This is a genomic window from Amycolatopsis sp. NPDC039088, from assembly GCF_055598845.1.
The window spans coordinates 345533-403077 of record NZ_JBVKAE010000001.1 but is presented as its reverse complement, the minus strand read 5'-3'; the positions used below and the strand labels follow the sequence as shown (position 1 = coordinate 403077).

At 68.0% G+C, this 57545-nt stretch carries 49 protein-coding genes (2 of these 49 running past the window's edge); 29 read left to right on the top strand and 20 right to left on the bottom strand.

From position 1 onward, the window contains the following. The 3 genes in view from ACZ7KI_RS01635 to ACZ7KI_RS01625 are tightly spaced (at most 48 nt apart) and all read right to left on the bottom strand, a layout consistent with a single transcriptional unit that may run on beyond the window. On the bottom strand, positions 1 to 628 hold the 5' portion of the coding sequence (locus ACZ7KI_RS01635) for a metal ABC transporter substrate-binding protein (RefSeq protein ID WP_470271318.1). Its footprint begins 287 nt before the window's first position; 628 of the gene's 915 nt are visible here — the first part of the coding sequence; the start codon lies at positions 626 to 628; the stop codon falls past the left edge of the window. Between the two features lie 48 nt (positions 629 to 676). Then, positions 677 to 2776, bottom strand: a complete 2100-nt coding sequence (locus ACZ7KI_RS01630; RefSeq protein WP_470271317.1) for a (Fe-S)-binding protein — start codon at positions 2774 to 2776, stop codon at positions 677 to 679. 23 nt (positions 2777 to 2799) lie between these two features. After that, positions 2800 to 3252: a hypothetical protein gene (locus ACZ7KI_RS01625; RefSeq protein ID WP_470271316.1), complete on the bottom strand. Its 453-nt coding sequence runs from the start codon at positions 3250 to 3252 to the stop codon at positions 2800 to 2802. A 244-nt stretch (positions 3253 to 3496) separates the two neighbouring features. Here ACZ7KI_RS01625 and ACZ7KI_RS01620 point away from each other — a divergent pair, with 244 nt between their 5' ends. From ACZ7KI_RS01620 to ACZ7KI_RS01605, 4 genes are all read left to right on the top strand, one after another. Next, positions 3497 to 4081, top strand: coding sequence for a hypothetical protein (locus tag ACZ7KI_RS01620; RefSeq protein ID WP_470271315.1), 585 nt, complete (start codon positions 3497 to 3499; stop codon positions 4079 to 4081). Between the two features lie 80 nt (positions 4082 to 4161). After that, positions 4162 to 6108 carry a flotillin family protein gene (locus tag ACZ7KI_RS01615; protein WP_470271314.1) on the top strand — a complete coding sequence of 649 codons (1947 nt, stop codon included), beginning with the start codon at positions 4162 to 4164 and terminating at the stop codon, positions 6106 to 6108. Continuing rightward, positions 6105 to 10988 carry a DNA repair ATPase gene (locus ACZ7KI_RS01610; RefSeq protein ID WP_470271313.1) on the top strand — a complete coding sequence of 1628 codons (4884 nt, stop codon included), beginning with the start codon at positions 6105 to 6107 and terminating at the stop codon, positions 10986 to 10988. Before ACZ7KI_RS01615 ends, ACZ7KI_RS01610 begins: the two co-directional genes overlap by 4 nt. A 113-nt stretch (positions 10989 to 11101) precedes the next feature. Then, complete coding sequence (locus tag ACZ7KI_RS01605) at positions 11102 to 12358, top strand: HNH endonuclease signature motif containing protein (protein WP_470271312.1); 1257 nt, start codon at positions 11102 to 11104, stop codon at positions 12356 to 12358. A 160-nt stretch (positions 12359 to 12518) separates the two neighbouring features. On the opposite strand, the gene ACZ7KI_RS01600 is transcribed toward ACZ7KI_RS01605, so the two are convergent. After that, positions 12519 to 13439 carry a GbsR/MarR family transcriptional regulator gene (locus ACZ7KI_RS01600; protein WP_470271442.1) on the bottom strand — a complete coding sequence of 307 codons (921 nt, stop codon included), beginning with the start codon at positions 13437 to 13439 and terminating at the stop codon, positions 12519 to 12521. Positions 13440 to 13623: 184 nt separating this feature from the next. Here ACZ7KI_RS01600 and ACZ7KI_RS01595 point away from each other — a divergent pair, with 184 nt between their 5' ends. Then, the gene (locus ACZ7KI_RS01595; protein ID WP_470271311.1) at positions 13624 to 14823 is read left to right on the top strand and encodes a cytochrome P450; all 1200 of its coding nucleotides are present in this window, start codon (positions 13624 to 13626) and stop codon (positions 14821 to 14823) included. A gap of 69 nt (positions 14824 to 14892) precedes the next feature. Here the strand turns inward: ACZ7KI_RS01595 and ACZ7KI_RS01590 are convergent, their stop codons facing one another. Further along, complete coding sequence (locus tag ACZ7KI_RS01590) at positions 14893 to 15444, bottom strand: snapalysin family zinc-dependent metalloprotease (RefSeq protein WP_470271310.1); 552 nt, start codon at positions 15442 to 15444, stop codon at positions 14893 to 14895. Between the two features lie 192 nt (positions 15445 to 15636). Between ACZ7KI_RS01590 and ACZ7KI_RS01585 the strand changes: the two genes are divergently transcribed. From ACZ7KI_RS01585 to ACZ7KI_RS01560, 6 genes are all read left to right on the top strand, one after another. Continuing rightward, positions 15637 to 18267 carry a P-loop NTPase fold protein gene (locus ACZ7KI_RS01585; RefSeq protein WP_470271309.1) on the top strand — a complete coding sequence of 877 codons (2631 nt, stop codon included), beginning with the start codon at positions 15637 to 15639 and terminating at the stop codon, positions 18265 to 18267. A 35-nt stretch (positions 18268 to 18302) separates the two neighbouring features. After that, complete coding sequence (locus ACZ7KI_RS01580; protein ID WP_470271308.1) at positions 18303 to 20063, top strand: substrate-binding and vWA domain-containing protein; 1761 nt, start codon at positions 18303 to 18305, stop codon at positions 20061 to 20063. Between the two features lies 1 nt (position 20064). Beyond that, a complete protein-coding gene (locus tag ACZ7KI_RS01575) occupies positions 20065 to 20577 on the top strand; it encodes a hypothetical protein (protein WP_470271307.1) in 513 nt (170 codons plus the stop codon). Between the two features lie 60 nt (positions 20578 to 20637). Continuing rightward, positions 20638 to 21003 carry a hypothetical protein gene (locus ACZ7KI_RS01570; RefSeq protein WP_470271306.1) on the top strand — a complete coding sequence of 122 codons (366 nt, stop codon included), beginning with the start codon at positions 20638 to 20640 and terminating at the stop codon, positions 21001 to 21003. A gap of 29 nt (positions 21004 to 21032) precedes the next feature. After that, complete coding sequence (locus ACZ7KI_RS01565; RefSeq protein ID WP_465502966.1) at positions 21033 to 21734, top strand: Crp/Fnr family transcriptional regulator; 702 nt, start codon at positions 21033 to 21035, stop codon at positions 21732 to 21734. 121 nt (positions 21735 to 21855) lie between these two features. Continuing rightward, the gene (locus ACZ7KI_RS01560) at positions 21856 to 22545 is read left to right on the top strand and encodes a hypothetical protein (protein ID WP_470271305.1); all 690 of its coding nucleotides are present in this window, start codon (positions 21856 to 21858) and stop codon (positions 22543 to 22545) included. A 153-nt stretch (positions 22546 to 22698) separates the two neighbouring features. Here the strand turns inward: ACZ7KI_RS01560 and ACZ7KI_RS01555 are convergent, their stop codons facing one another. The 4 genes from ACZ7KI_RS01555 to ACZ7KI_RS01540 all read right to left on the bottom strand — a co-directional run bounded on the left by ACZ7KI_RS01555 (position 22699) and on the right by ACZ7KI_RS01540 (position 27410). After that, positions 22699 to 24135, bottom strand: a complete 1437-nt coding sequence (locus ACZ7KI_RS01555; protein WP_470271441.1) for a DUF1996 domain-containing protein — start codon at positions 24133 to 24135, stop codon at positions 22699 to 22701. Between the two features lie 298 nt (positions 24136 to 24433). Further along, positions 24434 to 25951, bottom strand: coding sequence for a tripartite tricarboxylate transporter permease (locus ACZ7KI_RS01550; RefSeq protein WP_470271304.1), 1518 nt, complete (start codon positions 25949 to 25951; stop codon positions 24434 to 24436). After that, positions 25951 to 26445 (bottom strand): tripartite tricarboxylate transporter TctB family protein, encoded by a 495-nt coding sequence (locus ACZ7KI_RS01545; protein WP_465460697.1) that lies wholly within the window; start codon positions 26443 to 26445, stop codon positions 25951 to 25953. Before ACZ7KI_RS01545 ends, ACZ7KI_RS01550 begins: the two co-directional genes overlap by 1 nt. Beyond that, the gene (locus ACZ7KI_RS01540; protein ID WP_470271440.1) at positions 26442 to 27410 is read right to left on the bottom strand and encodes a Bug family tripartite tricarboxylate transporter substrate binding protein; all 969 of its coding nucleotides are present in this window, start codon (positions 27408 to 27410) and stop codon (positions 26442 to 26444) included. The genes ACZ7KI_RS01545 and ACZ7KI_RS01540 overlap by 4 nt, the downstream gene beginning before the upstream one ends. 132 nt (positions 27411 to 27542) lie before the next feature. On the opposite strand from ACZ7KI_RS01540, the gene ACZ7KI_RS01535 reads away from it, so the two are divergent. Beyond that, positions 27543 to 29090 (top strand): sensor histidine kinase, encoded by a 1548-nt coding sequence (locus tag ACZ7KI_RS01535; protein ID WP_470271303.1) that lies wholly within the window; start codon positions 27543 to 27545, stop codon positions 29088 to 29090. Beyond that, complete coding sequence (locus ACZ7KI_RS01530) at positions 29087 to 29749, top strand: response regulator (protein WP_470271302.1); 663 nt, start codon at positions 29087 to 29089, stop codon at positions 29747 to 29749. The genes ACZ7KI_RS01535 and ACZ7KI_RS01530 overlap by 4 nt, the downstream gene beginning before the upstream one ends. A 9-nt stretch (positions 29750 to 29758) precedes the next feature. On the opposite strand, the gene ACZ7KI_RS01525 is transcribed toward ACZ7KI_RS01530, so the two are convergent. Then, a complete protein-coding gene (locus ACZ7KI_RS01525; protein ID WP_470271301.1) occupies positions 29759 to 31078 on the bottom strand; it encodes an aminotransferase-like domain-containing protein in 1320 nt (439 codons plus the stop codon). A 344-nt stretch (positions 31079 to 31422) separates the two neighbouring features. Here ACZ7KI_RS01525 and ACZ7KI_RS01520 point away from each other — a divergent pair, with 344 nt between their 5' ends. Beyond that, complete coding sequence (locus ACZ7KI_RS01520; RefSeq protein ID WP_470271439.1) at positions 31423 to 32235, top strand: AfsR/SARP family transcriptional regulator; 813 nt, start codon at positions 31423 to 31425, stop codon at positions 32233 to 32235. A gap of 101 nt (positions 32236 to 32336) precedes the next feature. On the opposite strand, the gene ACZ7KI_RS01515 is transcribed toward ACZ7KI_RS01520, so the two are convergent. From ACZ7KI_RS01515 to ACZ7KI_RS01485, 7 genes are read right to left on the bottom strand one after another with little or no spacing between them, the layout of a single operon-like run. Continuing rightward, positions 32337 to 32591 carry an acyl carrier protein gene (locus tag ACZ7KI_RS01515; protein ID WP_470271300.1) on the bottom strand — a complete coding sequence of 85 codons (255 nt, stop codon included), beginning with the start codon at positions 32589 to 32591 and terminating at the stop codon, positions 32337 to 32339. A gap of 27 nt (positions 32592 to 32618) precedes the next feature. Continuing rightward, entirely contained in the window at positions 32619 to 33881 is a 1263-nt protein-coding gene (locus ACZ7KI_RS01510) for a ketosynthase chain-length factor (protein ID WP_470271299.1), read from the bottom strand. Next, positions 33878 to 35152 (bottom strand): beta-ketoacyl-[acyl-carrier-protein] synthase family protein, encoded by a 1275-nt coding sequence (locus ACZ7KI_RS01505; RefSeq protein WP_470271298.1) that lies wholly within the window; start codon positions 35150 to 35152, stop codon positions 33878 to 33880. The genes ACZ7KI_RS01510 and ACZ7KI_RS01505 overlap by 4 nt, the downstream gene beginning before the upstream one ends. Before the next feature lie 17 nt (positions 35153 to 35169). Then, a complete protein-coding gene (locus tag ACZ7KI_RS01500; RefSeq protein ID WP_470271297.1) occupies positions 35170 to 36180 on the bottom strand; it encodes a class I SAM-dependent methyltransferase in 1011 nt (336 codons plus the stop codon). Positions 36181 to 36208: 28 nt separating this feature from the next. Then, positions 36209 to 36982 (bottom strand): cyclase family protein, encoded by a 774-nt coding sequence (locus ACZ7KI_RS01495; RefSeq protein WP_470271296.1) that lies wholly within the window; start codon positions 36980 to 36982, stop codon positions 36209 to 36211. Positions 36983 to 37023: 41 nt separating this feature from the next. Continuing rightward, a complete protein-coding gene (locus tag ACZ7KI_RS01490; RefSeq protein ID WP_470271295.1) occupies positions 37024 to 37767 on the bottom strand; it encodes an SDR family oxidoreductase in 744 nt (247 codons plus the stop codon). After that, positions 37764 to 39365 carry an FAD-dependent oxidoreductase gene (locus tag ACZ7KI_RS01485; protein ID WP_470271294.1) on the bottom strand — a complete coding sequence of 534 codons (1602 nt, stop codon included), beginning with the start codon at positions 39363 to 39365 and terminating at the stop codon, positions 37764 to 37766. Before ACZ7KI_RS01485 ends, ACZ7KI_RS01490 begins: the two co-directional genes overlap by 4 nt. Positions 39366 to 39518: 153 nt before the next feature. On the opposite strand from ACZ7KI_RS01485, the gene ACZ7KI_RS01480 reads away from it, so the two are divergent. From ACZ7KI_RS01480 to ACZ7KI_RS01465, 4 genes are read left to right on the top strand one after another with little or no spacing between them, the layout of a single operon-like run. Then, a complete protein-coding gene (locus ACZ7KI_RS01480; RefSeq protein ID WP_470271293.1) occupies positions 39519 to 41093 on the top strand; it encodes a class I adenylate-forming enzyme family protein in 1575 nt (524 codons plus the stop codon). Between the two features lie 33 nt (positions 41094 to 41126). After that, positions 41127 to 41429, top strand: coding sequence for an antibiotic biosynthesis monooxygenase family protein (locus ACZ7KI_RS01475; protein ID WP_470271292.1), 303 nt, complete (start codon positions 41127 to 41129; stop codon positions 41427 to 41429). Positions 41430 to 41466: 37 nt separating this feature from the next. After that, positions 41467 to 42489, top strand: coding sequence for a methyltransferase (locus ACZ7KI_RS01470; RefSeq protein ID WP_470271291.1), 1023 nt, complete (start codon positions 41467 to 41469; stop codon positions 42487 to 42489). Beyond that, complete coding sequence (locus tag ACZ7KI_RS01465; protein ID WP_470271290.1) at positions 42486 to 43376, top strand: aromatase/cyclase; 891 nt, start codon at positions 42486 to 42488, stop codon at positions 43374 to 43376. Before ACZ7KI_RS01470 ends, ACZ7KI_RS01465 begins: the two co-directional genes overlap by 4 nt. Before the next feature lie 13 nt (positions 43377 to 43389). Here ACZ7KI_RS01465 and ACZ7KI_RS01460 read toward each other — a convergent pair whose 3' ends face one another. Then, entirely contained in the window at positions 43390 to 43938 is a 549-nt protein-coding gene (locus ACZ7KI_RS01460; RefSeq protein ID WP_470271289.1) for a TetR/AcrR family transcriptional regulator C-terminal domain-containing protein, read from the bottom strand. Between the two features lie 101 nt (positions 43939 to 44039). On the opposite strand from ACZ7KI_RS01460, the gene ACZ7KI_RS01455 reads away from it, so the two are divergent. Beyond that, positions 44040 to 45482 carry a DHA2 family efflux MFS transporter permease subunit gene (locus tag ACZ7KI_RS01455; RefSeq protein WP_470271288.1) on the top strand — a complete coding sequence of 481 codons (1443 nt, stop codon included), beginning with the start codon at positions 44040 to 44042 and terminating at the stop codon, positions 45480 to 45482. Positions 45483 to 45594: 112 nt separating this feature from the next. On the opposite strand, the gene ACZ7KI_RS01450 is transcribed toward ACZ7KI_RS01455, so the two are convergent. Both ACZ7KI_RS01450 and ACZ7KI_RS01445 read right to left on the bottom strand, forming a co-directional pair. Beyond that, positions 45595 to 47208, bottom strand: a complete 1614-nt coding sequence (locus ACZ7KI_RS01450) for an FAD-dependent monooxygenase (protein ID WP_470271287.1) — start codon at positions 47206 to 47208, stop codon at positions 45595 to 45597. Positions 47209 to 47218: 10 nt separating this feature from the next. Next, entirely contained in the window at positions 47219 to 47662 is a 444-nt protein-coding gene (locus ACZ7KI_RS01445; protein ID WP_470271286.1) for a nuclear transport factor 2 family protein, read from the bottom strand. Between the two features lie 198 nt (positions 47663 to 47860). Between ACZ7KI_RS01445 and ACZ7KI_RS01440 the strand changes: the two genes are divergently transcribed. The 10 genes from ACZ7KI_RS01440 to ACZ7KI_RS01395 form a co-directional block, all read left to right on the top strand. Beyond that, positions 47861 to 48784: an SRPBCC family protein gene (locus tag ACZ7KI_RS01440; RefSeq protein WP_470271285.1), complete on the top strand. Its 924-nt coding sequence runs from the start codon at positions 47861 to 47863 to the stop codon at positions 48782 to 48784. Next, positions 48781 to 49443 (top strand): class I SAM-dependent methyltransferase, encoded by a 663-nt coding sequence (locus ACZ7KI_RS01435; RefSeq protein ID WP_470271284.1) that lies wholly within the window; start codon positions 48781 to 48783, stop codon positions 49441 to 49443. Before ACZ7KI_RS01440 ends, ACZ7KI_RS01435 begins: the two co-directional genes overlap by 4 nt. 124 nt (positions 49444 to 49567) lie before the next feature. After that, positions 49568 to 50770, top strand: coding sequence for an ROK family transcriptional regulator (locus ACZ7KI_RS01430; RefSeq protein ID WP_470271283.1), 1203 nt, complete (start codon positions 49568 to 49570; stop codon positions 50768 to 50770). Between the two features lie 46 nt (positions 50771 to 50816). Then, the gene (locus ACZ7KI_RS01425) at positions 50817 to 51692 is read left to right on the top strand and encodes a hypothetical protein (RefSeq protein ID WP_470271281.1); all 876 of its coding nucleotides are present in this window, start codon (positions 50817 to 50819) and stop codon (positions 51690 to 51692) included. A gap of 14 nt (positions 51693 to 51706) precedes the next feature. Then, positions 51707 to 52189: a hypothetical protein gene (locus ACZ7KI_RS01420; protein WP_470271280.1), complete on the top strand. Its 483-nt coding sequence runs from the start codon at positions 51707 to 51709 to the stop codon at positions 52187 to 52189. Positions 52190 to 52423: 234 nt separating this feature from the next. After that, a complete protein-coding gene (locus tag ACZ7KI_RS01415) occupies positions 52424 to 53686 on the top strand; it encodes an ROK family transcriptional regulator (protein WP_470271279.1) in 1263 nt (420 codons plus the stop codon). Continuing rightward, positions 53683 to 55185 carry a sugar ABC transporter ATP-binding protein gene (locus ACZ7KI_RS01410; RefSeq protein WP_470271278.1) on the top strand — a complete coding sequence of 501 codons (1503 nt, stop codon included), beginning with the start codon at positions 53683 to 53685 and terminating at the stop codon, positions 55183 to 55185. Before ACZ7KI_RS01415 ends, ACZ7KI_RS01410 begins: the two co-directional genes overlap by 4 nt. 35 nt (positions 55186 to 55220) lie before the next feature. After that, positions 55221 to 56195: an ABC transporter permease gene (locus ACZ7KI_RS01405; RefSeq protein ID WP_470271438.1), complete on the top strand. Its 975-nt coding sequence runs from the start codon at positions 55221 to 55223 to the stop codon at positions 56193 to 56195. Positions 56196 to 56217: 22 nt separating this feature from the next. Continuing rightward, positions 56218 to 57270 (top strand): substrate-binding domain-containing protein, encoded by a 1053-nt coding sequence (locus tag ACZ7KI_RS01400; protein WP_470271276.1) that lies wholly within the window; start codon positions 56218 to 56220, stop codon positions 57268 to 57270. 40 nt (positions 57271 to 57310) lie between these two features. Then, positions 57311 to 57545, top strand: partial view of a Gfo/Idh/MocA family protein gene (locus ACZ7KI_RS01395; RefSeq protein ID WP_470271275.1) — the 5' end (the start) only. The gene runs 935 nt beyond the window's last position; 235 of the gene's 1170 nt are visible here — the first part of the coding sequence; the start codon lies at positions 57311 to 57313; its stop codon lies beyond the right edge, outside the window.

The following is a 57545-nucleotide window of genomic DNA, read 5'->3' as shown; positions in this document are numbered from 1 at the left end:
TGAGCCCGGCGTCGCGCGCCAGGTAGGAGAAGGCGCCTTCGCAGCTGACAAGCGCGCGTTCGTTCTGCGGCAGGCCGCTCAGCGCACCCGTCATCTCGTCGCGCACCCCCTTCAGTTTCGCCTTGTAGGCGTCGCCGTTGGCCTTGAACACGGCGGCGTCACCGGAGGAGAGCTCGCTGAACGCCTTCACCATGTTGTCCACGTAGATACCCACATTCGTCGGGGACATCCACGCGTGCGGGTTCGGCTTTCCCTGATAGGCGTCTTCGCCGATGGCGATGGGCTGGACACCTTCGCTGACCACCTTGTGCGGCGCGTCGCTCTCCTTGACGAAACGGGCGAACCAGGCCTCCAGGTTCAGTCCGTTGTCGAGGATCAGGTCGGCCTTCGCGGCCTTCTTGATGTCGTCCGGGGTGGGCTCGTAGCCGTGGATCTCCGCGCCGGGCTTGGTGATCGACTCGACCCGGAGCTTGTCGCCCGCGACGTTCGACGCGATGTCGGCGAGGACCGTGAACGTGGTCAGCACTACCGGCCGGTGGTCGCTTTCGCCCGCGCTGGGACCGCCGCACGCGGTGAGGACGAGCGTGGACGCCGCCAGCGCGCACACGGCCTTGCGCAGATTCGCCATGCCGTGAGTCTAGAGTTCGGTGCGCCGAACTTCCAACTCACGTGTGCCTCAAATCTCCGTCGTGGTCCTATCCCGCTCCTTCACGGTTTCCAGCAGCAGCTGGGAGACGTCGCGCACGGTGACGTTCTCGCCACGCTGCTCGCTCTGCCGCTGGACGAGACCGTCGTTCAGCATCACGCGGCAGAACGGGCAGCCGGTGACGATGGTCTCGGCGTCCGTGCCGAGCGCCTCGTCGACGCGTTCGAGATTGATGCGTTTGCCGATCTGCTCCTCCATCCACATCCGCGCGCCGCCGGCACCGCAGCACAGCGAGCGGTCGCCGTGGCGGGGCATCTCGCTCAGCGTGGCGCCGGTCGCGCCGACGAGTTCGCGCGGCGGTTCGTAGACCTTGTTGTGGCGGCCGAGGTAGCAGGGGTCGTGATAGGTCACCGGTCCGGCGTCGACCGGTTTGACCGGGGTCAGCTTGCCCGCGCGCACGAGCCGGTTCAGCAGCTGCGTGTGGTGCAGGACCTCGTAGTGCCCGTCCAGTTGCGGGTACTCGCGGCCGAGCGTGTTCAGGCAGTGCGGGCAGGTGGTGACGATCTTGCGCGTGCCCGGCTCGCGGCCTTCGAACACCGCGTTCAGGGTCTCGACGGTCTGCTGCGCGAGCATCTGGAAGAGGAACTCGTTGCCGGAACGTCGTGCCGGGTCGCCGGTGCAGGATTCGTCGGTGCCGAGGATCGTGTACTTGACCCCGGCCAGATGCAGCAGCTCCGCGGTGGCGCGGACGGTCTTGCGCGCGTTGTCGTCAAAAGCGCCCGCGCAGCCCACCCAATAGACGTACTCGACGTCCTCGGCGAGTTCGCCGTCGAAGATGGGTACCTCGAAATCGAGGCCCTTCGTCCACGCGAGGCGGTCGGAATTGTTCTGGCCCCAAGGGTTTCCCTTGGTCTCCAGGTTCTTGAACAGCACGCCGAGCTCGCTGGGGAACGCGGACTCGATCATCACCTGGTACCGGCGCATGTCGACGATGTGGTCGACGTGCTCGATGTCGACCGGGCACTGCTCGACGCAAGCGCCGCAAGTCGTGCAGGACCAGAGGACCTCCGGGTCGATGACCCCGAAGTCCTCCTTGGTGCCGACGAGCGGGCGCTCCTCGGGAGGTTCCTTGCCGTCGAGAATGTAGGGCGCCTTCTCGAAGAGGTGGTCCCGCAGATCCATGATCACCAGCTTGGGGGACAACGGTTTCCCGGTGTTCCACGCCGGGCACTGCGACTGGCAGCGGCCGCATTCGGTGCAGGTGGCGAAGTCGAGCATGCCCTTCCAGGTGAAGTCCTCGATCTTGCCGCGGCCGAAGGTGTCGTCCTCGCCCGGATCCTCGAAGTCGATCGGCTTACCCGCCGATTCCATCGGCAGCAGCGGGCCGAGTGCGTCCGGAAGCCGTTTGGCGGTGACGTTGACCGGCGCCAGGAAGATGTGCAGGTGCTTGGAGTAGAGCACGATCGACAGGAACGCCAGCATCACGCCGATGTGCAGCAGCAGCCCGACGGTCTCCAGTGGTTCGGTGACCGCGGGGCCGAGGGGCTCCAGGAGTTCGCCCACGCCAAGGGAAACCCACGCGCCCGACTCGTACGGGAAGACGCCGACCGCCGCCGACGCGCCGCGGAAGAGGAACATCGTCCAGATCACGTTGAAGATCATGAACAGGATCAGCCAGGCGCCGCCGGTGTGCGAGCCGAAGAAGCGTGACGCGCGATCTTTCCTTTCGGGTGCCTGGCGGATCCGGATGACCGCGAACACCCCGAGCGAGACGAGCACCGCGACCGCGATGAAATCCTGGAGGAACCCCAGCGCCGCCCAGTGCCCGATGAGCGGGATATGGAAGTCGTGGTCGAACAAGGCGCCGTACGCCTCGACGTAGACCGAGCCGAGGATCACGAAACCCCAGAACGTGAAGAGATGCGCGAGCCCGGGAACGGACCACTTCAGCAGTTTGCGCTGACCGAAGACCTCGGCCAGATGCGTTTTCGCGCGGACGGCCATGACGTCCGAGCGCTTCTCGTCCGGCTGACCGGACCGGATCAGTTTCGCGAGCCAGGCGGCGCGGCGGGCGGCGAAAGCGAGGCCGACGACCGTGATGAGCAGACCGAGGATGAGACGAACGAGCACGAGTCCTCCGGGGGAGAATCGGCTCAGTGAGAGCCGGTGTAGTACCGGCACGCCTTGCAGGCGTACCGCATTTTGGCCACTCGCCACCGTTTTCGGTAGACCTCGAGACGTCCCGGCCGTGGCGGGCGCACGCCGAGTCTTTGGTGACTTCTCCTTTGGTGGCAGCGGATCCGCCGCCCCGTTTCGAAGAGTTCGGTCGCCAGCCCGAGATAGGCGCGCCGGAGCGCGATACCGGTCTCCGGTGAGGGATTGTCCCGGCAGAACCGGTGCAGGAGGGCGAGGTCCGGCAGGCCGGGGGTGGCCGCGCCGGGGAGATGCTCGACGACGCCGAGGCCTGGATGTCCTGGGGGAAGGGAGAAACCGGCGGGGAGTCCACAGTGGACGCAGGTGAGCGTGCAGCTCAGACATCGGGTGACGTGGCGGATCCGCCGTTCGCGCTGATCCCCGTCGATCACCTCGCGAACGTGCCACCCCATGGAGCCTCCCAAGACCGTGGTGTGTCCTGTGTCACTCTCAATACTGGAGAGTAGGGGGCGCCCCCGGTGGCGCGACAGGTCCAACCGGATGGCGTCGGAGCGGCCGGTCGGCGTAACGCTCCGCGTCAGGATGACCGCCGCACGGTTGCGCACACCGTGACCCACTCGTAGCCGAAAACCCTCCTCCCGGCGTCACGCCCTGGTTATAGTCCTGACTCGGGGTAATGGGGGAGGAACGACGGCGATGGGCGGGTTCGTCACCGCGGCTCTGGGGTTCCCGGCCGTGCTTTTCAGCTTCCTGCTGATCGTGGTGATCGGCTATTGGCTGCTGGCACTGCTCGGCGCTGTCGACACCGATGATTTCGACGGCGGCGACGGGCTCCTGGCGGGCTTCGGCGGGGTCCCGCTGTCCGTTTCGCTCTCTTTGCTGATCGCGTTCACCTGGTTCGTCAGTCTGGCAGGGACGGTTCTTCTCGATGACTTGGAGCTTTCGACACCCGCGAGGATCGGCCTCGGCGCCGGCGTGCTCGTCGTCGCGCTCGTCCTCGGCGCACTCGGGACGAGGGTGATCGTGGTGCCCTTGCGCCGGGTATTCGGTCCCGCGAAGGAACCGAGCAGGATGGATTTCGTCGGTCGCGCCGCGGTCATCCGCACTTCGTCGGTGACCCACGACTTCGGGCAGGCCGAAGTCGCCGCCGCCGACGGGTCGACGGCCATTGTGGACGTTCGTCAGGCAGGCGAAGGCAACCTGACGGCGGGCAGCCGCGTAGTTCTCTATGACTACGACTCCGAAGGCGAGTTCTTCTGGGTCGAGTCCTTGGACATCTGAAGCAGAAAAGGAACAGTATGGGTGCCATCAGCGTGGGGGCCGGCGTTCTGATCGCCGTGATAGTTGTCATCCTCCTGGTTTTGCTCTTCACGATCACCAGGTTGTTCAAAAAGGTGCCACAGGGGAAGGCGCTGATCATTTCGAAGGTCCGCCGGGTCGACGTGACGTTCACCGGCGCGATCGTCCTTCCGGTGCTGCACAAGGCCGAGATCATGGACACCTCGGTCAAGGCGATGGAGATCACCCGCACCGGCCGGGAAGGCCTGATCTGCCGGGACAACATCCGCGCCGACATCCGGATCTCGTTCTTCGTGCGGGTCAACAAGACCACCGAGGACGTCATCAAGGTCGCGCAGGCGATCGGCACCGAACGGGCGAGCCACGAGGCGACCCTGCAGGAACTGTTCAACGCGAAGTTCTCGGAAGCGTTGAAGACCGTCGGCAAGCAGCTCGACTTCGTGGATCTCTACACGAAGCGGCACGAGTTCCGGGACCAGATCATCCGCGTCATCGGCACCGACCTCAACGGGTACAGCCTCGAAGACGCGGCCATCGACTACCTCGAGCAGACGCCGATGGCGCAGCTCGATTCCGCGAACATCCTCGACGCGCAGGGTATCCGCAAGATCACCGAGCTGACCGCGATCGAGCACGTGCGCACCAACGAGTTCCGCCGCGGCGAGGAAAAAGAGATCACCCGCCAGGACGTGGACGCCCGGGAGGCGATCCTCGAACTGGAGCGGCGCCAGGCCGACGCGGAGATCAAGCAGCGGCGCGAGATCGAGACCATGCGGGCTCGTGAAGAGGCCGAGATCGCCAAGGTCCAGGCGGAGGAGCGGCTCAAGTCGCAGGCCGCGGGGCTGCGCACGGACGAGCAACTCGGGATCCAGCACCAGAACCAGCAGCGTGAGATCGAGGTCGCCGGCAAGAACCGCGAGCGCGTCATCGCCATCGAGAGCGAGCGCATCGAGAAGGACCGCCTGCTGGAGGTCATCGGCCGCGAACGCGAGACCGAGCTGTCCCGGATCGCCAAGGACAAGGAGGTCGAGACCGAGAAGCGCTCGATCGCCGAGGTGATCCGCGAGCGGATCGCGGTCGAGAAGACGGTGGCGGAGCAGGAAGAGATCATCAAGAAGCTCCGCGTCGTCGAAGAGGCGGAGCGCCAGCGCGAGGCCATCATCATCCGGGCCGAAGCGGAAGCGCAGGAAAGCCTGGTCAAGGACATCAAGGCCGCGGAAGCCGCCGAGGCCGCCTCGAAGCACAAGGCCCGCGAGGAACTGACGCTGGCCGAGGCACGCCAGCAGACCGCCGAACTGGAGACCCGCGCGAAGATCCGCTTGGCGGAAGGGATCCAGGCCGAAGAGGCCGCCAGTGGGCTGGCCGCCGCGCAGGTCAAGGAACGCGACGCCGACGCGCTGGAGAAGGTGGGCCGGGCCGAGGCGATCGTCGCCCGCGAGAAGGCGATCGTGCTCGCCGACGGGATGCGCGACAAGCTCAAGGGCGAGGCCGAAGGTCTCACCGAGAAGGCCGCCGCGATGGCCGCGCTCGACAGCGCCAGCCGCCAGCACGAGGAGTACCGCCTGCGCCTGGAGGCGGAGAAGGAGATCCGGCTCGCCGCGCTCAACGTGCAGCGCGAGGTCGCCGAGGCGCAGGCCACGGTGCTCGGCATCGGACTGGAGAAGGCCGACATCGACATCGTCGGCGGCGAGACGATGTTCTTCGAGAAGATCATCGGCTCGATCGGCCTCGGCAAGAGCGTGGACGGGTTCGTCGAACACTCGGACGTCGTCCAGACGCTCGGGAAGTCGTGGCTCGACGGTTCGGGCAGCTTCACCGACGACCTGACGAAACTGGTCGGTTCGGTGAGCACGGAGGACGTGAAGAACCTGACGCTGTCGGCCTTCCTGGCCAAGCAGTTGCAGGCGGGCGGCCCGGACAGCGACAAGCTGCGTGAGCTGCTGTCGATGGCGCAGCGGCTCGGCCTCGCCGAGACGTCCGTGGCCGCCCTCGCCCCCGCGAAGCAGTGACGACGACCGAACCGGCGGCAGGAACGGAGCAGCTGGACGCGGGCACCTACGAGGTGCTCCGCGCCCGGCTCGCCGCACAGGCCGCCGAACTGGCGAAACGCGCGGACGAACTCAACACCACGCGGCTCGGGGTCTTCGGCAGCGCGCAACTCGCGCTGATCGGCACCGAACGGATCCGCACCGCGAACAACTGCGTGCCGCGCGACGTCGTGTCGGTCGGCGGACGGATGTTGTTCGGCTACAACGTCTTCATCGGGCTCAAGCCCGAGACGACGGTCGACGACGTCTTCTCGCTGCACGGCTTCAGCCATGACGAAGAAGCCTTCCGCTTCGACGACGTGCCCGCCGAAGAGCTGCCGGAGCTGTTGCGCGACGAGCAGTTCGTCCGCGACTTCGCCGAGCTGTACCGGTATTACCGGCAGGCGAAACTGCTGCAGCTGCGGCGGGTCGAGGGCAAGCTGCTCGCGATCTTCCAGATCGGGCCGCGTACCGAGGACATCCGGGTGCTGCGCTGGGGGATCACCGCCGACGGCAAGGTGTCCTATGTGGACAGCCGGGGCGAGCGCGATCACGTCTTCCCGCCGTCACACGACTTCGAATGGATCGAGACCACCCGCGAGCAGCATGTTCTCGGACGGCATCCGCATATCTCGATCGAGGACGAGGTGTTCGTCGAGACCGTCGGCGGCAACCTGACGATCAAGGTCGAGAACAACACCGAGACCGGCGAGGGGATCTACTCCGAACCGGTCGACGAGCCGCTGCAGAGCCTCGCCGACGCAGAGGTCTCCTACGCCAGGATCGGTCCGCTGATCCTGGTGCGGATGCTGCCGTACAAGGAGACCGAGTACCGCTACCTGGTGTTCAACACCCGCACGCGGGACGTGGTCCGCCTCGACGGCATCGGGCAGGCCTGCCAGCGGCTGCCGGAGGACCACGGGATCATCTTCCCCGGCGGCTACTACCTCGACACGGGTGTCAGCAAGACGTTCGACACCACTGTGGACGGTCTCGAATTCGAGCGGGTGATCCGTTCGCCCAACGGCGAGGACGTGCTCTACGTCTTCCACGCGCGGGCCGAGGGACGCACGCTCCTCCTGCCGTACAACGTGATCCGCAAAGAGGTCTCGAACCCGATCCCGTGCCACGGGTACTCGCTGTTCGACGACGGCACGATGGTGCTGTTCCGGGCGTTGTCCGACGAGCCGAGCCGCGTGCATCCGATGCAGGTGTGGCGGACGCCGTTCCAATCGGACACCTACGCCGCGTCGCAGCCGACCGGGACCGGGCCGCTGGAACGGGTCGGCAACGCCGATCTGGTCCGCGGGATCTCCGACTGTCTCTCGATCGGCCGGATGGTCGACGAGATGGCGCCGTCGGCGGCGGTGTTCGAAGCCCTGATCGCCGCGTGCGCGCGGATCTTCGACCACTACCACTGGCTCGGCGAGGCCGAACTCGGCGATCTGCGGTCGCCGCTGTCGGAGGTCCGGGTCACCGCCGAGCAGGTGCTCGACGAGTTCGAGACGGTCACCGCGCTCACCAGTCAGGCGGCCGAAGCTGTCGACGAAGCGGCCGCGCAAACCGCCTCGCTCGTGCGCAAGGTGCGCGGCGAGACGCTGAACGCGGCCGACGCGTGGGTGCGACGGCTCGCCGAAATGCACCGTGCGCGGGGACATCTGGTCACCGTGCGGGAACTGCGGTACGTCGACACCGGGCGCGTGGACAAGCTGATCGCGGACCTGGACACGGAGTTCGGCGAGGCCGCGCAGCGGGCCGTGCGGTTCCTGCAGGGCGAGGACGCGTTCACGAGCTATCACGCCGAGGTGGACGGGCTGATCGCCGCCGCGGGCGCGATCGCCACCGTCGCCGAGGCGGTCCCGGTCGCCGAGCGGCTCGACGAGCAGTCCGGCGGGCTCGAAGTCCTCACCGACGTCGTCGGCGGGCTGGAGATCGCGGACGCCGTGGTGCGGACGCGGATCCTGGAACGCGTCGGCGAGGTCATCGGCGGGGTCAACCGCGCGAGGGCCACGCTCGAAGCGCGGCGCAAGGAACTGCTGGAGACCGAAGGGCGGGCGGAGTTCGCCGCCGAGTTCGCCCTGCTCGCGCAGGCCATCACCGGCGGTCTCGCGGTCGCGGACACCCCGGACCGCTGTGACGAGCAGCTCGGCAGACTGCTGCTGCAGCTGGAAAACCTCGAATCGCGGTTCGGCGAATTCGACGACTTCCTGGTGTCGCTGGGGGAGAAGCGCACCGACGTCTACGAGGCGTTCTCCTCACGCAAGCAGGCGCTGCTCGACGAGCGGGCGCGCCGCGCGGACCGGCTGGTCGATTCGGCCGAGCGGATCCTCACGAGTGTGACCAGACGGGTCGGCACCCTCGGTTCGGTCGAGGAGATCAACACCTATTTCGCTTCGGACCCGATGGTCTCGAAGCTGCGCAGTGTGGTCGCCGAACTGCGCGAACTCGGCGACCAGGTGCGTGCCGAAGAACTCGAAGGCCGGGTCAAGGCCGCCCGCCAGGAAGCGGGCCGCGCGCTGCGCGACCGGCTCGACCTCTACGGCGAGGGCGGGGAGACGATCCGCCTCGGCCGCAACACCTTCGCGGTCAACACCCAGGACATCGACCTCACCCTGGTCCCGCACGCCGGCGGGATGAAGTTCGCGATCACCGGAACCGACTACCGCGCTCCCGTACGGGACGCCTCGTTCGAGGCGACGAGGCCGTACTGGGACCAGTTGCTGGTCTCGGAATCGCCCGAGGTCTATCGCGCCGAGTATCTCGCGACGTCGATCCTGCACGAAGAGCCGGACCTGATCGAGGCCGACCTGCTCGACGTCGTCCGTCGGGTGGCGGGGAACCGGTACGACGAGGGCTACGCCCGCGGTGTGCACGACCACGACGCCGCCGCGATCCTGTCGGCGTTGCTGCGCCTGCGTTCCGCCGCGGGACTGCTGCGGTATCCGCCCGCGTCGAGGGCGGCCGCGCAGCTGTTCTGGGCGTTCGGCGCCGAAGAAGCGGCGAAGGGCGCGTGGACGACGCGGGCCGCGTCGCTCGCGCGGGTGCGGGAGGCCTTCGGGCACACCACGGCGATCGACGCGCTGGCGCGGGAGTTCACCGAGGCGATGGCCGCGTTCGCCGAGAACTCCGGTCTGACGCTCGATCTCGAGTTCGCCGGCGAGTACTTGTTCGAGGAGCTGGCCGACGCCTCACCGGGATTCGTCACCAGCGGCGGGGCGCGGGCGCTGCTCGACAAGTTCCGGCTCGACAGGCGCAGTTTCGCCGGAGACCTGCGCGCGCTCGACGATCTCGCCGATCGCCACCAGCTCGCCGAAGCCTGGCTGACGTCCTTTGTGGACTCTACTCGTTCACCTGGTGACGAACTGGCGGAGGCCGTCGCGATCGAACTGGCCGACCTGCCGCGCTACGACTCGTCGGCGGAACTCTCGGCCACTGTGGACGGTCTGCTCGGTTCGCATCCGCGGATCGTCAACCGGTCCATGACCTTCCGGCTCGACGAGACGCTGGCGCGGACGCAGCGGTTCCGGCGCGATCGGGTCCCGGGTTTCCGCGCGTACCAACGGCAGCGCAACGAGTTGGTGGCGGCCGAGCGGGACAGGCTGCGGTTGAGCGAGTACAAGCCGAAGGTGATGAGCGCCTTCGTGCGCAACCGGCTGCTCGACGAGGTCTACTTGCCGTTGATCGGCGACAATCTCGCCAAGCAGCTCGGTGCGACCGGCGACGCCCGCCGCACCGACCAATCCGGTCTGCTGCTGCTCATCTCGCCCCCGGGGTACGGCAAGACGACACTGATGGAATACGTCGCGAGCCGCCTCGGGCTGGTGTTCGTCAAGGTGAACGGGCCCGCCCTCGGGCACGAGGTCACCTCGGTCGACCCGGCGGACGCGCCCAACGCGACCGCGCGACAAGAGGTCGAGAAGATCTCGTTCGCGCTGGAACAGGGCAACAACGTGCTGTTGTATCTGGACGACATCCAGCACACGTCGCCGGAACTGTTGCAGAAGTTCATTTCGCTGTGCGACGCGCAGCGGCGGATGGAAGGTGTCTGGGAGGGCCGGACGCGGACCTACGACCTGCGCGGCAAACGGTTCGCGGTCTGCATGGCCGGTAACCCGTACACCGAGCAGGGCAAACGGTTCCGGATCCCGGACATGCTCGCCAACCGCGCGGACGTGTGGAACCTCGGCGATGTGTTGTCGGGCAAGGAAGAGCTGTTCGCGCTGAGCTACATCGAGAACGCGCTCACCGCGAACACCGTGCTGGCACCGCTCGTCTCGCGGGAACGGTCCGATGTGGACCTTCTGGTCCGGCTCGCCCGAGGTGACGGCGGTGTCCGGGCGGATCAGCTGAAGCACGCGTATTCGGCGACAGAGCTGGAGCAGATCCTCGCCGTGCTGCGGAAACTGATCCGGGTGCAGCGGATCGTGCTGAAGAACAACCAGGCCTACATCGCTTCGGCGGCGCAGGCGGACGCGTCCCGCGTCGAACCGCCGTTCCAGCTGCAGGGTTCCTACCGGAACATGAACAAGCTGGCAGGCCGGATCGTTCCGGCGATGAACGACGCCGAACTCGAAGCGCTCATCGACGACCACTACGCCGGCGAAGCGCAGACGCTGACCTCGGGCGCCGAGGCCAACCTGCTCAAGCTGGCGGAACTGCGCGGACGGCTGAGCGCCTCGGCGGCGCAGCGGTGGGCGGACGTGAAAGCGGCTTACCTGCGGGCGCAGGCGCTGGGCGGGGACGACGAGGATCCGATGAGCCGGGCGGTCGGCGCGGTGGGCCTGCTGGCGGACCGGGTCGGTGCGGTGGAGGCGGCTATCGAGCGGGCTTCGGAGCGGCTGGTCGTACGAGACGTGATGTGAGGGTCGTGACGCCTCAATAACCTGAATCGCCATTCCCCGTTGTCGGAAATCGGCAACGTCTTACGGTGGGCGTGTGATCGGAAACTGTCGGTGGTCGATCGTATGTTCGTCGGGTGGATACCTACAAGGCGGCGCCTGTGGCGCTTCTCGAGGACATTGTTGATCCTGATCTTTTGGAGTTGGTCAATGCTTCGGTAGTTTCGTTGGGAGATAAGGATTCCGTGGCTGTGGCGAAGGCTGCGTCGGCGGGGATCGCGCGGTTGGAGGCGGTGCGGTTCCGGGCGTTGGCTCAGCTGAGCCGGCATCGTGGGGGTGCGGGGAGTGTGGTGCAGGAAGTCGCGGTCGAGTTGTCTTTTATGGACAATCACGCGGGTGCGATGGTCTCTGCCGCGGCCGCGTTGACTACGCGTCTGCCTTGCACGCTGGCGTTGATGGATCGGGGGAAGCTGTCTGGTTTCGGTGCGATGAAGGTCGTCGCCGCCACGGCGTGGTTGTCGGATGAGAACGCGCGTGCCGTGGATGCTGTGCTGGAGGATCGGTTGCCGGGCAGGAATGCCGATCAGATCCGGAAAGCGGCGAATCACGCGGCGAACATGGTGGATCGTGATGGTGCGGATAAGCGTGCGAAGCATAACCGGGAGGGGCGTCGTCTCAGGGTGCGGCAGGGCGAGACCGGGGTGGCGTCGATCGAGGTCGAGGACGGTCCCGCCGAGAAGGTCACCGCGGCTTACCGGCGGATCGATCGTGAAGCCCGCGCCTTGCGGAAGGATGGGGAGACCCGGACGCTGGATCAGCTGCGTGCGGATATCGCGCTCGATCTGCTGCTCGGCGGGCAGGGCGGTACCAGCGAACGCACCGAGGTGTTTCTGTACATGGATCTGTTCACCTATCTCGGCCTGAACAACGACCCCGCCGAGCTGGCCGGACACGGCCATATTCCGGCGGGGTTGGCACGGCACATCGCGACCGGGCCGGACACGGTGTTGCGCCGGATCATCACCGACCCGCTCTCCGGGCAGGTGCTGGATCTCGGGCGGGATCGGTATCGGCCGTCGGCGGGTCTGGGCGAGTTTGTGCGAGTCCGGGATCGTGAATGTCGAAGACCCGGCTGCGGGCGTCCGGCGCAGGCCTGCGATCTGGATCATGTGGTGCCGTGGCAGTTCGGCGGCCACACCAACGCCGATGAGTTGATCGACCTCTGCCGCCGCGACCACCGCCTCAAAGACGAACCCGGCTGGAGTTATCGCCTCGCCCCTGACGGCACGCTGACCGTCACCACCCCCACCGGACACAGCTACGACAGCACACCACCGCCCCTCCACGAACCCCGCACAGAAGGCCCTCTGGCCGGCGAACCGCCACCGTTCTGAGCGCCGTTGCCGGGAAACGGCGATCGCGACCGGGTACAGCCGATGTGTAGCGCTGACAGTCGAGTCGCTCCGGCTCCCGACCGACGGACGAAACCCTTCATCGCCGAAAAACGGCGACAGCCCACCGTCAGCCACCCCCTCGTCGACAGAGCCCTAAAACTCACGACCCCAAAGCCGCCAACTGCGCCGCAGTCAGCCGCTCCACCAACACAACCGCCCGGAATTCCCCGCCCCCATCCACCAGCCCCACCGGCCCGGCGATATGCGGGTACTCGGTGACCACCCGCAAGGCGGTCGAAACCCGCTCGGAGGACCACCCCAGCGCCGCCGCGAGAGCCGGAGCGGACAGTGCGCGGCCGGCGTGCAGGAGTGCGGCGAGGACGGTCGGCGCGTCGCCGGCGTAAACCGCGACACGGTCGTCCAGCATGACCTCGTTGATGCGCGCGTGGAAGCGGGACAGGTCGTCCATGCGGGCACCCGCCGGGGTCGAGGTGCCGAGGACTTCGGCGCCCTGGCGGGAGATCTTGACCCATTCCTGGTTCGAGCGGACGCTCTCGGCCCACACTCGCTGCGGCATCTCCTCGTCGATGACGTACCGTTCGCGCCGGCCGTTCCGTTCCCGTTTCAGCATCGCCTGCTTTTCGAGGTAGGCGACGGCGTTCGAGATCGACGCCGGACTGACCTGGAGCCGCTGGGCCAGCTCTGCCGCGGTGAGGACACCGCCGTCGCTGACGGCCAGGCACGCGAGCACTCGCGCGGTCATCCGGGGCAGTCCGGTCGCCACGATCATCTCGGTGAAGTCGGCCGCGAAGGCGCGCACGGCTTCCGGGTCCCGCCCGTAACCGTTCGAGACGACGGGGATGGCCCGTGGCCGTGGTTTGCGGCGCCGTGCGCGGTCCCCGGTCATCCGGTTCGCTTCTTCGGCGCGGTAACCGGAATGACCGCTGTTGCGCGCGACCTCCCGGCTGATCGTCGACGTCGGGCGACCGAGCCGCCGGGCGATCTCGGCGTAACCGAGGCCGTCCTTGAGCCAGGTCGCGATCAACCGTCGGTCCTCCTGGGTCAGCCTGCCGCCCGGCATGGGCACCTCCGGTGCGTTCAGTCGCATATCAATGCAACACCGTGTTGCATTCATCGACAAGACCGTTGCAACGATTTCCGGAAATCTACCAGGCGCAACACCGAAAAGACCAGGATACGTTTTTGATGAACCTGTAAATGCAACGTAGCCTTCGGATATGGCTGAAAATCTGGGAGGAACAGCTGTGACCACTTCGGTACCCCATCTCACGGAATTGCCCCTCGACCGGACGGCGGGCTGCCCGTTCGATCCGCCCGCCGAGCTCGGGCCGCTGCGCGACGCACATCCGCTCGTCCGGCTCACGTTTCCCGACGGTCACGAAGGCTGGTTGGCGACGGGCCACGAGCTCACCCGGGCCCTCGTCGCGGACCCCCGTTTCAGCGCACGACAAGAACTGCTGCATTCGCCGCTACCGGGTCCGGCGGCGATGATGGTGCCGCAGCCCGCGCCGCCGGGGATGTTCATCAAGATGGACGGAGCCGAGCACGCGCGCTATCGCAAGCTGCTCACCGGCAAGTTCACCGTCCGCCGGATGCGGCTGCTCACCGAACGGGTCGAGCAGGTGACCGCGGCGCGTCTCGACGCGATGGAGAAACAGGGGTCACCCGCCGATCTGGTGACGGACTTCGCACAGCCGATTCCGGCGCTGATGATCTGCGAACTGCTCGGTGTTCCCTTCGAGGACCACGACTTCTTCCGCCGTAACGTCGCCCCGCTGAACCAGCCGGACGCTCCGGTCGCCGAGCAGGAAGCCGCCATCAACGCGCTGGGGGAGTACCTCTACAAGCTCGTCGTGGCCAAACGTGCCGAACCGACCGATGACATCCTCGGTGAGCTGACCACCACGGAACTCACCGACGAGGAACTCACCAGTATCGCGTTCCTCTTGCTGGGGGCCGGTTTGGACACCACGGCCAACATGCTCGCGCTGGGCACCTTCGCGCTGCTGCGGCATCCGGACCAGCTCGCGGTCCTGCGCGAGGACCCGGAGAGTGTCGATGGCGCGGTCGAAGAACTGCTGCGCTACTTGAGCATCGCGCATACGGGTGTGCGGACCGCGCTCGAAGACGTCGAAATCGGCGGGCAGCTCGTCAAGGCCGGGGAATCGGTCGCGCTTTCGGTGCAGGCCGCCAATCGTGATCCGCTGAAGTTCCCCGACCCGGATCGGCTCGACCTCCGCCGGAAGGCCGCCGGGCATGTTTCCTTCGGGCACGGTGTCCACCAGTGCCTCGGTCAGCAACTCGCGCGAGTGCAGATGAGGATCGCTTTCGCCGGGCTGTTCGCCAGGTTCCCGGGGCTGCGCCTGGCCGTCCCGGCCGACGAGGTCCCGCTGCGGACGGACTCCGATATCTACGGCGTGCACGCGCTCCCGGTGGCGTGGTGAACCCCGCGACGATCCCCGTGGGAAGGTGACCGGCCAGGGGGTGCCGGGCGGGCACCCCCTGGCGTGGGATCAGCCGACGTCCACGAGGACCTTGCCGGTGTCGGCGTTGCGCACGGCGGTGCCGGCGTAGTTCTGCTGAACCCTGGCCTTCTCCTGGGCGTTGGGGTTCACGTTGGCGCAGCTGACCCCGCCGGTCGAGCCGGACATCAGCGACGAGCACGGCCCGGGCTTCACGTCGGGAAGGCCGAGGCTGTGGCCGAGTTCGTGGGACGCGATCCGGGTCTTGTTGTAGCCCTGCTGGACGGCCTGCCTGCCGTACCAGACGGTGACCGTGCCGCTCGGGCGAACCGGTCCGAGGGTGGCGCGCGGCCAGCCGTCGTCGGCGATGATCCGGATGTTGACCCGCTGCCCCGGCGTCGCCTTCACGATGCGGACGTTGGTGACGTTGGTGTTCCAGACGTTGACGCCGGCGGCCACCGCGTCCTTGAACTCCGCGGCCTGGCTGTCGTCGTAGGTCAGGGTGGTCGCCATGATCTCGGCGGCTCCGGCGGAGGGCGCCGAAAGCATCGAAAGGGAGAGCGCGGCGCCGGTGAGCACCGCGGCGAAGGTACGTCGAAGCACGTTTTACTCCTCGCGTTAAGGCGTGCTGGAATTGCGGAGCAGTGTCGACACTTTGGTTCGGGCGAGAGGGACCTCTGAGTAGTCCTCCGTTGCCTCCGCGTGATGTTAGGACCTGTCGAGGTCGTCGCGGAACCCGCCGATAGTCGCCTGTCGTTAACCATGATCTTGACGCGACCGGAAGACTGTCCGGCTATGACGACGGCACGTTTCACCGGACACGAAGAACCCATCCTCGCCGTCGCGGTGCACGGAAACCGGCTGGTCACCGGCGGGACGGACAAGACGGTGCGGGTATGGGACCTGGAGACGGGCACGCAGCGGTTCGCGTTGAGCGGCCACGAACGGCCGGTCCTCGCGGTGGGTATCTCGGGTCAGTACGTGGTGGGTTGCGATGGCGCGACGGTGCGGCGCTGGCGGCTCTCCGGTCGCGAGGCGCAGCCCCCGGAGGTACAGACGACCAAACGGGCACTCGCGGTCGCGGTGGCGAAGGAGTTCGTCGTGTCCGGAGTGGGAAGCACCGTCGAGGTCCGGCGGCTGGACGGCGTGACGGAGCGCGGCTTCCGTACCGGTGGCCCGGAGATCGAATCGGTCGCGGTGACCCCGGACGGCCGGGTCGTGGTCGCCGGTGACGACACCGGCGGTGTGCGGCTGTGGGACCGCGAAGTCGTTTCCCACTACCGGTTCGGCGGCGCGGGCGCGGTACACGTGGTCGCGGTTTCGGCCGACGGCGCGCGGGTGCTGTCCGGCGAGGGTGAGACGGTCCGGTTGTGGGGGCGGAAAGGCGATCCCGCCCTGGTCTTCCCCGGGCACGCCGGGGTGGTGCGGGCGCTGGCCTTCAGCCCGGACGGGAAGCTGGTGCTCTCCGGCGGTTCCGGCGGCCAGATGTACGTCCGCGACATCGAGAACCCCGCCGAATACACCCTCCTCAAGGGACACGAGGGCAACGTCCGCGCGATCGCCTGCACCGCGGGCAACGAGAAGATCGTCTCGGTCGGCGACGACCGCACGATCCGGGTGTGGGACCGCTTCGGCAATCAGATCGACGGCACCGGTTTCGTCGAACCCAAACCGGGGCGAGCCCGGCCGCGGATCACGCCGGACGTCGAGAGCGCGATCGATCTGATCGGCTTCCAGGACGACGTGCGCACGCTCGCCGCGGTCATCGCCGACCGCGAGACGAGCCCGCCGCTGTGCGTCGCGCTGCTGGGCCCCTGGGGCTCCGGCAAATCGAGTTTCGTACGGCAGGTGGCCGATCGCGTGGCCGAACTGGCCCGGCGATCCCGGGGCGACGCCGCCAACAGCGTGTTCGCCGGCGAGATCCGGCAGATCCGGTTCAACGCCTGGCAATACCACGACGACCATCTGTGGGTCGGCCTGGTGGATCACCTGTTCCGGAACCTCGGCGCGCCCGAGACGCACGCGGACGCCGACGAGGTCCGCGCCGAACGCGAGGAACTGCGGACCCGGCTCGCCGGTCTGCGGGCCGTCAAGGCGGATTCCCCGCTCACCTGGCGCTGGCGGCTGCTGGTGTCCGGGGTGGACCGGGCCGAACGCCGGCGGCGGCGGCTCGCCGTCGCCGGGTACGCGGTGCTCGGTGTGCTCGGCCTCGTCGCGGCGAGCACCGGATGGGCCTTGTGGCACAACGCGATCCTTGCCGCGGCGGGCGCCATCGTGGCGCTCGGCGCCGTGCTGACCCCGGCGCTCACCACCGCGAGAGCCGCCCTCGCGCCGGTGAAGTCCACATTGGACAAACTGCGGCACGACGTCGACAAACGGGCGGAACGGTTCGAGACCGAGGTCCGCGAAGCCGAGGAGCGACTTCGTCGGCTGGACGCGGCCACGCGGCTCGGCGAGCTGATCGAAGCGGCGAAGACCGGCAGATACGGGGACTACCAAGGGGTTTTCGCTCGCGTCCGGGAGGACCTCGCGCGGCTGAGCGCGGATCTGGGGGACGCGCGCAAGGACTGGCAGCTGGCTGGCGGCAAGGGCGAGCCGCCGCTGGAACGGATCGTGCTCTACATCGACGACCTCGACCGCTGCCCGCCGTCGAAGGTGATCGAGGTGCTCGCCGCGGTGCACCTGCTGCTGGCCCTGCCCGCGTTCGTCGTGGTGGTGGCCGTCGATCCCCGCTGGCTGCGGCGATGCCTCGATCAGCACCACGAGGAGTTGTTCGGCGCAGGGGAAGAGCGCCGGTCGGAGTATCTCGACAAGATCTTCCAGATCGTGTTCGCGTTGCGCCCCATGGGAGGCGCGGCCGACGAACTGATCGACGCCCTGATGCCGATCGAAGGCAGGGAACCGGCGGCGCGCGGACAGGAGGAATGGTCCGACGACGGGGAAACCCTCCAGCGTGGCGAAAGCGGTGAGCCGAGGGAGGTCATCGTCAAGGACACGGCCCCGCCCACGTTCTACAACATGCGGCCGGACCGGTTGCGGCTCACCGAAGTCGAACGCGATTTCGTCCACGTGCTGCGGAAACGGCTGAACACGCCACGGGAGATCCGGAAACTGGTCAACCTCTACCGGCTGGTGCGCATCGGTATTCCCGACGCGGAACTGGCGCGGTTCGTCAGCGGACCCTACCGGGCGGTGCTGGTGCTGCTGACCCTGCTGGTCGCTGATCCGGACTCCGCGCGCTCGACCTTCGTCGCGCTGTCCGATGGGGAATCGTTGTCCGAATCCTTTCCACCTGAATGGCGGCTAGACGTCGAATCCTTCGATGATCTACAGGTCTACCGGAATTGGGTGGGCACCCTCGCCCGCTTCAGTTTCGAAACCTACGATCTGGTGACCGAGGAAACAGAACCGGGAACCACGTTGTAGCTACACTTGCCCGCTACGACGTCGAGGGGGCGCGCATGGGGAGATCAGGCTGGCTTTCGCTCGCCTTCGGCGCGCTGGTCGGGACGCTCGTGATCGTCCTGCTGGCGACCGTCGTGACCGCGCCCTCGAACGCGCTCAGGACCGATTGCGTCCGCCTGGTCACGAGTTCCTCCACGGAGAAGGGCGACCTGATCCGCGAACTCGCCGAGCGGTACAACAACACCGGCCGGACGTTCGACGGCGGCCGGTGCGCCAAGGTCGAGGCGTTCAAGAAGACCTCGGGTGCCGCGCTCGACCTCATCGCCGACGGCTGGAACGACATCGACGAGCAGCAACCGGAACCCCAGGTCTGGCTGCCGAGTTCGTCGCTCTGGGTCGATCTGCTGCGCCAGCGCGGAAAGGGCGAGCGGATCAGGACCGGGCCGAAGACCTCGCTCGCGACCAGCCCGATGGTGATCGCGATGCCGGAGCCGATGGCCAAGGTGCTCGGCTGGCCGGAGAGAACGCCCGGCTGGGGTGACGTCCTGGAAATGAACCGCGACGGTGGCTGGGCCTCGAAGGGGGCGGCGTACGCCCAGTGGGGGAACTTCACGCTCGGCAAGGACAACCCGCGGCGGTCGACGTCCGGGCTCGCCGCGACCATCGCGACCTACTTCGCGGCGACGGGCGGCGACTACGGCAAGATCGGGACCGCGGAGACCGTGCAGTTCGTCCGCGGTATCGAGGCGTCGGTCGCCTACTACAGCGACGATTCGGTGGCCTTCCTGAAGACGCTGTACGAAGAGGACCGCAAGAAGCCGACGCCCTACATCAGCGCGATGGCGATGCAGGAACAGATGGTCTATCTCTACAACCGCGGCGTGCCGACCGGGGACCCCGCGCAGCTGAAGGGGAATCCCGTCGCGCCGCTGCGCCCGCTGGTCGCCGTCCACCCCAGGGAAGGGACGATGCTGATCGACCATCCCTTCCTGACCACCGCGAACGCGACACCGGAGCAGCAGGCGGCGGCCAAGGACTTCTACGACTTCCTCCTGGAGACCGAACAGCAGAAACGGTTCCGTGATCTCGGGTTCCGGGACCCCGGTGGTAGCGGGAACCCCGAGCTGGCCAAGGCCGTGGGCACGCAGGAGACCCAGGAGCCCCCGAAGATCGGCGTCCCGACCGGTGAGCAGATCCAGAAGATGCTGGACGGCTGGGAGTACACGCAGCGTCGCGGCCGGATCCTGCTGGTGCTGGACCTGTCCGGATCGATGAACGAACCGTTCGACAAGAACCGCAAGGACAAACCGTATTCCGAGAGCCGGATCGCCCTGCTGAAACCCGCGATCCGGAAACAGCTCGAGTACCTGCATCCCGAAGACGAGGTCGGGCTGTGGACGTTTTCGACCAACGGGCCAGAGGAAAAGATGCCGATCGGCAAGGTGAAGGACGTCCGGGGCCCGATGATCGATCTGGTCGAGAACCTGAAACCGAGCGGGGAGACCGCGCTCTACAAGTCCGTGGTGGAAGCCAACACCAAGATGCGGCGGGAGTTCGACCCGAACGTCATCAACGCCGTCGTGGTGCTGACCGACGGCGAGGACACCGCCGCCGGGGTCACCAAGGATCAGGTGCTGCAGAACGTCGACGCCGAACGGCTGGACAACTCCGTCCGCATCTTCACCATGGCCTACGGCGCGCAAGCCGACAGCCGGGTCCTCGACGAGATCGCGCAGAAGTCCAAGGCCCGCAGCTACCAGGCCGTCGACCCGCACGGCATCGACAAGATGTTCGTCAACGTCTTCAGCAACTTCTGACATGGCCGATCCCGACAACCGCCCGTTCCACGTCGTCACCGGTGTGCTCACGGTCATCGCGGGCCTGCTCGGTCACTCGGTGACCTTGCCGCATCCACAGGCCTGGCTTTTCGGTGCCGTCGCCGCGTTCGCCGTGCTGATCCCCGCCGAGGCCGCGTTCTTCGTGCTGAGTGGCAGGCGACCGGCGAAGAGGACGGAATTCCGCGCGCCCGAGCCCGCCGCCGGCTACGACCATTACAGCCTGCTGGGCCGCGCGCTGACCGCCATCGAAACGGCGCAGCCTGGCGAGACGGAGCTTGCGAGAGTCATCCGGCAGGCGGTGGCGAAACTCGAAGAACGGGCCGGGGACAACTCGCCCGCGGTCGTCGAACTGCGGGTGACGGTCAAGCAGACCACCGAGAAGCTGGAGCGGCACGCGCGGGACGAGAACCCCGATCCGATCATGCTCGGCTATCGGCTCACGCTGTACCGGGAAGCGCTCGAAGAAGCGATCGCGGCCGTCGAACCGGGCTGATCGGTGGCGAGTGTTCGCTGCCGAACAGACTACGGCCGTGCGTCATGCTGATCTGACAGTATGCCGTTGATCGGGCGCCGGGTTGTCGAGGGCGTGGAACATGTGGTCGTGCCGGTGGAGCACCGGTTCAGCCTGGAGGAGGCCGTGCTGGCGGTGATGGCCGCCAAGAGCACCGTGCGGCCGGCCCCCGGGATCAAGGTCGCTCCGTTGAAGGTGTCAGAGGTACGGTCAGCGCTGCTCTACGCGGCGAAACACGCCGACAGACGACACCAGATCGTGGACAGCTATTTCGTCGAGGCCGAAGACGGACCGTTGCACCGGCTGGCCGAGTGGATCAGATCGGAGCTGGTCCGGCTGGGCATCTTCACCACGCACGATGGTTCCGCCGCCGGAACGGGTGGCCGATTCGGTTACTCTCCGCGATAGGTGTTCACGACTGCCTGGGAGGGTGTTTCGTGGGTTTGGGCCCGGAGGCCGCCGAAGAAAGAGAACGTCCGTTCCTGGAGCGGCTGGACGAACCCGTCCGTGCCCGGTTGCTGGAAATGGGCACCCCGCAGACCTACGAGGGCAGACAGGCGCTGATGCGCGCGGGTGAGCCCGGTGACTTCGTCATGCTGCTGCGGCACGGCTACGTGAAGGTGACCAGCGCCGACCGGATGGGGGCGACGGTCATCCTCGACGTCGGGGTGCCCGGCGATCTGCACGGCGAGATCGCGGTGATCGCGGGCGGCATCCGGATGGCCGACGTCGTCGCCATCGAGGAGGTCCACGTCCGGCGGATCGCGGCGAGCGAGTTCAACCGCTTCCTGCTGGACCATCCGTCGGCGATGCGGGAGGTGCTCGTCAGCGTCGCCCGCCGGTTCGTGCTCGCCCAGCGTCAGCGGACGCAGTCGTGGAAACCGCAGGCGGTGGCGCGGGTCGCGACGCGGCTGGACTACCTCGTCGACGTCTGCGGGATCCGGACGCCCGCCGGCTGGCGGATCGGGATCCCGTTGAGCCAGGACGAACTCGCGCAGTTCATCCCGATGGGCCGGACCATGGTCGCGCAGGCACTGGACAAGCTCCGGAAGGCGGGAGTTGTGGCCAGTTCGCGCCGTGCGATCACCGTCGTCGATCGCGAAGCATTGCGGGTGATCACGGAAAAAGGTGTGACTTAGCTCACTGGCGTTGACCATGGCGGGGTCAGGTTCTGTTCGGTTCCGAACAGAACTTCCGGTGAGGAGTGGGAACACTGCTTCGTGCCGCCAGTTTTCACCGATCAGGGGAGGGGTCGCAGAGATGCAGGTGCTGACCTCAGGCCATTACAACGCGCACACCCATGCCGTGCTCGCCGTCGACATCGTCGGTTCGTCCAAGGCCAGCGATGACCTGCTGGATCCGATGAAGACCGAGATGGAGACGCTGGTTTCGCGCTCCTTCAACGCGGTCGGGCTCGCGCCGGGGGAAGCACGTCATTTCCGGGAGACCGGCGACGGGCTGATGGTCGCGTATCCGGATCGGGCCGTCGGGCAGCTCTGCGAGGTCGTGTTCCATCTGGACCATCTGCTGCGGTCCCGCAACCGCTACGCCCGCGTCCCGATGCGAGCGCGAGTGGCCGTCCATATGGGACCGATGGCGGACAACCACCGCTACCACCGCACGTACATCACGCTGACCCGGCTGTTGTGCGCGTCGACCTTCAACGACGCCGTCGGCTACTGGTGCCGTCTCGACCCGACAGGCGACAAGTTCGGCGCCGGGATGATCGTGTCGCAATCGGTGTGGCGCAACGTGGTCGAGCCTTTCGGTGTCGCATTGGTCCCGCCGGCGCGTTGCGGCCGGATCAGTGTCACCACACCGGATTTCGCCGACAGCGCGTGGATCCACCTGCCAGGCCTTGACGCCGACGCCGTGCTGGCCGAGGTCGACCCGGCGGTGCCCGCGCCGCTCGTGTTCGACCGGGTGAGCCGGTTGTCGACGACGGCCTGACCCCAGACCGGGTGGTCCGGCTTCCAGGGAGGGAAAGCCGTATCGCTCGCCGGTTCCTGGCCCGGTACCCCTACGCCGGGCCAGGAACCGGACCCCGGCGCGGGGGTGGGGGCGCGGGTCATCCCCGCCGCGCCCCCACCTCTCACGGCGCAGCTACTGGCGGCAACTCTTCCCGCTGTTGATGCACTTCACCAGCTGGTTCATCAGGCACTGCGACATCACGTTCGCGAAGTCGTCGTGGTCGGAGCGCGGGTTGTGCTTCTCCTGCGCGAACGCGTCGACCGCGTATTGCCCGGCGAGCTGGACGGCGGGCGGGATGTCGTAGGTCAGCGTGATCCGCAGCTGCGGCACGTTCTTGAAGCCGCGCGGGCATTTCCCGTTGCGGTCGGAGAACACGATATGCGTGCGGTGGTTGGCGCTGTCGGTGTTCTTCCCGTCCCAGCAGTTCGGGAAGGCGTGGACACGCGTGACCTTGCTGCCCTGCGGGCAGATCGGGTAGAGCTCGGTGAGCCGGTCTTCGAAGCCGCTGCAGGTCCAGCTGGGCCGGGCGTTGGCCGGGCCGTTGGTGGACTGCTTGGCGTCGCCGTAGAGCACCCGCAGGAACTTCGGCATCGCGACGACGCGACGGGCGCCGCCGCTGGTGAAGGTCAGGTCCACCTTCGCGGGGCGCTGGATCTCGCCTTCGTTGTCGCCGATCTCGTTGTTCTCGTCGACACCGGGAAGTTCGGCGGCCTTGCCGTCGGCCTTCTTCTTCTCGACGTCACCGCCCTTGGCGACCTTGCTGTTCTCGCCGCCGTTGTCGAGGCCGCCGTCACCGTTCTGCTTGACCGCGCAGCCGGTGAGCTGGTCTTCGGGCTTCGCGACCGGTTTGCCCGCCTGCTTCATCTGGTCGGCGATCTTCTTGATCGCCGCCTTGCGCTTGTTCTTCAGCTCGTCGAGCACCGGGGCGGCCTGTTTGCCTTGCGCCAGCTGGTTGTTCGCGTTGTCGACGTCCTGGTCGATCTTGATGAGGCCGTCGTTGACCGCGTTCATGGCCTGGTCGGGAACGTCCTCGAGTTCACTGGCCACGTCGGGGCAGTCGGCCTGCGGGGAGGCTTCGTCCTTGGCCGCGTTCACGCGGTCGGCGGCGAGCTTTTCCTCGTTCGCCGCTTCGTTTTCTTCCTCTTCTTCGGTGTTGATCCGGATGACCGGCCAGAAGTAGGCGGATTTGTCGCCGTTCTTGCAGGTGGTGCCCGCGCGGAGAAGGCTCTTGTTGTTCGAGTCCGCGTTGGTCGAGAGGTTCCCGACGTAGTCGTGAAGGTGCTCGGCTCCATTGCGGACACCGGGCTGCGCGATGAAGTTGTCGCCGTTGAAGTGGCCGTTCTCGTTGCGGCCGCAGTCGACGGTGAACGTTCCTCGTGCACCTCGTTTCGCGAGGTCGAGGTTGACGTTGTTGCCGCGGGGGACCTTCGTGATGTCGATGAAGAACGACTTGTCCGCGCCGTCGGCCCTGGCCGCGTCGGGGGTTCCGGTCGTGTTCACCACGACGATCCCGCCGACGGCGAGAGAGAGCGCGATGGCGCCGGTGGCGAGTTTGGTCCGGCGTGCCATGCGGTGGCGGCCGGCTGATCTTTCGTTACGGGGCATGAAATTGTTCACCTCGTTCGGTGTCGTTTCGCGGGGCCCGGGGGATGCGTGACCGGCATCACCGGCGTCGCTGACCCCGCGTTGGCTGAAACGGCCACAGCACGAGGGCGGTTCAAAACGCGATCTCGCTGTTATCCTTTCGTAATATATGGCGAGGTGATGCAAGGCACACGAACGACGGCGCGAGACGGTTCACCGCGACGAAAAAGAAGACCCGGCCTCGGGGCAGTCGAGGCCGGGTCTTGATCGGGGTTACCGCAGGTCAGACGTCCACCTTGTCCTTGGGTTCCGCCTCGGCCGCGGGCGGCCGGGAAGGCAGGAGACGTTTGATCAACGGGAAGAACACGATCAGCAGGATGATCGCGTAGACCACGATCGAGAACGGGGTGTTGAAGAGCCCGCCCAGATCGCCGTCGCTCAGTTGCAGCGCGCGCCGCATCTGCTGTTCGGCGGCCGGGCCGAGGATGACACCGATGATCGCCGGCAGCACCGGCAGGCCGTAGCGCCGCATCGCGAAGCCGAGCAGGCCGATCACGAACATGACCAGAAGGTCGAAGATGTCCGCGTTGACCGCGTACGCGCCGACGCTGGCGAAGAACAGGATGCCCGCGTAGAGGTACGGCCGCGGGATCCGCAGCAGCTTCGCCCACAGCGGCGCCAGCGGCAGATTCAGCACCAGCAGCAGCGTCAGCCCGACGAACAGCGACGCGATCAGGCCCCACACCAGTGACGACTCCCGCTCGAACAGCAGCGGTCCCGGCTGGATGCCGTACTGCTGGAACGCCGCGAGCATTACGGCCGCGACCGCGGTGGTGGGCAGCCCGAGCGTCAGCATCGAGACCAGCGTCCCGGCGGCGGAGGCCGACGCCGTCGCTTCCGGGCCCGCGACGCCTTCGATGGCGCCCTTGCCGAACTCGTCCTTGTGCTTCGAGAGCCGCTTTTCCGTGACGTAGGAGAGGAACGTCGGGATCTCCGCGCCACCGGCGGGTACCGCGCCGAACGGGAAACCGATCAGCGGACCGCGCAGCCACGGCTTCCAGGTCCGCTTCAGGTCGGCGCGCGAGAGCCACGGCCTGCCGACCGGGATCGGCTTGAACGCGTTACGCCGCAGATGCGCGGCGACCCACAACGACTCGCCGACCGCGAACAGCGCGACCGCCACGATCACCACGTCGATACCGTCGGCCAGATGCAGCGAGCCGAAGGTCAGCCGCTGCTGGCCGGTCATCTCGTCGAGCCCGACCAGTCCGATGGTGAGCCCGATCAGCAGCGAAGCGACGCCGCGGATCCGGGAACCGCCGAGCACCGAGGTGACCGCGATGAACGCCAGCACCATGATCGCGAACAGGTCCGGCGCGCCGATGTCGACAGCGTGTTTCGCGATCACCGGGGCCAGTACGACCAGCGCGATCGTGCCGAGGATGCCGCCGACGAAATGCCCGATGGCCGCCGCGGCCAGCGCTTGCGCGCCGCGTCCCTTACGGGCCATGGGATTGCCGTCGATGGCCGCGACGACCGCCGCGCTCTCACCCGGCGTGTTCAGCAGGATCGACGTCGTCGAGCCGCCGAACATCCCGCCGTAGTAGATCCCGGCGAACATGATGAACGCGCCGGTGGGCTCCAGCCCGTAGGTGACCGGGAGCAGCAGCGCCACCGCCATGGCCGGGCCGATACCCGGCAGCACGCCGATCGCGGTGCCCAGCAGGACCCCGATCGCCGCCATCGCGATATGGGTCGGCGTCAGCGCGGTGCCGAAGCCGTCGATGAGTTGCTGAAGCATCAGAACACCTCCATCAACGGGCCACCGGGGAGCGGGACACCGAGCAGGTTGTTGAAGATCAGGAAGGTCGCGACGGACATACCCGCCGCGATCAGCGGGTCACGCACCAGGTTGCGGCTGCCGAGCGCGTACGCCGCGCCCCAGAACAGGATCGCGCCCGAGATCGGGAAGCCCACCAGGCCGATCAAGGCCGCGTTGGCGAGGAAAGCACCGCACAGCAACAGAACCGTGCGCAGGTCGGCGGGTGCGGTGAGGTCGATGTCCTCGCCGCCCTCGGCCTCTCCCTTGCCGCCGCGCAGCACGTCGCGGGCCAGCAGGACGGCGACGATCAGCAGCAGCGAGCCGACCAGGATCGGCACCGCCTTCGGTCCCACCGGTCCGCGCTGGGCGAAATCGGTCGGAATGCTCAGCGCGTCGGTGAGCACCAGCGCCCCGAGCACCAGAAGTACCACGCTCACCCCGAGTTCGGAGCGCTCCTTCAGCCACGTGGTCATGCCAGACCCAGCTCTTTCAGCACCGTTGCCACTCGAGTGTTCTCCTCTTTGAGAAACGAACCGAACTGCTCCCCGGGCGCGAACGCCCCGGTCCATCCGTTGCGCTGCAAGGCTTCCTGCCATTGCGGCGTCTTCTGCAGCCGCTCGAACAGGCCGACCAGCTTCGCGCGGTCCGCGTCGGTGATGCCCGGCGGCGCGACGATGCCGCGCCAGTTGGTGAACTTGACGTCCACACCGGACTCCGACAGCGTCGGCGCGTCGATGCCGGGGATCCGGTTCGCACTGGTCACCGCGAGCACTCGCAGCGTGCCCGCCTGGATCTGGTCGCGGTACTCGCCGACACCCGAGACACCGAAGGCGACCTTGCCGCCGAGGACCGACGCGAGCAGCTCACCGCCGCCGTCGAACTGGACGTAGTTGACCGCCTTGGGCGCGAGCCCCACCGCCTTCGCCATCAGCATCGGCGCCAGGTGGTCCGGCCCGCCGGGCGACGAACCGCCGCCGACCTGGACCGCGCCGGGGTCGGCCTTCCACGCGTCGACCAGCTGGCCGATCGTCTTGTACGGCGAGTCCTTGCCGACCACCACGATGTCCGACTCTTCGATCAGCTTCGCCACCGGTGTGGTGTCGAGCAGCGACGACGGCGACTTGTTCGTGAACACGCTGCCGACCACGCCGAGTCCCATGGACATCACGAGCTTGCCGTTACCGCGTTCGGCCACCGTGCGGCCGAGGCCGACCGTGCCGCCGGCACCGGGGAGGTTGAACACCTCCGCGTTGCCGAGCAGGTCGGCGTCCTCCATCGCCTTGGTCGCCGTGCGGGCCGTGATGTCGTAACCGCCGCCGGGCGCGTTGGGCACGAGTACCCGCAACGACCGGATCTGCGAGCCCTCGTCGGCCTCGCCGCCCGGGGTGAGCAACGGTGGCACCAGCAAGACGGCGACTAGCGCCGCCGCGATGGCCAACCAGCTACTGGGCTTCACTGTGATCCCCGCCTCTCTGCCGCGTGGTTGGACATGTTGCACTCGTGTAAACAGAGATGTCCCGCTTGCGGGCCCAATGGTTGTTGTGTTCGTTTTGGTCACGCGGAGGTGGCGATGGGTGCTCGGGGTTCACTGGCCCGTCAGCTCCTCGTGTGGCAACTAGTAGTCGTCACCTGCCTACTGTGCGCGGTGGGCGTGCTGGCCGTCGTCCAGGCGGGGAGCAACTTCCGCACGACCGAGGGACGCCGGGCGCTTTCCGTCGCGGAGAGTGTCGCCGCGCAGGGTGTCGTGGGCGACCTCGAGAACGGCCCGTTCGAACTGAACGCGCCCGCGGAGACCGCCCGGAGCCTCTCCGGAGTGGACTTCGTGGTGATCGCGGGAGCGGACCGCTACGTGCTCGCGTCACCGGATCCGGGTCAGTTGCGGACGCTGTTCGACATCGGGGACAGCACTGTCCTCTCTGGACGGTCCTGGGTCGGTGAACTCGACGGTTCGATCGTGGCGCACGTCCCGGTGCTCGACGAAAAGGGCGGCAAGGTGGTCCGCATGGTCGCGGCGGGCTCGAAGTCGCCCGGTTTCTTCGCGGGCGTGCTCGACTCGCCGGACAACGCCCTGCGGGTGCTGGGTGTCGCGCTGGTGATCGGGGTGAGCGGTTCGCTGCTGCTGGCGCGGCGCGTGAAGAACCAGACACTCGGCCTGGAACCGCACGAGATCACCGCACTGGTGGAAAACCGGGAGGCGCTCCTGCACGGCATCAAGGAAGGCGTCGTCGGCCTGGACCCGCAACACCGGATCACCCTGGTGAACGATCAGGCCCGCGAACTGCTGGCGTTGCCGGAGGACGCGGTCGGCCGGTCGGTGGAGGATCTCGACCTCAACGAGCGGATCCGCGACCTGCTCACCGGCCGGGCGACCGGTGCCGACCAGATCGTGTTGCGGCAAGGGAAGGTGCTGACCCTGAACCGGATGCCGATCGACGTGCGCGGCGCCGTCGTGACTTTGCGAGATCGCACCGATCTGATGACCCTGCGGGACGAACTCGACGCCAGCAGGCACGCCACCGACACGTTGCGGGCGCAGGCGCACGAGTTCAGCAACCGGCTGCACACCATCTCCGGGCTGCTGGAACTCGGGGAGTACGACGAGGTTCGCGGCTACGTCAGCCGGATCAGTTCGGCACAGGGAGAGTGGCGTGCGGAGGTCGGCTCGCGGATCGGCGACCCGGCGGTGGCGGCGCTGCTGATCGCGAAGGCGTCGCTCGCCGCGGAACGCGGCGTCGGGCTGCGGATGGCCCCGGACAGCGAACTGGACCGCGTCGAGGACGGGTTGTCCACGGATTTGGTGACGGTGCTGGGAAATCTCGTCGACAACGCCTTGGACGCGCTGAGTTCTCACATGCGGCGTGGCGAACAGGGCTGGATCGAGGTCGGCGTGTGGCAGGAGGATGACGAAGTGCGTGTGGAGGTCCGTGATTCCGGGCCCGGTGTCGCCCCGGAGATCGCCGAGGAAGTGTTCGAACACGGCTTCACCACGAAGGCGGCCGCGCACGGTCAGCGTGGTCTCGGGCTGGCGCTGATCCGGCAGGCGTGCGTCCGGCGGGGTGGTTCGGTCGAGGTGCACAACTCCGGCGGCGCGGTGTTCACGGCAAGGCTTCCGCGATGATCCGGGTCCTCGTCGTCGACGACGATTTCATGGTCGCGAAAGTCCACAGTGGATACGTCGCGCGCACTGACGGGTTCGCCGTCGTCGGGGTCGCGCACACCGGCGCCGACGCGCTCCGGCTGGCGCGGGAACTGAAACCGGACCTGGTGCTGCTGGACGTCTATCTTCCCGACCTGGACGGGCTTTCGGTACTGCGGGAACTGCGCGCCACCGAGGACGTCGACGTCATCCTGATCACCGCCGCGACCGACGTGGAAACCGTGCGGCAGGCGATGCGAGGCGGGGTCCTGCACTACCTGATCAAGCCGTTCGAGTACGCGTCCCTGCGGGACCAGCTCACCCATTTCGCGTCGCTGCACCAGCGGCTGGACCGGCTGGCCGAGGCCGGGCAGGCCGACGTCGACCAGGTCTTCGGTGCCCGGCCGAGCGCGAAACCCGTGCTGCCCAAGGGACTCACCGCCGAAACCGCGCGACTGGTGGAGACCGCGCTGCGCGGCGCGCCGGGCGGGATGTCCGCGAGCGAATGCGCCGAGGCGACCGGCGTCGCGCGAGTGAGCGCGCGGCGGTACCTGGAGCATTTCGTGGCGACCGGGAAGGCCGAGGTGAACCTCAAGTACGGCGGCACGGGCCGCCCCGAACGGCGCTACCTGTGGAGCTGACCCCTCGAGTCACTCGGCGGACGGAGGCTCTGCGGGTGAAGACGCCTCGATGAAGCCTGCCAGCCGTCGGATGCCCTCGCCCAGTTCGTCCCGGGTCAGGGAACTGAAGCCGAGCCGGATGACGTTCGCCCCGCCGTCGCCGACGTAGAACATGCGCATCGGCGCCCACGCCACCCCGTGATCGCGGGCGGAGGTCTCCAACGCCGCGTAGCCGGCGTCGAACGGCACTTCCAGGAGCAGGAAGAATCCGCCGCCTGGCACGTTCCAGCGCACCCGGTGCCGGGCGTACTCCGCCCGCGGGAAATGCTCTTCCAGGCAGCGCAACGTCGTTTCGAGATGCCCGACATAGAGGTCGGCGAGCTCACGGGTGGCCTTGCGCAGACTGTGTCCCGCTTCGGCGAGCAGCCCGCCGATCATGGCCTGCGAGACGCCCGCGGTGTTCACCGTGAACATGCTCTTGACCTTGGCCAGCTCCTCGGCGAACGGCCTGGGTTCGCCGGTGCCGCCGAGGACCGGCTGATCGGCGACGAGATAGCCGACCCGGGCGCCGGGGAACGCGGTCTTGGCGAAGGAGCCCAGGTAGATCACCCGCTGCTCGGTGTCGAGCGCCTTCAGTGTCGGGATCTCCTCGCCTTCCCGGCAGAAGAGCCCGTACGGGTTGTCTTCGAGGAGCAGCAGATCCTCGTCGCGGGCGACCTCCAGCAGCCGCCTCCGCGTGGCGAGGGAGAGTGAGTGCCCGGACGGGTTGGAGAAGTCGGCGGTCACGTAGCAGGCCACCGGCCTGCGGCCTGCCGCCCTGACCCGCCGTGCGACCTCGGCGACCGTCTCCGCTTCGAGCCCGTTCTCGCCCTCCGGTACCGGCTCGATGTCGATGTCGAGCAGCTTCGCCGCGCCGGCGATGCCGACATAGCAGGGTGACACGGTGAGCAGGACGTCGTCCGGTCCGGCGAACAGGCCGCGGAGCGCGATCATCATCGCCTCCTGGCAGCCGTGCGTGATGAGGATCGACTCCGGTGCGACGTGGATGTCCTCGTCCGCCTCCAGCATGCGGGCCACCGCGTCCCGGATCACGCCGTTGGTGGGGCCGTACTGGAACACCGCCTTCTTGACGCGTTCCTCGGGCAGTCCGCGCGCCAGCGAGTCTTCGACGAATCGGTCCAGGTAGCGGTGCAGGTCCGAGAACCCGAAGAAGCCCTCGTACGGCCTGCCGGAAGCGAACGACAGCGCCTTCGGGTAGCGGAAAGCCGTCTCGCTGAGCAGGCGCATCGAATCCATCCGCGGATCGGCGACGCCCGGATGCAGCCGGGACAGGTGGAGGCCAGAACTCATCGGTAGCCTTCTTTCAGAGCTGGACAGTGCGGATTCGGCTGAGTAGGGTCCCGGCGATTCGCCTCATTGCCCTCCAAAGTGACTCTTCCACGCTTCGCTGGAATGCGGGTATCGCAATACTCGAAGAGCAAAGTGACGCCAAGTGGTCCAGCTCACTCGCGCTGGTCTTTTCGAGTGAGCAGCCCGGTGTGCCGGGTCAAATCCTTGACCTGCACTGTCCGCGTTCGTATACATGGAAGAGGGTCATATATGGCCTTAATGGGGTCTTAATTAGGTATCGCTCCGGTTTCCCGATTAATCCGGATATCAATCATTTATTGAAATTTACTTGGGGGTTGACTTCAGTGCAAATCGACCTGCTCGGTCCTTTGGTGGCGCATCAGGCCGGTATTTCCTTCGTGCCGACGGCGGTGAAGCCGAAGAAGGTGCTGGCCCTGCTCGCGCTGAACGCGAACCGGTTCGTGCAGCTGCAGGCCATCGAGAACGAACTCTGGGGCACGACGCCCCCGAAGAGCGCGCTGACCACCATTCAGACCTACATCATGCAGATCCGGAAGCGGATGGACGCCGCACTTGACGGCGAAGGGCACAGGGCGAAGGACGTGCTGGTCACCGGTACCACCGGTTACCAGTTGCGGATCTCGCCACCCGATCTGGACCTCGCCCGTTACCAGGATCTCGTGGCCAGGGGCGAACTGGCGCTCATGTCGGGTGAGTATCACCAGGCGGCCTGCCTGTTCGCCGACGCGCTGGCGGTCTGGCGTGACGACGCGCTGGTCGACGTGCGGCACGGCCCTGCCATCGAAACCGAGGTACGGGAGCTCGAAGCCTCACGGACGCTCACCCTCGAGCGGCGGATCGAGGCGGAACTGCGGCTCGGCCAGCATTACGGCGTGCTGACCGAACTGACGGTGCTGACCAGGCGGCATCCCTTCAACGAGAATCTGCACGGTCAGTTCATGCGTGCACTGTATCGATCCGGGCGCAGGGCTGAAGCGCTTTCCCTTTACCGGCGGCTGCGGGAACGGTTCATCGACGAGCTGGGTATCGATCCTTCGCCCTGGTTGCGGGAGTTGCACCAGGTCGTCCTCAACTGCGACGACTACCGCGACGACGTGTTCTCGCCGGGAAACCCCGACGTGAAATCCGCTTGCTGAAAAGGACATTTCTGGCAGTTTTCGGTAATTCTTCAATGGGTGAATAAAGACGGCCATTCGGCGGAACTCCGATCACCCGGAGTCCCGCCGAATGGCTATCGCTATGCCGATTCGGTGCAGGCGCGTGCCTCGTTGACCCGGTCCAGCAGGAACCGGGGCGTCGTGGCCTCGGCCACGACGTCATCGGGGAGTGCGATCCCCATTTCACGTTCTATTCGGCCGACCGTGTTGAACAGGGCCAGCGAGTCGTAGCCGAGTTCTTCGAAGGGGGTGTCCAGAATGTCTCCATCGAGGTCGACGCCCTCCTCCTCACCGGCGCTTTCGCGGAGGATGGTGGTCAGTTCCCGCAGGTGCATCTCGTTCCTTTCTCGTGGTGAACGGGCTCAGCCCGCCCGGCGGAGCACCATCGCGGAGTTGAACCCGCCATGGCCTCTGGCGAGCACCACCGCGATCCGCGGCGCGGTCGCCCTCGGCTCGTCGCGGACGAGGTCGAGCAGGTCAGGCCATGCCGGGTGTCCGATGTGGATGGTCGGCGGGACGACGCCGTCCCGCAGCGAAAGCGCCGCCGTCGCCAGGTCGAGTGCCGCTCCGCCGGCGAGCAGCCGTCCGGTCGTCGTCTTGGGCGCGGTCACCGGGACGCCCCGCGGCCCGAACACGCCCGAGATGGCCTCGGCCTCGGCCGCGTCGGGCTCGGGGAGTCCGCTCGCGTCGGCGAACACGACGCCGACCTCGTCCGGCCGGATCCTGGCCCGGTCCAGCGCCAGCTCGATGGCCCGGCGCAGGGCGGGACCCCGGCCGGAGCCGGGCCGCGGGTCGAAGGTCGCGGCGTAGCCGGCTATTTCGCCGTAGTTCCAGGAAACACCTCTGGCCAGGGCGTCCGCCCGGTCTTCCAGCGTCAGCAACGCCCCGCCCTCACCGGGCACGTGACCGTTAGCGCGGCTGTCGAAGGGCAGGTAGCCCTCCGCCGGATCGTCGGCCGTGCTCAGCCCGCCCGACGCGATCATGCAGATCCAGCCCCAAGGACACAGTGAACCGTCGACCCCGCCGCTGACCATGAGCGACGTCCCGAGCCGCAGCCGCCGGACCGCCTTGGCGACCGCGTCGAGCCCGCCCGCCCCTTCGGCGACGACGGCGCCACTCGCGCCGCGGATACCGTGCCGGATGGAGATCTGCCCGGTGTTGACCGGGTAGAACCACGCGAAGGACTGGTACGCGCTGACGTAGGAACCGCCCTTGCTCCACAGCGCTTCGAGTTCTCGCTGGCCGAACTCGAAACCGCCACCCGAGGCCGCCGTCAGCACGCCGACGGCGTATTCCGGCAGTTCCCGGGGATCGGCGCCGGCATCGGCGAGTACCTCGTCCGCCGTGATGAGGGCGAGCCGGGTCATATGGTCGGTCTGCGGCAGCAGCCTGCCCGGCAGGTGCTGTTCGGCGACGATGTCCACCTGCCCGGCCAGCCGGGCCGAATAGCCGGTCGGGTCGAACCGGGTCACCGGCGCGATGCCGCTCTTCCCGGCCAACGTCGCGGACCAGTACTCCTCGACGCCCAGCCCCGTCGCGGCGACGACGCCGAGCCCGGTCACCACCGGGCGGACCGTCCGCAGGGTGCCGCCGCGCCCGGTGGCGGGTTCGGTCGCGGCGGTCATGACCGGAGCCGATCCGGTGCGGTCAGCACGATCGCGCTCTGGAAACCGCCGAAGCCGCTTCCGACACTGAGCGCGACGTCGACCCGCCGTTCCCTCGCCACCAGCGGTACGTAGTCGAGGTCGCAGGCGGGATCGGGTTCGTGCAGGTTCGCCGTCGGCGGGATGATCCCGTGTTCGATGGCGAGCGCGGACGCGGCGATCTCCAGCGAGCCGATCGCACCGAGCGAATGCCCGACCATGGACTTGATCGAGCTGATCGGGACCCGGTAGGCGTGTTCGCCGAGGGCGAGTTTGTACGCGCCCGTTTCGTGCCGGTCGTTCTGCTTGGTCGCCGAGCCATGGGCGTTGACGTACCCGAGGTCGCCCGGTTCCGTCCGCGCCCTCGCCATCGCACTGTGCACGGCGTCCGCCAGTTCACGGCCGTCGGGCCGCAGACCGGTCATGCTGAACGCGTTGCAGCGCGAGGCGTATCCGCCGATCTCGCAGTAGACGTGCGCGCCTCGCCGCAGCGCGTGTTCCCGTTCCTCGAGGACGAAGAACGCCGAGCCTTCGCCGAGGACGAACCCGTTGCGGGTCCGGTCGAACGGCCGGGACGCGGTGTCCGGTTCATCGTTGCGGGCGGTCGTCGCCTTGATCGCGTCGAAGCAGGCCGTGGTGATCGGCGAGATCGGTGCGTCGGACGCGCCGGCGATCATCACGTCGGCCGAGCCGTCCGCGATCTGGTCCGCGGCGTGCCCGATGACGTCGATCCCCGACGTGCACCCGGTCGACACCACGCCGACCGGCCCTTCGGCCTCGACGAGCCAGGCGACCTCCGCCGCCATGGACGACGGGACGAAGTAGTCGTACAGATGCGGCGAGCCGAGCGTTTCGTCCACCAGCCAGTTTCGGCCGCCCTCGCTGACCACGCCGTACTCGCGGTCGAGGCTCATCGTCAGCCCGACCGCGGTCCCGGTGAGCACTCCGGTGGACGGCGGGTCGAGCTCACCGAGCAGTCCGCTGTCCAGTACCGCTTCCCGCGCGGAGACCAGCGCGAACTGGGTCGCCCGGTCCCAGCGCCCGACGTCTTCCGGGGCCAGCCCGGCCGCGACCGGGTGGAAGTCGCATTCGGCGGCGACCCGGGACCGGAACGAACTCGCGTCGAACAGCGAGATCGTCCGGGTGGCGGTCCGGCCCGCGGTCAGCAGTTCCCAGAACTGCTTGGTGCCGATCCCGCCGGGAGCGACGACGCCGATCCCGGTCATCACCACTCTTCGTTCCTCGGGGTGCATTGGCTCTCCTCGCCCGGTCAGGCCTTCTCGGCGACGAAGACGGTGTGCTGTGCCTTCGGCCCGGTGAACATCCGTGTCCCGGTGAACCCGCTCGCCGCGAGCATCCGCTCGTAGGTCTCGATCGAATGCGTCTCCCCGTCGTGGGTCTGCACGAGCATGCTGACCGAGAACAGGAACGGCATCGGCGTTTCAGCCGGGTCCGCACCGTCGGGGAAGGTGTGGCCGACCACCGCGATGCGCCCGCCCGGTTTCACCGCGGTCGCCAGCCGTTTCACCAGCCCTGTCGCGGTCTCCTCGGCGAAGTGGTGCAGGACGTTGGTGAGCAGGACGAGGTCGTACGGTCCGCCGAGCGGGACCGTGAACATGTCGCCGGGAATCTCTTCGAGCCGGTCCGCCAGGCCGAACCGTTCGGCGTTGCGCCTGGTGTGCGGCAGGACGTTGGGCCAGTCCAGACCCCAGATGCGGGCCCGCGGTTCACGGCGGGCGAAGGAGAAGCCGTACGACCCGTGACTGCACGCGACGTCGAGGACGTCGACGCTCTCGCGCTCCTTCGCCCACGGCACCAGCTGGTCGGCGAGCAGCTCCGCGGCACCGTTGTTGAACCAGGTGGTGTGCTCGGCGAAGTCCTCCCAGTAGTCCAGATCCGGGGTGAGGTAGTGCTCGTCGAGTACGGTGCCGCCCTTGCGGACCGAGTCGGTGAGCCGCTTCTGCGCGTCCCACTCCCAGTCGCTCGCGCCGAGCCGCACGGCACCACCGAAGTACTGCGGGCTCGACGTCGGCAGGTAGTCCTCGCCGCCGTCCGCCAGCCGGTAGCCGGTGCCCGCCTTGGTCAGCAGCCCGATCGCGACCAACCCGTCGAGCAGGATCCGCAGCGCCCGCGCGTCGACGCCCAAGGTGGTGGCGATCGCGGCCGGTTCGGCCGGGCCGGTGGTCATCGTGTCGAACAGCCGCAGCTCGATCGCGGTGCGCAGCATGGCCGTCTTCAGGTAGCCGCGCGAGATCTCGTGCAGGGTCTGCTTGGTGATCATGGTCGCCTTTCTTGGGCTACTGGGAGGTTCAGGACTCGACGAGGGCGGCGGCACGCGTCCAGCCGGCTCCGGCGCCGGCGATCTTCACCGGCAGGCAAAGCACGGTGAAGCCGGTCGCCGCGGGGAGAGCGGCGAGGTTGGCCAGCCGCTCGATCTGGCAGTACTCGCGGCGGCGTCCGGCGAAATGCGCCGGCCACAGCACGTTCTTGTCGCCGGTGCGCCGGTACTCGCCGATCATGTGGCCGAACGGCGCGTCCAGGCTGAACGCGTCGGTGCCGATCACCCGCACACCGAGGTCCAGCAGGAGCTCGGTCGCCGGACCGTCGAGGCCGGTGAAATCGGTGAAGTACTTCGGGGTCCCGGAGAACTCGTCGGCGCCGAACCGCAGCAGGACGATCTCGCCGGGGCGCGGCCGGTGCCCGATCTCCTCGAAGGCCTCTTCGAGACGCCGGACGCCGACCGTGCCGACAGGTTCCTCGCTCAGGTCCAGCAGCACGCCGGGGCCGACGAACCAGTCGAGGGGGAGTTCGTCGATATGGCGTGGCCTGCCGTAAGCGGCTTTCGTGCCGTAGTGCGACGGCGCGTCCACGTGGGTGCCGGTGTGGGTGGTCAGGGTGAGGGTGTCCAGGGACAGCAGTTCGCCGTCCGGCAGGTCGGCCGGGTCGAAGTCGATGCCGAACTTCTCCGCCATCGACTCGGCCATATGGCGCCCGCCCGCTTCAGGCGAGAGGATCCGGTGTTCGACCGGATCGGGTTCCCATTGCCCGGCGTCGACCGGGGTGGACAGGTCGATGATCCGCATACGTCTCCTCTTCGTTCGGGGGATGGCTTGATTTCCCGTGTTCAGGCGAGCAGGGAGAGCCCGCCGTCCACGGTGAGCACCTGGCCGCGCAGCGCCGCGGCCTCCGCTTGGCACAGCAGGAAAACGGCGTCCGCCAGGTCTTCCCGGCAGGCCAGCCGCCCGGTCGGCGTGCGGAGCGCGACCATCGCGGAGATCGGGTCGTCGCCCTGTTCCGCCCGCTCGTCGAGCTTGCCGCCGGCGACCGCGTTCACCGTGACGCCGCGCGCCGCGAGATCGACGGCGAGGTAACGGACCAGGTTCTCGAGCGCCGCCTTGGCCATGCCGAGCCCGACGTAGCCGGGGATCACCGACCGCGCGCCCAGACTGGAAACGACGACGATCCGCCCACCGGTCACCGGGAACAGGTCGGTGAGTTTCTTGATGCCGTGGAGGAACGGTCCGAGGGCGACCCGCATATCCGCCGCGCAGGAATCCGCGTCGAGCGCGGAGGCGGGCATCGGGTGGTAGGTCGCGGCGTTGTGCACGAAAATGTCGAGGCCGCCGTGCTTTTCCCGGATTCCGTCCAGCAGGTCGTCGACCTCGGGTGCGGCGCCGAGGTCCGCCCGGACCGACGTCACCTTTCCCGGCAGGGTGGACAGTTCGCGGACCACGGCCGCCGCGCCGCTCTCGTCCCGGGCGTTGGCGATGACGACCTCGCAGCCGTCGGCCGCGAGTTTCCGCGTGATCGCCAGGCCGAGGCCCCGGTTCCCGCCGGTGACGACGGCGAGTTTTCCGCGCAGGCTCATCGGTTCGCCTTCGGTCGCAGGTGAACCCGGTCCAGTACGGAAGTCAGGTCCGTGTCCGCGAGCCTGCCGCGGGCGGCGAGGTAACCGTCCGGTCTGATCAGCAGGAAGTCGCCTTCGTCGGCGTCCAAGCCGGTGCGCAGGAGGTTCCCCGGATCGGCGAGCCGGTTCGGAAACTGGTCCACTGTGGACACCGCAAGCACGGATACCGCGCTCCGGTATCCGTCGTCGAGCTCGGCCAGTGCACGTCCGATGCCCGTCTCGGCACCCGGGAACGCCAGCAGGATCCAACGCGGGTCGGCGAGTTCGGCGCACAACGCCCGCCAACCGGGAGAGGCCTGTTCGGTCTCGGCGGAGCAGCCGATTCGGTCACCCGCCTGCAGCACGTCCGCCGCTTCGATTCCCTGGCTCAGCGGGCTTTCCCGGTAGTTGAGGGCGAGCCCGGACATTCCGCGCAGGATCTTGCGTTCGATCTTGCGCCGCAACGGGGTGACCCGCTTCACCACGCCGAGTCCCAGCGGGAGCAGCACGGGTGCGGCGAAGTTGCGCAACGCGATGAGCGCGGTCGCGGTCTTGGTCGAGCCCAGCAGGACTTCGCCCACCGGGACCCGCTCGGCCCCGTAACTGTCCAAAAGCGGCTCTTCGGCCTCGCCGCGGACGACCTGCGCCAGCTTCCAGCCGAGGTTGTGCGCGTCCTGGATGCCGGTGTTCATTCCCTGACCGGAGGCCGGGCTGTGCACGTGCGCCGCGTCCCCGGCGACGAAGCAACGGCCGGACCGCATGGCCGGGATCATCCGCTGTTGGATGGTGAACGCCGAAACCCAAGTCGGGGTCGAGACCCGCACCGGCTTTCCCAACGCGCGCTTCAGTTTCTCGGCGAACCGGGCACCGACGGCCTCGTAGTCTTCGGCGTTGTCGACGTCGATGGTGTCCAGGAGCCGCCACTTGCCCGGTGCGGCGAACGGGACCAGCAGGACGGTGCCGTTCCCGGTGTGCAGCCAGTGCAGGCTGTCCCTCGGCAGGTCGAGGTCGATCATCGCGTCCGCGACCAGCCAGGTCTCGGTGGAGTCGCCGAGCAGTTTCAGCCCGAGGCTCCGGCGGACGAAGCTGTGCGCGCCGTCGGCGCCGACGACCCACGGAACGGTGAGCTCTTCGGTGCCGCCTTCCCCGCTCATCAGGACGGTGGCGCCGTTCTCGTCCTGGTCGAGCCCGGTCACCTCGCGGGACCATTCGACGTCGACCCCGAGTTCGCTCAGTTTCTTGCGGAGCACCTCTTCGGTGAACACCTGGTCTATCTGAAGGGTGAACGGGAACCTGGTCGGCAGTTCCGAATAGTCGGTCCCGAGTCGCGCCAGCATCCGCCCGCCGCGGTGCATCGAGAAGTGCCCGACCCGCTGCCCGCGGGCCAGGAGTTCGTCCAGCACGCCCATCTGGTGGTAGACCTCGAGGGTCCGCGCGTGTGTCGCGGTGGCGCGGCTGGTGGGCGCCGGCCCGTCCGCCCGGTCCACCACCCGGACGCCGACCCCCCGGCGGCGCAGTTCGTGCGCGACGGTCAACCCCACCGGTCCCGCTCCGACGACGAGTACATCGACCGCGTCCATCACGTTCCTCCAATCGGCATGACGCCAGCCTCACCGCAGCTGCTCTAATCCGGGCACAACGGCGGTGGAAGGCGGCGTTCGGTCGTTCGACCCGTTTTCCAGCCGGGGCTGTGAGCCTGGAATCCGCGAACGGAAACCGGCGGAAGGACGGCCATGACGGCGGGTGCGGAGAAAACGGGTGACGGGATTCTTTCCGGCCCGCCACTGGAGTCGCTCGGCCCGTTCGGTCCGCGGGTCGACGATCTCCTTGCCGCCGCGGCGAAAGCGGCCCCGGATCGCATCGCGCTGCGCTCGCCCGACGCGTCCGTCACCTATCGCGAACTGGATCGGCGAGTGACGGCTTTCGCCGCCGCGCTGTGCGAAGCGGGCGGCTCCGGGGAGACCGTCGCGATGGCCGTCGGACTCGATTTCGCTTTCGCCGTCACCTATTTCGGTGTTTCCCGGGCCGGTGCCGTGAGCGCGATCGTGAATCCGTTCCTTCCCGACGACAGGCTGGCCCGGTCGATCGCCGGATCCGGGGCGAGTGTCGCCGTCGTGACACCTCAGGTGTACCGCCGGCTGGTCGCCCGGCGGTCGAGCTTACCGGGGGTGCGCCGGTTCATCCTGACCCATCGCGACGGCCGGCCGGCCGCCGACGGTGTCGATCTATCCACAGTGGACGAATGGGCGGTGGCGGATTTCCCGTTGCCTGCGGTAAAGGCGGATGAGATCGCCGCGCTCCAGTTCACCAGCGGGACCACCGGCCCGCCCAAGACCGTCCGGCTGACCCATCGGAACCTCACCGTGAACGCGGCCCAGACCGCCTACGGGAACCGGCTCTCCGCTTCCTCGGTGCTGTTCAACTTCCTGCCGACGTTCCATCCGATGCATCTGACGATCGGGGTGGCGGCGAAGGCGACCCACGTCCTCTTCCCCGGGCAGGACCCGGCCGAATCGGTGCGGTTCGCCGCCGAGACCGGGGCGACGCACTACTACAGCCTGCCTGTCCGGCTGTCCCGGCTGGCCGTCGATCCTCGGCTTCCGGAGCTGAAAGCGCCCACCCTGCAGGCGATCCTCTGCGGCGGGTCGATGCTCCCGCCGCCGTCCGCCGCCGCGCTTTCCGAGCACTTCGGCGTGCCCGCGGTCCAGGGTTACGGACTGGCGGAGACCTCGCCGTCGGTCACCCTCGGCGATCTGGACCGGCCGAAACCCGGGTCGTCCGGGGTACTCGTGCCGGGTACGGACTGCCGGATCGTCCACGTCGACACCGGTGCGGTGCTGAGCCCGGGAGAGAAGGGGGAGATCCAGGTCCGCGGGCCCCAGGTGATGAAGGGCTACCTCGACGGCCCCGACCTCGCTCCCGGGGACTGGTTCCCGACCGGTGACATCGGCCTGCTGGACGACGACGGCCACCTCTTCGTGGTGGACCGGATCAAGGACGTCTTCAAATGTGACAACTGGCTGGTCTCACCGACGGAGATCGAACAGGTGCTGAGCAGCCATCCCGCGGTCGCCGACTGCGTCGTCTTCGACCGGCCGGACGAGTTCCGTGGCGCTGTCGCCTGCGGTATCGCCGTCCTCGCCGAACCCGTCGAGCCGGAGGAACTCATCCGGTTCGTCAACGACCGGGTCGCCGAGTACGAACGGCTCCACGCGGTGCTGCCGGTGCGGGAGATTCCGCGTTCGCCGACCGGCAAGGTGCCCCGGCGGGCCTTGCGCGACCGGTTCCTCGCCGACCGAACCGACTGAACCGAGAACACCGAGAAATCGAGAAGGAGAGCGATGTTCCATTTCATCAACCGCTTCACCGTGACCGGCGACCACGCCGAGTTCGAGCGGATCCTGGGTGACATCAACAAGTACATGTCGGCGCAGCCGGGTTTCCGCAAGCACCGGCTGTACCGCTCGGCCAGGGATCCGCAGGTCTATGTCGAGACGGCCGAGTGGGAAAGCGCTGAACTGCACAAGAAGGCCATCAGCGGTGACGGCTTCCTCGCCGGCGTCAAGCGGATCATGGCGCACGCGACCGCCGAGCCCGCTCCGTTCACCGTGGTCCGCGAGAACAGTGCAGCCGGTGTCCGCTGACCCCGTTTCCCCGTCCACACCGCGAAAGGCGGCCCTCATGACCAGTTCGGTTCCCCTCGGCGTGCGGCAACTGCGGGAGATGGCCCTCAGTGCCGCTTGGTCGGCGTCGATCCGTGCCGCCGCCAAGCTCGGCGTCGCCGACGCCCTCGGTGACGAGCCCGCCCCGGTCGACGACATCGCCAAGGTGGTGAAAGCCGATCCCGATGCGCTCAACCGGCTTCTGCGGGCACTGGCCTGTCACGGCATCTTCGCCGACCGGGGCGACGGCGTGTTCGCGCACACCGAAATCTCCCGTCTGCTCCGCGACGACCACCCGAACAGCCTGCGGTACATGACCTTGTGGGCGACCGAGCCGTGGACCTGGGAGCTGTGGGCGAGGCTGGACGAGGCGATCCTTTCGGGAGAAAACGTCTTCCAGTCTTTGCACGGCAAGGACTTCTTCGAGTATCTCCACGCCGACGCCCCGGAATCGGCCGAAGTGTTCGACAAGGCGATGACCCAGGCGAGCAGGCTTTCGGCCCGGCGTCTCGCCGACACGCTGGACTTGTCCGGCGTCGAGACCGTGGTCGACATCGCGGGCGGGCAAGGACAGGTGCTCGCGACCCTGCTGGAGGCCAATCCCGGGGTTCGCGGGGTACTGTTCGACCTGCCGGAGGTCGTCGCGAATCCGGATCCGCGGCTGGCCGAGGGTGGGGCGCTGGCGTCCCGTGCCGAGCTGGTGGCGGGTGACTGCCGCCGCAAGGTCGGCGTGCGCGCGGATCTCTACCTGCTCAAGAACGTCCTGGAATGGGACGACGACAGCACCGTCGACACCTTGCGGAACCTTGCTGTCGCCGCGAAGCCGGGTGCGCGCATCGTGATCGTGGAGAACCTCATCGACGGCAGTCCCGAATCGCGGTTCACCACCGCGATGGATCTCTTGCTGCTGCTGAACGTCGGCGGCAAGAAACACACGCAGGACGGGCTGGTCAAGCTCGTCTCGATGGCCGGGCTGCGCGTCGAGGAGGTCCGCCCGGTGAACGCCTACCTGCACATGGTCGTGGCGACGGTGTCCTCGTGAGCGGCGAGCACGCGCTGGTGCGGGCGGAGATCGGGGCACCGGCCAAGGTGGTCTACGACCTGCTGACCGATCTGCACACCTGGCCCTGGCTGTTCCCGTGGATCCTGCACACCGAACGGCTGGCCGGGGACGGGAACGAGGACGTCGTCCGCTACTGGGGTGTCACCGCGGACGAGACCGTCCGGACCTGGGTGTCCAGCCGCCGTCTCGACTCGTCCGCGCCGCGGATGGACTTCACGCAGCAAGGGGCCGTCGGGGAGGTGACGCGGCTGAGCGGTTCGTGGACCTTCGCGGACCTGCCCGGCGGCGGCACCAGGGTCGAGTCCGACCACGAGTTCGAGGTCGCGGACGGCGTGCCGCCGGAAAAGGTCGCGGCGATGTTCGCCGGACGTGGTGAGGTCCAGCTGGCGCGGCTGCGCGAATGCGCCGAAAACCAGGCGGACGTCGAGCGGCGGACGTTGTCCTTCGTGGACACGCTGTTCGTCGCGGCGGACGACGGCACGGTCTTCGGTCTCCTGGAGGACGCCGCCGCCTGGGCGGTACGGCTCACCGGTGTCCGGCGCTCGGACGTCGTCCGCGAGGAGGCGGACGTCCGGTTCGTCGAACTGGAGGCGGCGGCCGGTGAATCCCGGTCCGCCCGGCTTTCGCTGGCGGAGCAGCGGAAGATCGTCTGGAAACAGCTCGTCCCGGCGGATGGGATCGAGCTGCACACCGGATTCTGGCAGTGTGTGCCGACCCCCGAGGGCACGGTGGTCGTGGCTTCGCAGCTGGCGATCCTCGCGCCGTCGGACGAGCCCGTCGAGCGGGCCCGGCGCCGAGCCCGCCGGGACCTGACCGGAGAAGGTCTCGGGTTCCTGACCGAGGTGAAGAAGTTCGCGGAGTCCTGACGGGACTCCCGGGTCACGGGGTCGAGCGCCGGAGTCCGGAGATCAGCAGCTGGAGGCCGAATTCGAAGGATTCGGCCGGATCTTCGTGGTGCTCGACCCCGCTTTCGTCTTCGACGTGCTGCTGTTCGTCGATCGCGCAGCCGAGGGTGTACCGGCTCACCGCCAGTATCGCGTGCACGGCGTCCTGTTCCGGGAAACCCGCTTCCAGCAACGGTTTGATCAGCGGGAGCATCGAGGACTGTTCGGTGGGCCGCGAGCCGGCGTGCAGGCGTGCCCCGTCCCGGTAGGACAGCAGGGTCCGGCGGATCGTACGGGCGCGTTCGGCGAGCCAGTGTGCCCAGTCGGTCATCGCCGCGGGGTCGTCGAGGGGGGCGAGTCGCTCGTCCAACATGGTCTCGGCCATCTGATCCAGCAACGCCCGCTTGCTCTTGAAGTGCGTGTACAGGGCAGGACCCTGCACGCCTAGTTTGTCCCCGAGCTTGCGCAGGGTCAGTCCGTCGAGCCCGACCTCGTCGAGGAGTTCGAGCGCGGCCCGTACGTAGCCATCCCGTCTTACGACCATGGGCACACTTTCGCCGGTTGGTGTCCGGCTTGACAACCTGAAGCCGGTCCGCCCAATATTAGCACCGTTAAGTTCTTAATGGTGCTAAGGTTTGGATTCCGATGACGAAGACGGCCCCGGTCGAGGTCCCTGACGACGAGCGCATCACGCCCGCGCTCTGGGGGATGGCCTCGATCCTGACCCTGGGCGGGGTCATGTCCATGTTCACGTCGACCGTGGTCAACGTGGCGCTGGGCACGGTCAGCGAAAAGCTGAACGCGCCGCTCGGCACGGTCCAGTGGATCGCCACCGGCTACCTGATCGCGCTAGCCGCGATGGTCCCGGTGAGCGGCTGGGCGAGCAGGCGCTACGGCGCGACCAAACTCTGGCTGGTGTGTGTCGGCCTGTTCGCGGTGTTCTCCGCGCTCAGCGCCATGGCGACGTCGATCGAGATGCTGATCGTCTTCCGGGTGCTGCAGGGCGTGACCGGCGGTCTGCTGGTCCCCGCCGGGCAGATCCTGTTCGCGGTGGCCGCGGGCCCGAAGCGGCTGGGCCGGATGATGAGCGTGCTGAGCATCCCGATCTACCTCGCCCCGGTGCTCGGCACGCTGTTCGGCAGCATGCTGACCGAAGGGCTCGGCTGGCCGTGGCTGTTCCTGGTGAACGTGCCGGTGTCGGTGATCAGCCTCCTGCTCGGCTGGAAATGGCTCCCGAGGGAGACCCCGACGGGTGCCCAGCCGCTGGACTGGCCCGGACTGCTGCTGGCCGTGGTCGGCCTGCCGTTGCTGGTGTACGGCGTGGCGGAGTTCGGCGAGTCCGGTGGGCACGCCGGTGCCGGGCAGCTCATCCCGACGATCGTCGGCGCTATCCTGCTCGTGGCCTTCACCCTCAACGCGCTGCGGTCGAACCACCCGCTGCTCAACCTGCGGCTGTTCCGCGACAGCGGGTTCTCCTCCGCGGCCGCGGTCATCTTCTGCATGGGTATCGCGCTGTTCGGCGCGATGATCGTGCTGCCGCTGTACTACCTGGACGTCCGGCACGAAAGCCTCGTCGACACCGGTCTGCTCACCGCGCCGCTGGCACTCGGGACCGTGGCGGCGTTGCCGCTGGCAGGCAAGCTGACCGACAAGATCGGCGGCGCACGGGTGATCTTCGCGGGCCTGATCATCACCGTCATCGGCACCGTGCCGCTGGCGCTGATCACCGAATCCGACAGCTACTGGTGGCTTTCGGCGGTGCAGATCGTCCGCGGCGTCGGCATCGGCCTGACCACGACGCCGGCGCTGGCCACCGGGCTGGTGATGGTGCCGAAGGAACAGTTCTCCCACGCGATGCCCATCTTCAACATGCTGCAGCGGATCGGTGGGTCCTTCGGGACCTCGATCCTCACCGTGATCGTCGCCTTCCAGCTGGCCAACACCTCCCCCGGGACGGCTGCCGGAGCGGCGTCGGCCATCGCCTACACCCATTGGTGGATCGTCGGTGTCACCGCGATCGTGCTGATCCCGTCGGTGATCCTCGTCCGGGCCGAAGCCCGGCGCCGTCGGGAAGCGGCCGCCGCTTGACAACCCCCAGCCGGCGATCGGGTGGTCAGTGCGATCGGCGCGTGAAGGACTCCTTCCCTCGGCTCAGTCGAGGGAAGGAGTCCTTCACGCGCTTTCCACCACCTTCCCGGAGTCAGCCCAGCGCGGTGACCTGCCGGACGGCCGCTTCGAGGACGGCTTCCGGTGTATCGGCGGCGCCTGTCGCGCGCCAGGCGACCTGCCCGTCGGGACGGACGAGGAGCGCGCCCGACGATTCGATGCCCGCCTTGCGTTCCCATGCCCCACCGGTATCGAGGGCGAAGGCGGTGATCGGGACGCCCGTGGCCTTCGCCGCCGTTCGCGACGCCTCCGTCCACCCGGTGCCGTCCCGGCCGGCCAACAGCGTGAATCGCCCGTGTGCGATGTCCACTGTGGACATCCGGACGCCCTCGTGGTCCAGTTCGAGATGCGGTACCCGGGTTCCCGGTGAGCCGTCCAGGTTCACCGCGGCGTCGGTGCCGGAGAGCGGCTCGGTTCGAGGGTCGACGATCGCCTCGGACCGGTAGACGTCGCAGAGATGAGCGATGGCGTGTTCCGCGATGCCGGCGGCGGCGCGGTCTTCCGCGGTTCCCTTGCCCCAGTGGAGATCGGGATGCCGCATCCGCAGGAGTACCTGTTCGGTGAGGAAGACCGAACGCGGGCGTCGCTCGGCCTCGTAGGAAGCGAGCAGTCCTTCTCCCGCCTCACCCCGGAGCACCATGGCGAGTTTCCACGCCAGGTTGTGGGCGTCACAGATCCCGGTGGTCAGCCCGAAGACGCCGACCGGCGGCAAGGTGCGGGCGGAGTCCCCGGCCAGGAAGACGCGGCCGGCGCGGAACCGGTCGGCGAGCCAGGCCGTCGGCCGCCACGGCGAAGTGCTCAGGATCTCCAGCTCCTGGTCCGGTTTCCCGAGCCCGGCGCGGATCACTTCGCGGCAGCGCTCCGGCGTGTAGTCCTCGGGCGTCGCGTCGCGGTCCTCCGGAACCATGATGTGGTAACACCAGCGGTCCTTTTCGGACAGTGCGATCAGCATCCCCGCCGCGTCGGGGTGGGTGATGATGCTGGGGGAGAAGAACCCCTTGCTCGCGATCAGCTCGCCGAGGTCGGCGCGGAACAACACGTTGATGTGGTAGCCGCCCACGATCCCTTGGCCGTCCCGGGTGATCCCGGCGAGCTCCCGCGTCCGGCTTTCCGCCCCGTCGGCGCCGACGAGGTAGTCCGCCTCGATCGGGTAGGTCCGCCCGCCTTCGCGCACGGTCGCGACGACGTGGTCCGCCTTCTGCTCGAACGAAAGCAGCTCGGTCGAGCGGCGCACCTCGCCGCCGCCGGATTCGATCACGCGCATCAGGACGGGGTCGAGCTGATGCTGCCCGCAGCCGCCGAGGTCGAAGGCCGGGGTGTGGTCCCGAATCAGGTTCACGAAGGACTTCGACACATCGGAGGGCGGTCCGGGCGCGGACGGATCGAATTCGGCGATGCTCCTGGCCTTGATCGGTGGCTTGCTCTCACTGCGGCGTTCCGCCACCGCGAGGAACTCCTCGCTCCGCCCGACACTGAGCAGCGCCTCCCAGGCCCGGGGCCCGATGGAGGTGGCTCGCGGATGGTCGGACAGCGCCGCCCGCTGCTCGACCAGCAGCGGCCGGATGCCCTGCCGGACGAGGAAGGCGGCGGTCGCCAGGCCGACGGTGCTGCCACCGGCGATCAGCACCGGCACACGTTCCGGATTCATCGGTTTCCCTTCAGGCGAAGTCGTCGCGAGTGACGAAGCGGCTGCGAACACGTAGTCCGCCGTCCTCGCGCACCAGGACGTCACGGCATTCGCAGACACGATGCAGCCGCGAGGGCCCACCCTGGGGCGAGGCGAAGACGAGCGCGTAACAGACGACGTCGAGCGCACCGTCCGGCCGCTCGTCGACGGTGATCATCCCGTGCCAATGGCGGTGTTTCTCGCCCTTTGCGGCCAGTTCCGTCCGGGTACGCCGGACGGCGGCGATCAGCGCGGCGCGGCCGCGGGTCGGCTCGGGCAGGGTCGGCACGGCGAAGGTGCCGTCCTCGGTGAACGTCTCCGCCCACGCTTCGGCCTCGCCGGCGTCGAGCAGTTGCAGGTGCCGCGCGTAGAACCGTTCGATTTCGAGATAGGTACCGTCGGAGACGGTTTCTTCGGTCAGCTGCCGGGTCCGCATCGCCACTCCTCGAAGTCTCTGTCCGTCGTTCACCGACACGATCCCGATTCCCGTTGGAGCAGCTCTGGAGGATCCGCGACATGACTTCCACCGGCGATGAACCCGTGCTCCAGCCTCGATCCCGAGAATTGTCCTGGTCGGCGACTGGGCAGGCACAGAACGGAGAGGAACCGGGTAATGACTCGGAAAATTCACCGGGTGGAAGAGAGCCGTGTCATCGCGGCGGGGGCCGAGACGGTCCGCGGCCTGATCGACGATCTCGACACCTGGTCGCACTATCACCCGGCGGCGGTCCACGCCGAATACCTGGAACGCAAGGACGGTGAGGCACTGGTCGCGCAGTGGGCGCTGATCGGTGGCGAGACCGTGCGCACCTGGAAGATGCGGCGCTGGGACAAGGACGGCAGCATCGCCTTCGCACACGAACCGGCCGCGGCGCCGTTCGCCGACGTGCACGGGGAATGGATCTTCGAGAAGCGGGACGACCAGAGCACCCTGGTGCGGATGGTGCACGAATTCAAACTGGCCGAAGAGGACGCCGGGATCGCCGAAGGGCACCGCGAAAAAATCCGTCAGGGCAGCATCGGCTTCCTCGACACGCTGCAGTACGTCGCGGAGAACCGCGACGAACTCGCCCGGTTGACGATCACCTTCGAAGACCCGCTCTTCATCGCCGGGTCGATCGAGGACGCGTACGCCTATCTCTACGAAGCCGACAAATGGCCGGAGCGCATGCCGCACGTCGCCGCGCTCCGGCTCGAGGAGACCGTGCCCAACATCCAGTTCTTCGACATGGACACCGCCGACCCGGACGGCGCGCATCGGCACAGCACTCGTTCGGTCCGGATCTGCCTGCCGCACCGGAAGATCGTGTACAAGCAGATCAAACTGCCCAAGCTGCTGGACGGCCACACCGGGCACTGGGACTTCAGCGAAACCCCCGAAGGGATCATCGCGACCACTCGGCACACCGCGACGATCAAGCCGTCCGCGCTGGACGTGCTGGGCGAAGGGACGACCGTGCAGGACGCACGCAACTACCTCCGTCGCGTGCTGACCAACAACAGCATGAGCAACCTGCGCCTGACGAAGGCCTACGCGGAAGAGCGTGCGGGCTGGTGACCGCGCACGAGGAGCGCGCGCTGGCCGGCGTCCAGAGCTACAGCCGGAAGATGCTCGCCGTCTACGACCTGTGGATCCTCGGCGTCGTCTGCCCGGCGGTGTGGCACTGCTCGCGCGCGACGATGGCGGCGCAGTACGCCCGCAACGTCGGGGCACGGCATCTCGACATCGGCCCAGGCACCGGATACTTCCTGCGCCGCACCAGGTTCCCGGTCGAGCGGCCGGAGGTGACCCTGGTCGACCTCAACGAGGACGTGCTGTACACGGCGTCCCGGCGCCTGGCGAAGTACCGGCCGTCCACCTTCCGCCGCGACGTGCTGCGTCCCCTCGACCTCGGTGAGCGCCGGTTCGACTCGGTGGGGATGAACCTGCTGCTCCACTGCCTTCCCGGTGACCTGACCGAGAAGGCCGTCGTGTTCGATCACGTGCTGCCCCATCTCGAACCGGGCGGGCGCGTCTTCGGCAGCACGGTCCTCTCCCATGGGGTGAAGCACGGGTTCCTGGCACCCAAGGCATTGGAGGCGCTGAACCGGGACAACGACATGAGCAACGCGGACGATTCGCTGGAACAGCTGGAAGCCGCGCTGGCGAACCGGTTTCCGCAGCACCGGATCACCGTTCGCGGTTCGGTCGCCTTGTTCGAGGCGACGCGGTCCTAACCGCACCTTCGCCGTCGCGTGGGTTTGTTGCCGCCCGCGCGCGGTGAAGGGTGCCGGATACCGATCGCTCGCCTCCGCCGTGGCCTTCGGGACAGGAAGTGGACAACGCCGTAGGCTCGGCTGAATGAGCACGGCATCCACCACGGAGCATCCGATGGTCGAAACCCGGCACCAAACCCAGTTGCTCACCTTGCTGCGGGACGAGGGCCCGATGTCCCGGGTCGAACTGGGGGAGCGGCTGGAGCTGCCGCGTGCCCGGGTGGGTGCCGAGGTGACCCGCCTCGCCGAGGTCGGCCTCGTCGAGACGGCGGGTCCGTCGGCGAGCCGGGGTGGCAGGCGGTCGACGCTGGTGCGGCTGGCGGGAGACCTGCGCGTGCTCTCCGTCGACGTCGGCGCGACGTCGGTCGGGGTCGCCCTCACCGACGCTTCGTGCGAGGTGCTGGTGCACACCGTCGAGGACTGTGACGTCCGGCAGGGGCCGCACGCCGTCCTCAAACGCATCGTGGAGCTGGCGGAGAAGATCCGCGAAGAGGCGCCGGGAAAGCTGATCGCCGCCGGGATCGGCCTGCCGGGGCCGGTGAGCTTCGCCGAGGGGATGGCGGTGGCGCCGCCGATAATGCCCGGCTGGGACCGGTTTTCCGTGCGCGACCATCTCGGCGGGCTGCTGCGCTGCCCGGTCACCGTCGACAACGACGTGAACTCGATGGCGCTCGGGGAACGGCACGCCGGGGTCGCCCGGTCCATCGACGATCTGGTGTTCGTCAAGATCGGTACCGGTATCGGCTGCGGGATCGTGCTCGGCGGCAAGGTGTACCGCGGTGTCGCGGGCACCGCGGGCGACATCGGGCACATCCGCCTCGACGACTACGGCCCGACCTGTGCCTGCGGCGAGACCGGCTGCCTCGAGGCGTACTTCGGCGGCGCCGCACTGGCCCGCGACGGGCTGACCCTGGCGCGCAGCGGCCGGTCGGCGTACCTCGCCGACGTCGTCGCGGACCGGGGGGCGATCACCGCCGCGGACGTCGGCCGCGCGGCGGCGTCGGGCGATTTCGGCGCGGTGAACCTGATCCGCGACGGCGGTCGGCGGCTCGGCCAGGTGGTCGCTTCGCTGGTGAGCTTCGTGAACCCGGGGATGGTCGTGATCGGCGGCGGCGTGGCGCAGCTCGGGCATCAGCTGCTCGCCGAGATCCGCAGCTCGGTCTACCGCCGCTCGCTGCCGCTGGCGACCGGGAACCTGCCGATCGTGCTGTCCGAACTCGGGGACACCGCCGGGGTCATCGGGGCCGCCTGGTCGGCCACGGACCGCGCGTTCACGTTGAGCGGCTGAGGCGGCGGCGCAGAGCAGGATCACCCGCCAGGCGAGGCCGCCCCAGGTGCTGCGTTCGTGGCATTCCGCGCACGGAGTGCTTTCCCTGCAGGCGGTCGTCGCCCAGCTCGGTGCCCATGTTCGACGGCTGCGCTCCGCGCCGCAGGGCACACCGGAGACCGTACGGGGTTTCCGGGTGGGGGCGGAGATCGCCGACATCGCCGCCACGATGGCTTGGGATACGGGCGAAAGCAGCACGGCCCAACGCTATTTCGTGCTTGCCGCACAACTCGCCCACGCCGCGGGCGACGACGCGCTGGCGGCGGTCGCCTTGGGGTCGCTCGCGCGTCAGTGCTTCGACATGGGACGCCCTGATGACGGGCTCGAAGTCGTCCAGCTCGCGCAGTACTGCACGAGGCGCATCGCGACGCCGAGGCTCCGAGCCGTCCTGGCGACGCGCGAAGCGTGGGCATACGCGCTTCGAGGCGAACCGCGAGCTTTCCGGCGCGCGGTCGCGCTCGCCGAGGACTACCACGGCGAAGGAGTGCGTGAGCTCGATTCGCGTACGCCGTCGGCGAGGAGTCTCGACAGCGCGGAACTCGCGGGCGTCATCGGTGCCCGCTATCGGGATCTCGCCCGCTACGAACCGCGGTACGCCGTGACCGCGCAGGAGTACATCAGCCGAGCGCTCGACCTGCGAGATCCGGGCAGGGCGCGCAACCGGGTTTTCGATCTCATCGGGCTGGCCAGGGCGCACCTTCTGTCCAGGGAGCCCGATAGGGCCGCGGAGCTGGTGGCGGAAGCGCTGCCATCCGCCGGTGCGTGGGCGTCCGGGAGGGTCGGCGTACGCCTGAGGGACTTCCATCGTGAAGCCGCGGTGTTCGCTACGGTGCCCGCCGTGCGGGACGTCCGTGCCGCCATCCTGGAAATGACCGCCGCTTGACGAGAGGAACTTCGTTGCGCCGCATCGGAATCACCGGGCACTCGAATCTGTCCGCGACCACCGCGCCGTTGATCGCCGATGCTCTTCGCCGGACGCTCGCCGCGCTGACGGACGGCCCGCTCGTCGGTGTGACTTGCCTGGCTCGTGGCGCCGATCAGCTCTTCGCCCGCGCGGTGCTGGAGCTCGGCGGGTCGGTGGAAGTCGTGCTTCCCGCGCACGACTACCGCGCCAGGAAGGTCAAGCCGGACAACGCGGCCGACTTCGACGAGCTGCTCGGCCTGGCGGGGGCCGTCCACACCCTGCCGTTCCCCGAGTCCGGCCGCGAGGCCTACATGGCGGCCAGTGAACGGGTGCTGGGGGAGGTGGAGGCCATGATCGCGGTCTGGGACGGAGGTCCTTCCGGTGGCCACGGAGGCACCGCAGACGTCGTCGACGCGGCGCGTGAGCGAGGTCTGCCGGTGACGATCGTGTGGCCCGACGGGGCCTTGCGCGAGTGACATCTCGGCACGTTGGGCACTCACCTGATTCCGATTAGTAACGTCAAGATCGTACAGACTTTCGCTCGCAAAGTACAAAAGTCTGCACCGATTCGAACGGCTAATCGGGTGACAGGGGTCATTTCTGTCTTGTTGTCACCTTGACGAGTGACAGCAGTCACCCTACTTTCGCTGGCTAAGTAACAAAGTTTGTTACGGCCGATTCGTAAGTGAGGCGTCGTCAAATGAGGCAGTGTGGCCGCGACTGATCCCGGGCAGCTCGACCCGGTCAGCCCACGCACGGCGAATGGCGCCCATGGGTTCTCGGCGGGGAAACGTACCTCGAACCTCGCCGCGCTCCTGCGGGCGCTGCGCGCTGGGCCGCTGTCGCGTACCCAGCTCGCGGCGCGGAGCGGGATCACCAAGGCGGCCGTCTCCGGTCTGGTCACCGAGCTGGCCGAGCGCGGCCTCGTCCGCTCCGCCGGACTCCAGGCGGGCGGCAACGGCAGGCCCAGCCAGCTGGTCGAGCTGAACGGCGCCAGCGCCTACGGGCTCGCGCTGAGTGTCGAAGCCGATCGTTTCGCCGCCGTCGTCACGAACCTCGACGGCCGTGTCATCACCGAACGCGCCGAGTCCGCCGACGTCGCCGCGCTCGGTCTGCACCGGAGCATGGACGAACTCGCCTTCCTCGCCGGTCAGGTGCTGAGCGCCGAGCAGCCGGTCGGCGTCACGGTCTCGGTCCCCGGCCTGGTCGACTCGGCCGCCGCGGTGCTGCGGTTCGCGCCGACGCTGCGTTGGCGCGACGCCGAGATCGCCGATCTGCTGGCCGCCCGGCTCGGTCTGCCGGTCGACGCCATCGCGGTCGACAACGAGGCCAACCTCGGTGCGGTCGGCGAGGCGGTCGCGGGGATCGGCCGTGGTGTGCGGGAGCTTTTCTACCTCAGCGGCGGGATGAGCGTCGGCGGCGGACTCGTCTCCGGCGGCGCGATCCTGCGCGGGGCAAGAGGTTTCGCCGGCGAGGTCGGGCACATCACCGTCGACCCGTCCGGCGAGCAGTGCCAGTGCGGCCGGGTCGGCTGCCTGGAGACCAAGGCCGGGCTCAACGCCGTGTTGCGGGTCGCCGCCTCGCCGGGAGACCCGCTGCACGATCCCGCGCTCGGCGTCGACGGCCGGGTGGGGCTGCTCAAGCATCGCGTCCAGCGCGGCGACCAGCGCGCCGTCGCGGCGGTCTCGGAACTCGGGGTCGCGCTCGGCATCGCGGTGTCCACTGTGGTCGATGTGCTCGACCCGGACGTCGTGGTGCTCGGCGGTTACTTCGCCGAACTGGGCGAGTGGCTGGTCGAGCCGGTGCGCCGCGAACTGTCCGCACGGCCGCTGGGGCACGAGCCAGCCTGCCGGGTCGAGCCGTCGCCGCTGGGCACCACCGCTCCGCTGCGCGGGGCCGCACACCTTGCCACCGAACGGCTTTTCGCCGACCCGACGCTCGTTCCAGTGCTCACCGAGGAGGCGCCGGCATGACCTTGCTATCGGTCCGGGGGATCGTGAAGACCTTCCCGGGGGTCCGCGCGCTCGACGGGGTCGACTTCGACGTCGAACCCGGCGAGGTGCACTGTCTGCTCGGCCAGAACGGCGCGGGCAAGTCCACGCTGATCAAGACCCTCGCCGGGGCGCACCGTCCCGACGGAGGCGAGATCTTCTGGCAGGGCGAGCCGGTCACGTTGCCCTCACCGGTCGCCGCGCTGAAGATCGGCATCGCGACCATGTACCAGGAACTCGACCTGGTACCGGGGCTTTCCGTGGCGGACAACATCTTCCTCGGCCGTGAGCGGGCCAGCTTCGGCTTCACGCGGATCAGCGAATCGCGTGCCATGGCCGCGAAACTGATGGCCCGGCTCGGGCATCCGGAGATCACGCCGTCGACCGAGGTCGGCAAGCTCTCCGCGGCGGGCCAGCAGCTGGTCTCGATGGCGCGCGCACTCGCGTACGACGCGAGGCTGCTCGTGATGGACGAGCCCACCGCGGCGCTGGCGGGGGAAGAGGTCGACAACCTGTTCCGCATCGTCGGCGAACTGACCGCCGAGGGCGTCGCGATCGTCTACATCTCCCACCGGCTCGAAGAACTGCGCCGGATCGGCCACCGCGTCACCGTGCTCAAGGACGGCAAGACCGTCTCCACCGGCCTCGACGCCAAGGAGACGCCGACGTCGGATCTCGTCGCGCTCATGGCGGGCCGCAAGGTCGAGACCGTGTTCGGCCCGCGCCACCAGGAACACGTGAACCCGGACAAAGAGGTGCTCAAGGTCGAGAACCTGACCACCGTGGGCGAGTTCGAGAACGTGAGTTTCACCGTGCACGCCGGGGAGGTCGTCGGTATCGCGGGTCTCGTCGGCTCCGGGCGCAGCGAGCTGCTGGAGACGATCTTCGGCGCGCGCAAACCGGACGCGGGCACGGTCTCGGTCGACGGCGAACCGGTACGGGCGGGCAGCGTGTCCGCGGCGGTCAAGGCCGGGATCGGCTTGGCGCCGGAGGAACGCAAAAGCCAAGGCCTGCTGCTGGACCTGCCTGTGGTGCATAACGTGACGCTGGCCAGCCTGTCCAAATACTCGACGTTCGGGTTCTCCGAGCGGTCGAGGGAACTGGAGGACGCCGGGGAAAGCCTGCGGCGGCTCGATCTCCGGCCGGCCGACCCGCACCGGATCATCCGCACGCTGTCCGGCGGAAACCAGCAGAAGGCGGTGCTCGCGCGGTGGCTGGTCCGCGGCTGCCGGGTACTGCTGCTCGACGAGCCGACCCGCGGGGTGGACGTCGGCGCGCGGGCCGAGCTGTACCGGCTGATCGAAGAACTGGCCGCGACCGGGGTCGCGATCGTACTGGTCTCCAGCGAGATCCCCGAAGTACTCGGACTGTCCGACCGGGTGCTGGTGCTGCGTGAAGGACATGTCCTGGCTGAAAGGCCGTCTGCGGAGCTGACAGAGGCGGATGTGCTCGACGTGATTCTCGAGGGGAGTGCGGCGTGACTGACCAAGCCGAGTCGGTGCGTACGGGACCCGCCGTGGAACCCGTACCACCCAAAGAAAAGCGGAGCTTCTCGCTCGACACCCGGCTGCTGGGGTTGACCGGTGTGCTGGTGATCCTGTGCATCGTCGGCCAGGTGACCCGGCCCGACCAGTTCTTCACCGAAGGCAACATCTCGACGATCCTCCGGCTGGCCGCGGCCATCGGCGTGGTCAGCGTCGGGATGACCTTCGTGATCATCGCCGGCGGCATCGACCTCTCGGTCGGGTCGATCGTGGCGCTCTCCAGCGTCTGGCTGACCACACTGGCCACCCAGGCCTACGGCCCGTTCGTGATGATCCTTTGTGGACTCCTGGTCGGCCTCGGCTGCGGGCTGATCAACGGGATACTGGTCTCCTACGGGAAGATCGTGCCGTTCATCGCGACCTTGGCGATGTACGTCGCGGCCCGCGGGCTCGCGGAACGCATCAGCGGCCGCCGCACGCAGGTGGTCGCGGAGACGGGTTTCCTCGACTTCTTCCGCGGTGACCTGCTCGGCATCCCGGTGCTGATCTGGATGTTCGCGCTGGTGTTCGTCGTCGGCTGGGTGCTGCTGAACCGCACCACGTTCGGCCGCCGCACCTTCGCCGTCGGTGGCAACGCCGAGGCTTCGCGCCTCGCGGGTATCCACGTCAAGCGGCACACCGCACTCGTCTACGGCGTCGCAGGTCTTTGCTGCGGTATCGCCGCGCTGATGGTCGTCGCCCGCACCACCGCGGGCGCGTCGACCAACGGCATGCTCTACGAACTCGACGCCATCGCGGCGGTCGTCATCGGCGGCACCCTGCTCACCGGTGGCCGCGGCTCGCTCATCGGCACCCTGATCGGCGTGCTGATCTTCACCGTGCTGTCCAACATCTTCACGCTCAACAACCTGGACACCGACATCCAGAACATCGCCAAGGGCGTGATCATCGTTTTGGCCGCGCTTCTGCAGTTCCGCTCCGTGAAGAACGCAAAGACGAGTACTTGATCATCGTGGATGGAGAGTCGTCATGACCGAACAATCCCTGCACCGCCGCCGTTTCCTGCTCGGTGGCGCGGCCGTCGGAGCGGGCGCGCTGCTGACCGCGTGCACGTCGAACGAGGCACCGGCACAGAACAACGCCGCCAACGTGGCCAACGCGGGCAGCAACTCGCAGCCCGGAAACCCGGTCACCATCGGGTTTTCGGCGCCGGCCGCCGACCACGGCTGGATGGCGGCCATCACCAAGAACGCCCGCGCTCAGGCGCAGAAGTTCAGTGAGGTCACGCTCAACGCGACCGAGGGCACCAACGACGTCAACCAGCAGATCTCCCAGGTGGAGACGCTGATCAACGCCAAGGTCAACGTGCTGGTGATCCTGCCGTTCGACGGCAAGGCGCTCACCGCCGTCGGACAGCAGGCGATGGACGCCGGTATCCAGGTGATCAACCTCGACCGCGTCTTCGACACCCCGCTCGCGTACCGCACCTGGATCGGTGGCGACAACTACCGGATGGGCGTCAACGCCGGGAACTACATCGCCAAGCAGATGAAGGCGAAGAACATCGCCAGCCCGGTGATCGGCGAGGTCGCAGGGATCGACTCGCTGCCGCTGACCCAGGAACGCAGCAAGGGTTTCAAGGACGCCTTGGCGCGTCAGGGTTTCCAGGTGGGACCGCGCGTCTCGGCGCAGTTCACGCCGGAGTCGGGCGAGCAGCAGACCTCGAACCTGCTGCAGTCCGCGCCCAAACTGGACGCGCTCTGGAACCACGACGACGACCAGGGTGTCGGGGTCATCGCGGCGATCAACAACGCGAACCGCAAGGACTTCCTGATGGTCGGCGGCGCGGGTTCGAAGAACGCGATGAACCTGATCAAGTCCGACGCCGAGCCGCTGAAGGCGACGGTGCTCTACAGCCCGTCGATGGCGTCGTCCGCGATCTCGCTCGCCAGGCTGCTCGGCCAGAACAAGGGCGCGGGCGATTTCGCCGAGCACGAGATCCCGTCGGAGATCACCACGTACTCCGCGGTGGTCACCAAGGAGAACGTCGACCAGTACATGGACGTCGGCTTCGACTCGTAGCACAGCACTCCCGGCACACGTAGGCGGATCTAGGAGGGGCATGAGCACGGCAAAGGAAACGATCGGGGTCGGCATGGTCGGTCACTCGTTCATGGGTGCGGTGCATTCGCACGCGTGGCGCAGTGTCCACCGGTTCTTCGCGCCACCGCTGATCCCGAGACTCGCCGTGCTCGGCGGACGCGACGAAGGGCGGGCGAAGGCCGCGGCGGAGCGGTTCGGCTGGGAAGACGTCGAGACGGACTGGCGCGCGCTGGTCGCCCGCGACGACGTCGACC

Bases quoted from the DNA above. Each gene is read 5' to 3' on its own strand.
- ACZ7KI_RS01510 (WP_470271299.1), bottom strand. From the start codon at position 33,881: ATGACCGCCGCGACCGAACCCGCCACCGGGCGCGGCGGCACCCTGCGG.
- ACZ7KI_RS01620 (WP_470271315.1), top strand. From the start codon at position 3,497: ATGGGCGGGTTCGTCACCGCGGCTCTGGGGTTCCCGGCCGTGCTTTTC.
- ACZ7KI_RS01545 (WP_465460697.1), bottom strand. From the start codon at position 26,445: ATGACCACGTGGCTGAAGGAGCGCTCCGAACTCGGGGTGAGCGTGGTA.
- ACZ7KI_RS01455 (WP_470271288.1), top strand. From the start codon at position 44,040: ATGACGAAGACGGCCCCGGTCGAGGTCCCTGACGACGAGCGCATCACG.
- ACZ7KI_RS01570 (WP_470271306.1), top strand. From the start codon at position 20,638: ATGCCGTTGATCGGGCGCCGGGTTGTCGAGGGCGTGGAACATGTGGTC.
- ACZ7KI_RS01400 (WP_470271276.1), top strand. From the start codon at position 56,218: ATGACCGAACAATCCCTGCACCGCCGCCGTTTCCTGCTCGGTGGCGCG.
- ACZ7KI_RS01445 (WP_470271286.1), bottom strand. From the start codon at position 47,662: ATGCGGACCCGGCAGCTGACCGAAGAAACCGTCTCCGACGGTACCTAT.
- ACZ7KI_RS01485 (WP_470271294.1), bottom strand. From the start codon at position 39,365: ATGGACGCGGTCGATGTACTCGTCGTCGGAGCGGGACCGGTGGGGTTG.
- ACZ7KI_RS01475 (WP_470271292.1), top strand. From the start codon at position 41,127: ATGTTCCATTTCATCAACCGCTTCACCGTGACCGGCGACCACGCCGAG.
- ACZ7KI_RS01525 (WP_470271301.1), bottom strand. From the start codon at position 31,078: ATGAGTTCTGGCCTCCACCTGTCCCGGCTGCATCCGGGCGTCGCCGAT.
- ACZ7KI_RS01535 (WP_470271303.1), top strand. From the start codon at position 27,543: ATGGGTGCTCGGGGTTCACTGGCCCGTCAGCTCCTCGTGTGGCAACTA.
- ACZ7KI_RS01550 (WP_470271304.1), bottom strand. From the start codon at position 25,951: ATGCTTCAGCAACTCATCGACGGCTTCGGCACCGCGCTGACGCCGACC.
- ACZ7KI_RS01560 (WP_470271305.1), top strand. From the start codon at position 21,856: ATGCAGGTGCTGACCTCAGGCCATTACAACGCGCACACCCATGCCGTG.
- ACZ7KI_RS01490 (WP_470271295.1), bottom strand. From the start codon at position 37,767: ATGAGCCTGCGCGGAAAACTCGCCGTCGTCACCGGCGGGAACCGGGGC.
- ACZ7KI_RS01555 (WP_470271441.1), bottom strand. From the start codon at position 24,135: ATGGCACGCCGGACCAAACTCGCCACCGGCGCCATCGCGCTCTCTCTC.
- ACZ7KI_RS01470 (WP_470271291.1), top strand. From the start codon at position 41,467: ATGACCAGTTCGGTTCCCCTCGGCGTGCGGCAACTGCGGGAGATGGCC.
- ACZ7KI_RS01600 (WP_470271442.1), bottom strand. From the start codon at position 13,439: ATGCCGGGCGGCAGGCTGACCCAGGAGGACCGACGGTTGATCGCGACC.
- ACZ7KI_RS01580 (WP_470271308.1), top strand. From the start codon at position 18,303: ATGGGGAGATCAGGCTGGCTTTCGCTCGCCTTCGGCGCGCTGGTCGGG.
- ACZ7KI_RS01585 (WP_470271309.1), top strand. From the start codon at position 15,637: ATGACGACGGCACGTTTCACCGGACACGAAGAACCCATCCTCGCCGTC.
- ACZ7KI_RS01430 (WP_470271283.1), top strand. From the start codon at position 49,568: ATGAGCACGGCATCCACCACGGAGCATCCGATGGTCGAAACCCGGCAC.
- ACZ7KI_RS01495 (WP_470271296.1), bottom strand. From the start codon at position 36,982: ATGCGGATCATCGACCTGTCCACCCCGGTCGACGCCGGGCAATGGGAA.
- ACZ7KI_RS01575 (WP_470271307.1), top strand. From the start codon at position 20,065: ATGGCCGATCCCGACAACCGCCCGTTCCACGTCGTCACCGGTGTGCTC.
- ACZ7KI_RS01480 (WP_470271293.1), top strand. From the start codon at position 39,519: ATGACGGCGGGTGCGGAGAAAACGGGTGACGGGATTCTTTCCGGCCCG.
- ACZ7KI_RS01515 (WP_470271300.1), bottom strand. From the start codon at position 32,591: ATGCACCTGCGGGAACTGACCACCATCCTCCGCGAAAGCGCCGGTGAG.
- ACZ7KI_RS01530 (WP_470271302.1), top strand. From the start codon at position 29,087: ATGATCCGGGTCCTCGTCGTCGACGACGATTTCATGGTCGCGAAAGTC.
- ACZ7KI_RS01505 (WP_470271298.1), bottom strand. From the start codon at position 35,152: ATGCACCCCGAGGAACGAAGAGTGGTGATGACCGGGATCGGCGTCGTC.
- ACZ7KI_RS01460 (WP_470271289.1), bottom strand. From the start codon at position 43,938: ATGGTCGTAAGACGGGATGGCTACGTACGGGCCGCGCTCGAACTCCTC.
- ACZ7KI_RS01410 (WP_470271278.1), top strand. From the start codon at position 53,683: ATGACCTTGCTATCGGTCCGGGGGATCGTGAAGACCTTCCCGGGGGTC.
- ACZ7KI_RS01625 (WP_470271316.1), bottom strand. From the start codon at position 3,252: ATGGGGTGGCACGTTCGCGAGGTGATCGACGGGGATCAGCGCGAACGG.
- ACZ7KI_RS01450 (WP_470271287.1), bottom strand. From the start codon at position 47,208: ATGAATCCGGAACGTGTGCCGGTGCTGATCGCCGGTGGCAGCACCGTC.
- ACZ7KI_RS01500 (WP_470271297.1), bottom strand. From the start codon at position 36,180: ATGATCACCAAGCAGACCCTGCACGAGATCTCGCGCGGCTACCTGAAG.